Source organism: Natronoarchaeum mannanilyticum (genome assembly GCF_039522665.1).
Taxonomy (GTDB): Archaea; Halobacteriota; Halobacteria; order Halobacteriales; family Natronoarchaeaceae; genus Natronoarchaeum; species Natronoarchaeum mannanilyticum.
In genome coordinates, this window is record NZ_BAAADV010000001.1 from 436292 (window position 1) to 490478 (window position 54187).

The following is a 54187-nucleotide window of genomic DNA, read 5'->3' on the forward strand; positions in this document are numbered from 1 at the left end:
TGCTGATCCTCGGGCTCCAGCTCTCGGACGTCGACGGCGACGGCGACGTCCGCCCGATCGGCACCGCGAGCGCGATGCGACTTCTGGTGGCCCCGCTGCTCGCGATCGCCGCCGTCCTCGCGGTCGGAGTCGGAGACGCGACGGTCTCGCGGGTCCTCGTGGTGCTGCTGGCGACGCCGACGGGCGTCACGACGATCATCCTCGTCGGCGCGTTCAGTCAGGACATCGAGGGGCTCTCTGCCGAGGAGTTCATCAGCGCGACGGTCTTTCTGACGACGGTCGCCAGCATAGCGACCGTCACGGCGCTCATCGCGGTGTTACAGTCCGGACTCCTCATCTGAGCAGCGTCCTCGCGAGTACGGCCATGGGGAGAATTATTTCTTACACTTCTGCGAAAATTTAAATAGGATAGAGCGACGCGACGTACCCATGACCGATGGCCCGTCGCTCGACGTTCCGACGGACCCCCGCGAGTCGATCGCGCACGACGCCGACGCGGTGCCGCCGCCGCTGCCGCCGGACGACCCGGAGGCGTGGTACGCGCCCGACGTCCGCGAGCAGTACGAGCTGTATCCGGGCGTCGTCGCGACGATCTACGATCGGGGCGAGACGTTCGAGTACGAAGTGCGCGAGCCGCCGCTCTCGGACGCCGACGCCGAGGCGCTCGCCGCAGTGAAAGACCACTTCAGCGACGCCAACCTCGCCCGGCCGCTGACCCGCGAGGGCACCGTCGAGCGGATGGACGAGGGATTCGACCCGAAGTACGAGGAGGTCCTGAATCGGCTGCTGTCCTGTTCGGCGGCCGCGCGCCGACGCGTGACCTACCGGGCGTTCCGCGACCTGCGCTGTCTCGGCGAGCTGACGCCGCTGGCGCTCGACGACCGCATCGAGGTCGCCGACACCGCCGAGGACCGGCTGGTCGTCCACACCGAGAACTACGCGCCGGCCGAGACGGCGTTCCCCGCCGATCCCGAGTACATCGACCGGTTCGTCAGCGAGCGCCTCGGGACTCACACCGTGCGGTTCCGCGGGTTCGAGGTGCCGGTGGTGATCTACCGGGAGCACCTGCTCGGGCGGGACGCCTTTACCACCAAGTACGCCGTCCAGGAGCCCGACCTGCTGCCGGGCGACGAGGAACTGATCGAGGAGTGCAAGGAACGGATCTGGGAAGCCAACGTCGACGGACTGGTCGACGATCGTGAGGCGTTCGTCCGCGATCGGGCGCGAACGTTCCTCTCGCGCCAGCTGACCGCCAGGCGAACCCGGGCGTGGGCCGACGCGACGCGGTTCCGCGTGAAAAACGCCCTCGCGCAGTACGACCTCGCGGTGCCCCCGGTCGACGGCCGGTACTCCGCCGATCGGCTCTCGGACCTGGTGTACTACGTGCTCCGGGACTACGTCGGCGAGGGGAAGCTCACGATCCCGATCCGCGACCGCCATCTCGAGGACATCGAGGCCAACCGCGTCGGCGAGCGCATCAAGGTCGTTCCCCGGGGTAGCGTCGGCCACGACGCGCGGATGCCGACGAACCTCACGTTCGAGGACGAGACCAGCTTCGTCAACGTCGTCACCCAGCTCGCGGCCGCCGACGGAACCGAACTGAACGCCTCGAACCCCAGCGCGAAGGTGAATTTGGCGCCGGAGGGCGTCCCCGACGACGTGACGATCCGCTGTGCGGTCGCGCTGGGCGTGATCAGCGAGGACGGGCCCCACATCTCGATCCGGAAGCAGTCCTCCGAGGCGATGACGCCGGTCGATCTGCTAGAGCGTGGCAGCATCTCCGCGGAGCTGGTCGCGCTCCTGTGGATGCTGTACGAGCACCACGGCGTCGTGCTGTTCTCGGGCCCGACGGGCGTGGGCAAGACGACATTGATGAACGCCCACATGCCGTTCATCCCCTTCCGCGATCGCCCGATCAGCATCGACGAGGGGTCCCGCGAGGTGCGCCTGCCCCACGAAACCGGCGTCTCGCTGACCACCCGCGAACACGAGAGCGAGTACAAGCAGGTGACGATGGACGATCTGATGACCGAATGCAACTACCTCAACCCCGACGTGGAGGTGATCGCGGAGATCAACACCCCCGCGAGCTTCGAGACGTTCGCCGAGTCGCTCAACACCGGCCACGGCATCATCGGGACGACCCACGCCGAAGACGTCGAGAAGCTCGTCAATCGGGTCGTCGAACAGGGGATGGCGCCGTACCTGCTGCGCGAACTCGATCTGGTCGTGTTCCCCCGCCACGTCGACGGCGAACGATACGTGGGCGAGGTCGTCGAGTTCCTCGGCGCCGAGGAGTACGAGCACGTCGAGGAGAACTGCGGCGTCGTCAGCAAGCAGGGCACCGACGTCTACTGGAACCGGGTGGGCGGTACCGACGAGACGGGCCGGTTCACGTTCGGGTACGCCCACCCCGAACTGGAGACGACGCCCGACGATCCCGGGCGAGAGTGGCCGGGACGCGGCCGCGCTTCGCCCCTCGACGAAACGGCCACCGGCGGCGACGGCCCCTCCGACCAATCGGGAGGGGTCGCCCGTCGTGGATCGCGCGCCGCGCCCGACGCGTCCACCGACCCCGAAAGGGCTGACGGCGAGGACCGCGAGTGCGACATGCGCGTGTTCCACCGGCTCGCCGAGCACACGGATCGGCCGGTCGAGGCCGTCGAAGCCGAGTTCCACCGCAAACACCGGTACGTCCGGTACCTCCGGCGCGATGGCGTCGACGACTTCCGGGCACTGTTCGAGTTTCTCGCCGATCTGCGAACCAACGAGGCGGCCACCGTCGAGCGTGCGAGCGCGGGAGGGGTGGATGAGTAGCCCTACCGCCGTCGAAACCGGCGCCGAGCGTTCGTTTACGGGAAGTGGCCCCGGTGCGGTGCTCGATCGCGCGCTGTACGCACTGTTCGGACGTCACGCCGACGCCGAGCGTCACGACGCCGACCGTCGGTTCTACCGGGGGACCGACGTCCGGGCGAGCTTCGGCGTCTATCTCTCGCGAGTGTACGCCCTCTCGTGGCTCGTGTTCGTCGGGACGCTCGCGGCGACGCTGGCGCTCGCCCTGGCGATCGCGCCCATCGCACCGGAGGGGACGGCGTCGCCTTCGGCCGACGCCGTGAACGCCGATGGGAACGCCGGCGGGATCCCGTACGTTGCGATCGGCGCCGCGCTCGCGGCCGCGGTCGGCTCGAAGCGGGGAACGATCTGGTTCGGCGGGCGGTACCTCAGGTGGGTCGCCGACGCCCGACGGACGGAGATCGAACGAACGTTACCTGGTGCAGTGCGGTACCTGCGCGTGCTCTCGACCGGGAACGACGACCGCAGGGCGATGCTCCGGAAAGTCGCGGCGAACGGCGACGCGTACGGGCAGACCGCGGTCGCGTTCCGGAAGGCGCTGAACAAGGCGACGCTGACGGGCAGCCTCAACCGCGGGCTGCGGATCGTCGCGCGGGACACGCCGTCGCGAGACGCGCTCTCGCCGTTCCTGCTCAAGTTCCGCGAGCACGCCGAGCAGGGCGGCGACGAGCTGACGAGCTACCTCCGGATGGAGAGCCGGATGCTGTCACACCGACAGGCGCGGGCCCGCAACCGCGCCGAGTCGTTCCTCGAGCTGCTGGCCGAACTGTTCATCGTGTTGCTAGTGTTGCCGTCGCTGCTGGTGATCGTGGTGACGGTGTTGAGCGTGCTCTCGCCCGGCCTCTCCCGGCCGATCGGAACTCCCCTTGGGACGTTTACCGGCCGGGAATTCGTCGTGTACGGCAGCGTCGGCTTCGTGCTCTCGACGGGCCTGATCGCCGCCTGGCTCGTCGAGCGGCTCCGACCCCCGGACCACTCGGAGCCCGTCTACAGGCGACCGACGGGCGCGCTGGCGACGCTCGCCACCGCGGCCAGAAACCCCGCCAGCGCCGTCGTTGTCGCCGTGCCGTTCGCCGTCGCAGTCGGCCTCGCGCTCGCGTCGGCGGGGCCGAAGCCGATCGACGTCGTCCTGCTCTCCTACGCCGCGTTCGCGGTGCCGGTCGGCGCCGTCGCGGTTCGGCGCGCGCGGATCAACGACGCGAAGGACCGGGAGATCAAGGACTTCGTCCACGCCGTCTCGGGGCACGTCCGGCTCGGTCGCCCGTTCTCGGAGGCGGTCGAGCGCGTCGCCGGCGACGTCGATCTGGGCGCGCTGCAGGCCGACATCGAGGATCTGGCCTTCAACGTCAACCTCACGACGACCGACGGCGACCTGCGCGCGTCGGCGCTGGAGCGGTTCGTCGACCGCGTCGGGACGCCGCTGGCCGGCCAGACGATCGGACTCGTGACCGGCGCACTCGACGCGGGCGGCGACTCCGAGGACATCTTCGAGACGCTCCAGACCGAGGTCGGTCGGCTCCACCACGAGAAGAAAGCGCTGCGCAGCGCGATGCTCGTCTACGTCACGGTCGGATGGACGACCGCACTGTTGGTGATCGGCATCGTCGTCGCGGTCGACGCGTACGTGATCGACGGGTTCAGCCAGCTCTCGGCGGTGTCGGGGTCGACCGCCGGCGTCGCGCTCAACCCCACCGGCGTCGATCCGGCGCGCGAGCGCTACCGGTTCTACGTCGTGACCCAGGCGACGATGCTGTCCTGCGGGTGGTTCGCCGGCACCGCGAGCCGCGGGCGCTACGAGGCCCTGTTGCACTCCGGCGCGCTGGTGCTCGTCGCGTACGCCGTGTTTACGGTGGTGGGCGTGGCGTGATCCGGCGCGATGCGGACGCCTCCGGCTCCGCCGACCGCGGGCAGTCGAACGTCGTCGGCGTCGCCCTGCTGCTCGCGATCGCGGTGATCGGAATCGGCGGGCTCACGGCCGGGATCGGGGCGGTCGTCGAGAGCAACGCGGCCGCCGCGGACGCGTCCAGCGTCGCCGACGGGTTCGACGCCGCGCTCCAGCCGACCGAGACCACCGGCTACCGCGAGGAGCGCGTCGCGTTCACCGGCGGACGGCTCACCACCGAGGAGCGGACGCTCCGCGTACTCAACGAGTCCGGCGTCGTGGCGACCGTCGCCGTCGACGCTCTAGTCTACGAGTCTGGCGACCGTCGGGTCGCCTACGAGGCCGGCGCCGTCGTCCGCGGACGGTCCGGAAATTCGTGGCTGCACGACGACCCGCCGATCACAGCGTCGGAGGGCGAGGGCGGCGTCCTCGTCGTCGGCGCTTCGGCGCTGAACGCGAGCGACGGAACGACGACCGGGGCGGTCGGCCAGTCGGTCGAACTATCGACGAACGTCAGCCACGACCGGCGGGCGCTGGGCAACGACTCCTATCGTGTGGCTATCGAGACGACGACGCCCGGCGCATGGAAGCGCCACTTCGAGGACAGCGCCGGCGTCGCGTCGGCGAGCGGGCGCCAGTTCCCCGGCGACGACCACCAGAGCGTCGTCGCCACCTACCGCGGCGATCGGACGGCCTACCTCGTGGTCCACGACATGCGACTGGAGGTGGGGCCGTGACCGATAGTCGATCGGGGGCTGGCGAACGGTGTTCCGAAGGCCGGTTCCGCGGCGACGCGCGAGCTGGCTCCGCCGTCGTCGGGAAGGCCCTGGAGGCCGCGATCGTCGTCCTCTACGTCGGCCTCCTGACGTCGACGCTGTACGCCGGCGCGATCCCGGAGTACCGCACCGCTGCGAGCCAGGAGGTCGCCGATCGGACGCTGGCCGACACGAGTGCCGAGATCCGTGACGCGGTACCGCCGAATGCCTCGTCGGTCAACGCGACCGCGCGGATCGAACTCCCCGCGACGATCAGGGGCGAGGCGTACGCGCTCCGCGTCGACGGCCGACAGCTGGTACTCGATCATCCCGACGACGCCGTCGGCGGCCGGATGCCGCTGGCGCTGCCAGGGTGGGTCGACTCGATCGACGGGCAGTGGAAGAGCCGTGACGATGCCGTCGTGCGGATCCGCGGCGGCACCGACGGCGTCGACGTACGCCTCGGACGGGGGCGGTCCTGATGCGCGGGCAGGCCAACCTGCTGGCGCTCGCCGTCGCGCTGATCGCGCTGACCGGCGCGATGGTCGTCGGCCTCGCGATCGCTGACGGTGCGTTCGCGACGGCCGAGAGCGACGCGACCGAACGCCAACTGGCGACCGGCATCGCGGAGCGGCTCACGAGCGCCGACGGCTCGCTCGCGGCGCGGGAGAACGTGCTGAACGCCACCGCGGTCGTGTCGTTCGACGCCGTCGCGCTCCGGAGCGCGCTGCCGGGACTGTCCGACCGTGACGTCGCCGTGACGCTCGACGACGAGCCGGTCGCCGCGACGGGCGACGACGTCGAGGGGTACTCGGTCGAGCGGATCGTGCTGGTCGAGCGGACCCGATCGGTCGCGCTCGACGCGGCGTTCGACGGGACGAACAGGTCCGTGACGCTGCCGCGGCGAACCGACCGGGTCGACGTGCGGATCGACCGTTCGACGAACGCGACGGTGACGAGCGTCCGGATCGGCGACCGGATCGTGCGCCGTAACGCGTCGGGGCTGACTGGTAACTTCTCGATCGCGATCAGCCGCTACCGGACGGCGACGGTGTCGATCGAGGCGGACGGCCGGCTCGCGCCCGACGAGGCGGATCTGACGTATTACCCCTCGCGAACCGAAAAGGCGCTGCTGGAGGTGACCGTCGATGGCTGACCGAGCACAGCTATCGACGCCCGTCGCCGAGGCCGGCGTCGGCGTCCTTCTGATCGTCGGCGTCGCGTCTGTGTTCGTGCTCGGCGTCCCCGCGCCGGACGACGGCGCCGCCCAGCTCGACGCCTACGCCGAGGACGCCGGGACGGTGCTGGCCGGCGAGTCGCCGCGTCACCAAGGGGCCACGCGGCTCGCCGAGGTCGCTAAAAGCCGGGAGAGCTTCGAACGCGAGCGGTCGGCGCTCGATCGGCGCATGGATCGGCTGCTCCCGGACAACCTGCTGTACCGCGTCGAAACCGAGTACGGCGCGGTCGGCTACGAGCGGCCGGCCGGCGTCAGCTACGGCACCGCGACGGTGACGACCGAACACGGCGACGTCCGTATCAGGGTGTGGTACGCGTGACCCGTTCGGACGCAGATGGCGACGACGAGATTCCCGCGTCGACGCGCGCCCAGCTCGTGCTCGTCGCAGGTGCGGTGATCGCCGTCGGCCTCGCGCCGATCGCGCTCGCCTACGTACAGCTCGGCGCCACGACGGACGCCGGCGTCGGCACGGCTGACCGAACCGGCGAGGACGTCACTCGGGCGCTGGATCGAGCCGTCTTCGAGGCGGCGTCCGGCGTCCCCGGCAACCACTCGTGGAGTGACCGCAGGGACGCCGTCGCCGCCGTAGAGAATCGGCTCGATCCGCGTCTGGACACGCTGCGAACGTCGGGGCTCCGCGAGGGCGTCGTCCACGGGATCGAGTACAACGAGTCGGCCGCGGGGGCGTGGGCCGCCGAGGGCTGTCCGGGCGGGCCGAACCGTCAGTTCGGCGACTGCGAGGCGATCGGCGGCGTCGTCGTGCAGGACCGCGGCGGCCGGACGCACGTGCTGGGCGTCGCCGTGGATCTGCGCGTGACAGGAGAAGAATCAGCGTCCCGAATGACACACCGAGTCGATGCCGCGCCTCAGTCGGCAGGATAGCCCGTCTCGGACCCGCTCTCGACCACGTAGGCGTTGCCCTCGACGACGACGTGCTCGCGCGAGTCGTCGTAGAACGCCGGCACCGCCGTCGAGCCGCGGTGGAGCACGCTCGACCGGATCGCGTCGGCTTTCACCAGCAGGAAGCCGCCGAGGATCAGGCCGAACCCGGCGACCGTCAGCGCGGTGATCTGCTCGCCCAGCAGCGCCCAGCCCGCGACGGCGGCGACGACCGGCGTCGCGTAGTTGACGAGGCTCGTCTCGCTGGGCCCGACGGCGTCCATCAGCCGGAAGTACACCAGGAAGCCGACGGCGCTCGCGAACACGCCGAGGTAGACGAGCGCGAGCAGGCCCGACTGAGTCCACTCGACGGCCGCGACGGTCTCGCCGGGATGCCGGAGGCTGATCGCGTGGAGCACGATCGCGCCGAACAGCATCATCCACGCCTGGATCGACACGATCGGGAGCGACGCCGTGTAGCGCTCGGCCCAGACCGCGCCGATCGAGAAACTGGCGGCCGATCCGAGCAACAGGAGGACGCCGACGAGCTGGCCGCCGAGCGAGCTCGGCGAGGGATTCGCGATCACTAGCACGCCCAGAAAGCCGAGCACCAGTCCGGCGACGCCGTGGATGCGCATTCGCTCGGCTGGCAGCGCGACGACCGCAAAGAGCGCGGTGAGCATCGGCGTCAGCGACAGCAGGATCGCGCCGAGAGCGCTCGGGACGTACTGCTGGCCGACGAACAGCAGCGAGAAGTGGCCCCCGACCATCAGCGCGCCGCCGATCGCGATCAGCTCCAGGTCCGATCGCGTCCGCGGGAGCCAGCGGCGGCTGCTCGCCGCGACGAACGCCAGCAGGAGGACGCTGGCGAGGTCGTGGCGGAAGGCGGCGAACAGGATCGGCGGGAACGAATCGAGGCCGGCCTTGATCGCCACGAACGAGGTCCCCCAGACCAGGGTCAACAGGCCGAACAGCGAGAGCGTAGTGCGCGTAGACGTCATCGTAGAGAGTAGCATTGGTAGGAGCCGCTGGTTCTTGAGGCTTCTCCGAATCGTGGGAACACGACCCGTTAGGGACCGAGATAGACTGAACTGTCGCGGCCCGGCACCGCCCGTCGCGGTCGGATCAGGAGCCCGATCCGGCGTCGCCGACCGCCCCGTCCGGTAGCGACGTCCGAGATGCACGACGGCGCCGAAATCTCCTGAACAGCGCGTCCGGAACGAGTCCGACGGCGAGATTCCGGAGTCGCGCTCCGAGAGGCGACTGCACCGTCCCGAGCCGTCCGAGCCGGCGGGCTTCGGCGCGGATACCGTCCGCTCTCGCTTTTCGGTCGTCCTCGTACGCCTTGAACGCCGCGGCGGGATCGGCGTGCCGGGCGATCGCGTCAACCAGCGCGAGCGCGTCCTCGATCGACTGGGCCGCACCCTGCCCGGCGAACGGCAACATCCCGTGGGCGGCGTCGCCGGCGAGGACGACCGACCCGCGGGACCACCGGTCGAGCGCCGGTAGATCCGCGAGGCCGGTCGCAAAGACGTCGTCGAGGGCGAGCGCATCGACGACCAGGGGGATCGGTTCCGGGAACGCGCCGAAGCGCTCTCGGAACGCGGCGACGACTTCGTGCGGTCCGTTCAGGTCCGCGGCGGTCGCCTCGGAGACAGTCGCGAACCAGTAGAACCGGCCGTCGCCGAGCGGAGCGCCGCCGGTGTAGCTTCCCTCGCCCCACACTTCGAGGCCGCGGTCGCGGTGCCGTTCGGGCAGGTCGACATCGACGATCGCGCGATAGCAGACGCCGTCGAGCGTCCGCGGTTCGATCTCGGGGGCGACGGCGTCGCGGACCGCGGACCGGATGCCGTCGGCGCCCACGAGGACGTCCGGACTGATCCGCGTGCCGTCCGCGAATCTGGCGATCGGTCGGTCGGCGTCGATCACCGCCTCGCACTCCATGCCGGTCCGGACGGTCGCGTCGAGGTCGTCGAGAAGGATCCGCTGGAGGTCGGCGCGGTGGATCGCGACGAAGCCGTAGCAGAACTCGTCGCGCTCGACTCGATCCAGATCGAAGCGCTTGAGCACCCGGTCGTCCGGGGACCGGATCGCGCTGTCGTCGAGCGGGACGCCGGTCTCTCTGACCCGCTCGGCGACGCCCAGACGGTCGAGCACGAGCAGGGCGTTCGTCTGCAGCAGGATGCCGGCGCCGACGGGTCGGTACTCGGTCGCCGCCTCATAGACCGTCGGTTCCCACCCTCGCCGTTCAAGCGCGATCGCCGCGGTTAGCCCGCAGATTCCCCCGCCGACGATCGCCACGTCGGTCGTCTCGTCGACCCGGCCGGTCGATCGGTCGCGACTCATACCTGTTCGTTAGTCGCCGATCGCGAAACGCCGACTGCAGCGCATCCACGCCTCTTTATGAGGGCGGACGAATCACCGCTTCGTATGCGATACCTCACCGCGCTCGTCGAACCCGCCGCGGACGCGTTTCACCCGCTCGGGCGGGAACTCTCCGCGGAGCCGTCGATCCGGCGGGAGGCGATCCACCACGTCGAGCTGCTCGACGACGAGACGGTGCTCCTGTTCGCCGAGGGGAGCGGCGACCGCGACCGGTACGAGGCGATCATGCGGGACTCCGAGTACGTCGTCGACTATCTGGTCTCCGGCGGGGAGCGCTGGACGGCCGTGAGCCAGTTCGAGCCGACGGAGCTCGCCCGCCGGACGCTGGAACTGCAGCGCGACGCCGAGCTGGTCGTCGAAACGCCGATCCGCTTCGACGCCGACGGCGCGCTCCGGGTGACGTACCTCGGCAGCGACGCCGCGTTCCGCGAACTTTACGAGGCGGTGGGCGAGGAGGCGGACGTCGCCTTCGAGGTGCTCGAAACGGGCCCGTACGAACCGGACGAGGCGCCGCTGACGAGGGTGCTGACCGCCCGCCAGCGGGAGGTGCTGGAGACGGCGGTCGAGGCGGGCTATTACCGGACGCCCAGGGAGGCGACGCTCGAAGAGGTCGCCGAATGCGTCGGCGTCGCTCCGACGACGGTCGGCGAGCACCTCCGAAAGATCGAGGAGCGAGTATTCGGCGCGCTCGTTCGGTGACGGCGCCGTTCGTCCGTGCGAGAGTGATAACTCTTAACACATGTCGGCGCACAGAACGTTCCATGACCTCGATTCGCGCGACGATCCGCGGCATGGCCGAGCGGGCGAACCCGGCGTTCGCGGCCGGCGCAGTCGCGATCCCGGTCGCCGCGTTCGCGTACGTCCTGCAGTTCGGCACGCTGATCCAGCACACGTTCGTCCACGTGATGGCGGGGATCCTCTGGACCGGCATCGACCTGTTCATGGCGCTCGTGCTCGGCCCCGTACTGGGCGGGCTGGCCGTCGAGGAGCGCGCGAGCGTGTTCGAGCGCTTCACCCCGAAAATGACGTTTCTGATGCCGACGCTGGCGCTGGTGACGATCGGCGGCGGCGTGACGCTGGCGGTCCGGATCGCCTTTTACGAACATCTCCAGCCATGGATTGCGATCCTCACCGCGGCGTCGCTGCTGCCGGCGCTCGCGCTGATCGGCTATCAGTTCGACGCCTTCGGCGACCGGCGCTGGCAGGCCGCCTTCGGGCTCGCGCTGCTGGGAAGCGGCGCGTACCTCGCGGCGACGCTGCCCGACTTCGCGATGACCGCGCCCGCGATCGTCGTCGCCATCGCGATCGTGATCGTGCTCAGCGTGCTGGGCTTCGGCGTCCTGCTGCCCGGCGAGGTGCGCATGTACCGCCAGATGGTCTCGGCGAATCCAGACCCGGACGTGATCAGCTCGATCGGGATGCGAAACGCCCGGCTCAGCGGCGTCCAGGGCGTCTTTCAGCTCGCGATCATCGTGGTCATGGTGTACCTTCGCTACGGCGGGTTCTGAGGTGCGATTCGGTTCGCCACGCCGGCGTCGACGTCGGTGCAGCGCGTCCGAGCGGCGCGGGTCGAACGACGGTTTTAGGTCGTGCGAAAAATTATTTGAGTATTGATAAGTTATAAGAGGGTAGGACGCCTCTGATGTAGTATGATGAACACGCAGGCGACCGTCCGGCAGGAAGCAGATACGGTAGAGGAGAACCCCGTTCGACTGGATCAGGAAAAGGCAGAGCAGATCGTCGAGGCCCTGAACCGGGACCTCGCCGACGCGTACGTCCTCTACCACCAGCTCCACAAGCACCACTGGAACGTCGAAGGCGCGGAGTTCCTCGACATCCACGTGTTCCTCCAGGAAGTGTACGAGGACGTCGAGGACGCCGCCGACGAACTGGCGGAGCGACTCCAGGCGCTCGGCGGCGTCCCGCACGCCAGCATGACGACGCTCGCCGAGCGGGCGACGGTCGAACCCGAAGACGAGGACGTCTACGACGTCCGGACGTCGCTCGAAAACGACCTCGAGATGATGGGCGACATCGTCGAGAGCTACCGCCAGCACATCGAACTCGCCGACGGCCTCGGCGACTACGCGACGGGGGAGATGCTGCGCGAACAGCTCGAAACCATCGAGGAGCACACCCACCACATCGAGCACTACCTCGAGGACGACTCGCTCGTCGTCGAATCGGCGACCAACTGAGCGGATCGTTCGATCCCGCGCCGCGTCGAGCCTACAGCGGAGAGGGCACCGGACGGTCGTCGTCGGATGACGACGCCGTCTCGAGGGGCAGCGTCGACGCGAGGCGATCCGCTACGGCCGGACTGATAGCTCCCGCGACCCGCAGCGCTTCCGCCTCGAAGTCGTCGAGATCGAGCACGTCCCGAAAGAACACGGCGAGCGTGACGTACGTCTCGAACAGTTCTTCGACGGCTTCTCTCCCCTCGGTCGTGAGCCGCGCTCCGTCGTAGGGTTCGTAACTGACGAGATTTCGCTCTTCGAGACGCTGGAGCATCTCCGTCGTCGCGGACGGCGACCTGTCGACCGCGGCGGCGACGTCGCCGGGCGGAACCGGCCCCGACCGTCGTCGCTCGGCGATCCGCAGGACGAGCAGGTACTGCGACGCGCCCGTCGTCGATCGATCTTCGTCGGTCACGTGTGTCTGGTAGCTACGTTATAGTTCGACCGCGGCCCGAATCGCCCCGCTCCGGCGTCGATCGGCTACTCGGTACGCTCCGCGGCTGACCGCCGTTCCTCATGTCTTTTAGGCTAGCCTAAATAAATATAAACGCACCGGTTCTCGGACACCCCGGAGGAGACAGACGCTACGGATCTCAGCGAAAAGGACAGGCCCGCCTTCTGAAGCGTTGCTGACGGCTCGGGCGAAAACAACTCCCGACTGCCGCCTCGCGAACTGGGCATGCGACGCCGAACGTCAGCGAGACGAGCCGTTCGTGCCTTTATGGGCAGGTTCGTGGTACAGGACGCATGAGCACGATCGCGGAGATCTGCATCCCCACCGACGAGTTCGTCCTCCGCGAGACGCTGGATGCGGTCCCCGACGCCGAGTTCGAGGTGATGCGGGTCGCCGCCCACGGCACCGACGACGTGATCCCGTTCCTGACGGCCCACGCGCCCGATCAGGACGACCTGGAGCGCGCGCTGACCGACGACGGATCGGTCGAGAACGTCACGCGGCTGGCCGACAGCGACGACGAGTGGCTCTACCAGATGGAGTGGGTCGAGGACATCCGGTTTATCCTGCACGTGCTGACCGAGGAGGACGGCACCATCCTCTCGGCGTACGGCAACGGCGACGGCTGGCACCTCCGGATCCTCTTTACCGATCGGGAGTCGCTGTCCGCGACCTTCGACTTTTGCGACCAGCAGGGCCTCTCGCTGGATATCAAGCGCATCTACGAGCTCGAAGACGCCACCCGCCGCGGGCAGTACGGGCTGACGGCCGAACAGCTGGACACCCTGGAGACGGCCTACGAGCGGGGGTTCTACGACATCCCGCGCGAGGAGCCGATGAACGCGCTGGCCGACGAACTCGGAATCTCCCACCAGGCGCTCTCCGAGCGACTGCGGCGGGGCCACCGGAACCTGATCGAGAACACGCTCGTGATCGGCGCGGCCGACGGCCCGACCGAGCGGTGAGATCAGTCGGCGCCGTCCGCCAGCTCCCCCGCCAGCCCCCACTCGCGGGCGCGCTGTTCGGCCTCCTCGCGGGCCTGCTCGCGGATGGCGTCGATCTTCTCACCGTTTTCCAGAAACGTCGCGACGGGGTCCTCCTGTTCCTGAGACGCGCCGGACGCGTCGGCGGCCGCACCCGCGGGGGCGTCCAGCCCGAGCGATCGGGCGCGCTCTCTGGTCCGGGCGGCCAGTTCCGGATCGCCGGCGACGCGCTCGGCGGGCATCCCCGGGGGAACCGTCAGGTCGGGCGTGTCGTGCAGATCATCCACGTCTGCGGCCGAGAGTTCGAACACGTCGACGCTGTAGGGCCCGGGTACCGCCAGGTCGGCGAGCGCCTCGACGCCGCCCCGATCCGTCCCGGTGTGATAGGCCAGCACCGGAACGCCGTCCTCGAACGTCAGCACGCCGCGCTCGTCGGCGTCGAGCAGCAGGGCCTCCTGGGGTTCGAGCAGCGCGTAGCCGGTGAGTTCGCGATCGAGCATCGTCGCCATCGACGTGCCCGGGTTCGACACGACCCGCGAGCGCACCAGCTGCCCGCGGGGTAGCTTCATGGGCGCTCAGGAACGACGGCGCTGCGAAAGCGATCGGCGACCGCGCCGGAGTCGCCGTCGTCGACCGTCAGTTCGTCGGCGGCCGCCCGAAACGCACGTCCGGCGGGCGAATCGGGAGCGTGCGCGAGCAGCGGTTCGCCCGCCGCGCGGGCCGCGCCGGCCGCGGGTGACTCCGGAACCCGGCCGAGGATTCCCCCGTCGAAATACTCCCGCGTCCGGTCGGCGATGACGTCGATCCGGGACTGCTCGCGCACGCGGTTGAACAGCACGCCCGCCGACCCGGTGCCGTAGGAGCGGGCGTACTCCTGAACTTTGAGCCCGTCGCTGAGCGCGGGGATCGTCGGCTGGAGCACCGTGATCGTCCGGTCGGCGAGCACGATCGGCAGGACGGCGCTCTTCGAGTCCAGCGCAGCCGGCGAGTCCAGCAAGAGCACGTCTGCGTCGGCCGCCAGCGTCGCGACGACCTCGCGGAGCCTGTCGGGGTCGGCCGCCTCGAAGCCGGCGAGGCTCGTTCCGCAGGGGACGACCTTCATCCCGTGGCGCTCGTAGGTCGCCGCCGCGACGGCCGCGTCGGCGTCCTCGACGAGCAGATCGTGCAGCGTCGTCTCGACGTCGGCCAGGCCGGCGTGGAACAGGAGATTCGCCATCCCGGTGTCCGCGTCGACGACCGTCACGTCGTGCTCCTCGGCCAGCGCCATCCCGAGCGCGAGCGTGGCGGTGGTCTTGCCCGTGCCGCCCTTGCCGCTCGCGACTGCGAACGCCTCGACCATTGGCGGATGTGTATCATCTCCGCACCATAAATTTTCGCATACTGTGGAGAATATAACGTCCGGGGAGGCGGCGACGACCGCGGTATTCAAGTAGAATTGCACTAATCCGTCGGTAGTGGCAGTATCGTTCGACCTGTTCGGCACGCTGGTCGCCGCCGACCCCCCGGAGTCGCCGGCGCGCGCGGTGGCTCGCGAACTCGCCGAGCGCGGCGTGGCGGTGCCCGATGACTGGACGGCCGCCTACGCCGAACCGCACGTCGACGCGCCGGAGGGCGCCGAGCTCGCGCTGCCGGAACACGTCGGCGCCGCGCTGGCGAGTCGCGGCGTCGACGCCGCGGGCGCCGAGGCGGACGCCGTCCGCGAGGCGGTCGCGGCGGCGTTCGTTCGCCCGATCGAGACGCGCTCGGGCGCGGTCGCAGCGGTCGACGCGGCGGCCGAGCGCGTCCCGGTCGGCGTGCTCTCGAACTGCAGCGTTCCGGGGCTGGTCGAGCGCGCCCTCGACCGGTCCGCCCTCGACCCGACCGCACTCGACGCCGTCGTCGCCAGCGTCGACTGCGGGTGGCGCAAACCCGACCGGCGAGCGTTCGAGGCGATCGCGGACGAACTGGGCGTCGGCGTCGAGGCGCTCACTCATATCGGCGACGACGCGCGAACGGACGGCGGCATCGAGCGGCACGGTGGCACGCCGATCCTGCTCGACGACGTCCCGCTCGCCGCGGTGCCGGAGCGGCTGGACGCCGAAAGCGAGCGCCCCACCGCCGAAGTCGAGCGGCTCGACGCCGAGGAGGGATCGCCGTGTCGCTGATCGCCGCGGGCGCGATCGCGCTCGCGGCCGCGCTGGACTGGCTCGTCCGCGAGCCGCCCGCGAGCTTGCACCCGGTCGCGTGGTTCGGCCGACTCGTCGAGCCGCTGGATCGCGGCTGGACGCTCCCGCGGTCGGTGAGCTTCTGGATCGCGCTGCTGTGCCCGCTCGCGGCGGGCCTGGCGGTCGGCGGCGTCGTGGCGCTCGGCTCGCTCGTCCACCCCGTCGCGGGCGGCGTCCTGGCGGGGCTGGCGCTGTTTGCGACGACGAGCCTGCGCCTCCTGCTCGACGAGGCCGCCGGCGTCGTCGCGGCGAGCGATACCGACGTCGCGGCCGCGCGCGAGCGGCTGCCAGCGCTGGCGGGACGGGACGCCGGCGACCTCTCGGCCGGCCACCTGCGGAGCGCCGCGGTGGAGAGCGCCGCCGAGAACCTCGCGGACGGGCTGGTCGCGCCGCTGGGCGCGTTCGCCCTGCTCGCGCCGGAGTCGCTCGCGCTCGCCGCGGGCGCGGCGGCGTGGGTCAAGGCCGTCAACACGCTCGACTCGATGCTGGGCTACCCCTCGAAACCCCACGGCTGGCTCTCGGCGCGGCTCGACGACGCCGTGATGTGGCTGCCCGCGCGGGCGAGCGCGCTGCTGCTGACGATCGTGGCCCGATCGCCGGACCCGATGCTGGCCGCGCGCCGGTGGGCCGACGCGCCGCCCTCGCCGAACTCCGGGTGGCCGATGGGCACCGTCGCCAGCGCGCTACAGATCAAGTTAGAGAAGCCCGGCAGCTACACGCTCAACGGCGTCGCGTCGCTGCCGACGGTCGACGACGCCGAGCGCGCGATCTCGCTGGTCGGGTCGGCGGGGCTGGCGGCCTACGGCGTCGCGATCCTCTGGGAGGTGCTCGTGTGGGCGTGAGCGCGCTCGCGGCGCTGTCGGGGGCGATCGGTTTCCTGACTCGGCTGCCGGCCGGTCGCGACGCCGACGCGTGGGACGCCTTCGCCGCGACGCCGGCGGCGTTTCTCCCCGTCGGCTACCTCGTCGGCGGCGTCGCCGCGGCCGCGCTGCTGGTTCCCGCTCCGGACCCCGCGCAGGCCTTCCTCTACCTCGCGACGATCTACGGCGTGACGGGGATCAACCACGTCGACGGCGTCGCGGACCTGGGCGACGCCGCGGTCGTCCACGGCGACCCCGAGCGCCGCCGCGAGGTCCTGAAGGACACGACCGTCGGCGTCGGCGCCGTCCTCGCGGTCGCGCTGGTCGTCGCCGGCCTCGCGCTGGCGGCGCTGGCGCTCGCCGGCCTGCCCTGGCCGATCGCCGTCGGGATCGTCGTCGCCGCGGAAGTCGGCGCGAAGCTCGGGATGGCCGCGCTGGCCTGTCTCGGCGCGGCGCCCCACGACGGACTCGGATCGCAGTTCACGGCGACCAACGGCGCCGGCTCGCTCGTCGTTCCCGCACTGCTCGCCGCGCCCGCCGTCGCGCTGACGTGGCCGAACGCGGCCGCGACGGGAGCGCTCGCCGGGGCGCTCGTCGCGACCGCCGCCGTCCTGCACTGGTCGACCCGCGCGCTCGGGGGCGTCGGCGGCGACGCCTTCGGCGCGACGAACGAACTCGGGCGGCTGGGGGGGCTGTACGGCGGCCTGCTCGCGTGGTCGCTCCTCCCGGAGGTGATTCTGTGGACGCCCTCGTGATGTGCGGCGGCGAGGGCCGTCGCCTCGCGGCGTCGGTCGATCGAGCGACGCCGGACGGCCGGATCGAGAAGCCGCTGTTCGAGGTCGCTGGAGCGCCGATGATCGATCGAGTGCTGGCCGCGCTCGACGACAGCGGGGTCGGGGCGGTTCACGCCGCCGTCTCGCCCGCGACGCCGGCGACGCGCGAGCACCTCGCCGGGCGAGTCAACGTGATCGAGACGCCCGGCGAGGGGTACGTCGCGGACCTCGCGAGCGCGCTCGATACGGTCGGCGCACCGGCGCTCACCGTCGCCGCCGACCTACCGCTGCTCGGCGCCGACCTCGTCGACGCCGCGCTGGCGGCCCACGACCGCGGCGCGCTGACGGTCTGCGTCCCGGCGGAACTCAAGCGCCGGCTCGGCGTCGGCGTCGACGCGACGTTCGACCCGGCCGAGCTGGACGCCGAAATAGCGGGCGTGCGGCCCGCCGGCGCGCCCGACGACGTCGAAGACCGGCGCCCCGCCGAGTTCGCCCCGACGGGCCTCAACGTCGCGACCGACGACGAGACGACCTGTACCGACATCATGTACCTGAGCTACGACGCGCGGCTGGCGGTGAACGTGAACCGGAAGCGAGACGCCGAGATCGCGGAGGCGCTGCTGTGAGGCTCGTCCTCGCCGCGGGGTCGACCCGCACGGCCGGGATCGAGGGGATCAGCGCGGCGGGCGCGACGCGAGAGCTGATGGCTCACACGCCCGCGATCGACGCCGAGATCGTCGAGTACGGGCGGCCGATCACCGCCGATCTCGTGCCCGTGAGCCCGACCGGCTGCCCGACGCCGGCCGTGATCACCAGAGCGGTCCGCGAGGCGGTCGGCTTCGAGTTCACCGTGATCGACGCCGGACTCGCCGCCGAGACCGGCGCGCCGACCGTCGACGTCGACGCCCGACCCGGTCGGGACGTCCGCGACCCCGTCGCGGTGCCCGACGCGGGCGAGACCGTCGACGCGGCCCGCGAGTTCGGGGGCGCGCTCCCCGACGACGAGCTGCTGGTCGGCGAGACGATCCCCGGCGGCACGACGACCGCGCTGGCGACGCTACGGGCGCTCGGCGAGGACGTCGGCGTCTCGTCGTCGCTGCCCGAGAACCCGACCGATCTCAAGCGCCGGGTCGTCGACGACGCGCTGGCCGAGAGCGGCGTCGAGCCGGGCGACCTCGCTGGCGATCCGGTGGAGGCGATCCGGCGCGTCGGCGACCCGATGCTGGCGACCGTCGCGGGACTGGCGATCGGCGCCGCGGCGTCGGGCACCGCGGTCACGCTGGCCGGCGGCACCCAGCTCGTCGCCGCCGCCGCGCTGGTGCGCCACGCCGGGGTCGAGGTGCCGCTCTCGCTCGCGACGACGTCGTTCGTCGCCGACGACCCGAACGTCGATCTGGACGCCGCGGCCCGGGAGTTCGACCTCGACCTGACGATCACCGATCCCGGCTTCGACCGGTCGGACCACGTCGCGATGGCCCGGTACGTCGCCGGCGAGGCGAAGGAGGGCGTCGGAACGGGCGGCGCGCTCGCGCTGGCGGATCGGTCCGACGCGTCGATGGCGGCGGTGCGCGACCGGATCGAGGCGGTGTACGACCGGCTGGACGTAGATGATATCTCCTCGCCGACCGGAGGCGCGAGCGATGGAGCCTGACGCCGTCCGACGCGGCGAGCGCGTCCACCACGGCGGCGAGCCGGACCCGGACGTGCTCGATTTCAGCGCGAACGTCAACACCCGGATGCCCGACGGCGTCGATGCGGTCTACCGCGACGCCCTGGAGCGCTCGCGCCGGTACCCCGACGACGAGTACCCCGACTTTCGCGCCGCCGCAGCCGAGTACGCCGGTTGCGACCCCGAACAGATCGTCCCGACGCCCGGCGGGCTGGCGGCGATCCGGCTCGCGATCGAGGTGTCGCTGGAAGCGGGCGACCAGGCGCTCGTCCCGGCGCCGAGTTTCGCCGAGTACGCTCGCGAAGTACGCCTGCAGGGCGCCGAGCCGGAGTTCGTCGCCCACGACCGGCTGCTCGGCGCCGACCCCGCGGAGTACGATCTCGCGATCGCCTGCACCCCCAACAACCCGACGGGCGACGCGTACGATCCCGACGCCCTCCGCGCGTTCGCCGACGACTGCGCGGCCGCCGGGACGCCGCTGCTGGTCGACGAGGCGTTTCTGGGGTTCACCGACCGGCCCTCGCTGGCCGGCCGCGAGGGCGCGATCGTCGCCCGGTCGCTGACCAAGCTGTTCGGCCTGCCCGGACTCCGCGCGGGGTTCGCGGTGGCGACCGGCGAGCGCCGCGACGACCTCGCGACGGCGCGCCGGGCCTGGAACCTAGGGACGCCCGCCGCCGCGGTCGGCGCGCACTGCCTGCGCGACGGGGGGTTCGTCGCCGAGACGCGCGAGCGCGTCGCCGCCGAACGCGAGCGGCTGCGCGAGGAGCTGGCGGGCGAGTTCGACCTCCACGCCTCCGACGCGCCGTTCCTGCTGCTGGACTGCGGAGACCGGAACGTGGACGCCGTACTCGATCGCGCTCGCGAGGAGGGCGTCGCGCTCAGGGACGCCCGGACGTTCCGCGGGCTGGATTCTCACGTTCGAGTGGCCGTCAAAGACCGGGACGCCAACGATCGGCTGCTGGAGGTGCTCGCGGATGGCTGAGGACGGGTCGACCTCCGATCGGGATGCTGCGCCGACACCGGAGATCGACGTGCGCGACGGCGTCCTCCGGCTTCGGGCGCCCGGCGCGACGTGGCTCTCGACGGGCTGGCGCGGCGGCCGACGGGACGCCGACGCCGCGTACAACGTCTCGGTGCCCGAGGGCTGGACGCGGACCGACCTCGACGCCTACGTCGCCGAGCGGCTGTCCGCGTCCGGTTTCGACGCCGACGGCCCCGCGCTACTCACCGGCGTCGCGATGGAGCACGCCCGGGCGGCGCGCCTCGACGCCGACTCCGAAGCCGAGGACTCGTCGGCCGTGACCGCGGTCGCCACCGCCGGGATCTCGAATCCGGCCGCGCTGTTTCCGGACGAGCGGGAAGATGCCGACGCGGCGTCGAGCCGAGCGAGCGACCGCTCTCCGGACGAGTACGAGCCGGGGACGGTCAACGTCCTGGTGTACGCCGACCGGACGCTGACCGAGGGCGCGCTCGCGAACCTCGTCGCCGTGGTCGCCGAGGCGAAAGCCGCCGCGCTGGTGCGCACGACCGGGTTCCCGGGGACGACGACCGACGCCGTGATCGTCGGCTGTCCGGCAGTTGCGGAGCCCGACGGTGACCTGGACGGCGAGGACGGCGTCGCCCGCTTCTCGGGCAGTGGGACGCCGATCGGCGCCGCGGCGCGGGCCTGCGTTCGCGACGCCGTACTCGCGAGCCTGCGCTCGCGTTACGCCGATCGCGAGCTCCCGGCGAGCGTCGCCGACGCCGAGTACGGCGTCGCGACGACCCGTTCGGCCGAGGTGTTCGAGCCGGCGGCAGCGGCGTCGAGCGAGCCGAGCGCGACGACCGACCGAACTTTCGATACCCATGAGTGACGATCAGACCACCGACGACGAGCGCAGAGACGAACAGACGGACGATCGAGACGCCGCGAACAGATCCGACGGCCCCCAGGGTCGATCCCTGTCGGCCGAACCCATCGAACCCGGCGAGCCCGAGGAGTTCGGGCTGGTGCAGGCCTGGTGGGGCGACGGCAAAGGAAAGACGACCGCCGCGATGGGCATGGGAATGCGGGCGGCCGGCCACGGCTACCGCGTCCACATGCTCCAGTTCATGAAGGGCGGGACGAACACCGTCGAGGACGTCCGCGGCGAGTACAACGCCATCGAGCACGTCCCCGGGTTCACCTACGAGAACGCCGGTCACTACGGCTGGCACGGCTTCGGCGCCGCGAGCGACGACGAGGACCACGAAGCCGAGGCCGAAGCGGGGTTGGAGCGCGCCCGCGAGCTGATCGCCGGGGAGGGGCTCGACGCCGGCGACGGAGAGGGTGCTACTGGCGACGACTACGATCGCCTCCACATGCTGATCCTCGACGAGGTGCTGTACGCCGCCGACCGCGGGCTGGTCGCCCCCGACGACGTGCTCGAACTGATCGAGGACAAGCCCGACGACCTCGAACTCGTGCTGACCGGGAGCCACGAGGAGCCGTCGTACCTGCTCGATGCGGCGGATCTCGTGACCGAAGTGCGCAAGCACAAGCATCCGATCGACGCGGGCCAATCAGCCAGAAAGGGGACCGAGTTCTGACATGGCGCCGGCGTCGAACTCCGAATCGTCCCCGGACGCGCCCACGCTGCTGGTCGGCGGCACCGCGAGCCACGTCGGCAAGAGCACCGTCGCGGCCGGGCTTTGCCGATACTTCGCGAACCAGGGTCTCGACGTCGCGCCGTTCAAGGGCCAGAACATGAGCAACAACGCCCGCGCCGTGCCGAAGGCCGAGGGGGCGGCCAACGACAGCGCGCAGTCGGGTGCCTTCGGCGAGATCGGCGTCTCCCAGTACGTCCAATCCCGCGCGGCCCGCCGACCGGCCTCGACCGACTGCAACCCCGTCCTGCTGAAACCCCGCGGCGAGGGCGAGAGCCAGCTCGTCGTCGACGGCGAGGCGGTCGGCCACTTCGAAGCCGGACGCTACTACGACGAGCACTGGTCGGACGCCCGGGCGGCCGCCAAAGCCGCCCACCGCCGGCTGGCCGCGGACGCCGACCTCGTGATCGCGGAGGGCGCCGGCGGGATGGGCGAGATAAATCTCCACGACCGGGATCTGGCGAACGTCGAGACGGCCCGGTTCGCCGACGCGGCCGTCCTGCTGGTCGCGGACATCGACCGCGGGGGCGCGTTCGCCAGCCTCGTCGGCACCCTCGAACTGCTGCCCGAGGACCTGCGCGAGCGCGTCGTCGGCGCCGTCATCACGAAGTTCCGCGGCGACCGCTCGATCGTCGAGCCGGGCGTCGCGGCGTTCGAGGAGCGGACCGGCGTGCCGGTGTTCGGCGTTCTGCCCCACGACGATCCCGGCCTGCCCGAGGAGGACAGCGTCTCGCTGCCCGACGAGAACGAGCGAGCGGTGCGAGGCGGGGTGAACGACGACGTGAACGACGCCGAAGCGGTGACGGTCGCCGTCCCGCGGCTCCCCCGCGTCTCGAACTTTACGGACCTTGCGCCGCTCGAACGCGTTCCGGGCGTCCGCGTGTCGTACCGGCCGATCGACGCCGATCTGGGGGACGCCGACGCGGTGGTCGTTCCCGGCACCAAGAACACCGTCGACGACCTACTCGCGCTCCGCGACGCCGGGCTGGACGCCGAACTTCGGGCGTTCGACGGACCGATCGTCGGGCTCTGTGGCGGCTACCAGCTGCTCGGCGAACGGATCGTCGGCGCCGATCTGGAGGGGGTCGGCGACCGATCGGTCGTCGACGGCGTCGGGCTGCTGCCCGTCGAAACCGAGTTCTCGACCGAGAAACGCGTCGAACCGGTCGAGCGGGAGCTGCACGGCATCGGCCCGCTTGCGGGCGCGACCGGGCCGGTGGCTGGCTACGAGATCCACGCCGGGGAGACGACGCCGGTCGGCGCCGTCGACCGGCCGTTCGAGGGCCGCGGCGCCGCGGACGGCGACGCGCTCGGCACGTACCTCCACGGCCTCTTCGAGAACCGGATCGCTCGTGAGGCGTTCGTCGAGTCGGCGTTCGCGGCGGCCGGACGGTCCCCGCGACCGAACGAGGACTGTTTCGAGGCGGACGCGTCAGATCCGTACGCGAGCGCCGCTGCGCTGATCGACGAGCACGTCGACGTGTCGGCGCTCGTTGGTTCGATCGACGGAGTGGATGCAACTGACGCCGAAGGCCGGAAGTTTTAGGAGGACCCGCACGCATCCAAGCGTGTGGTCGTGCGACGCGGCTGCGACCGCCGACGGCCACGCTCCGTGGTTCGCCAGTTTCCCCATCTGATCGGCGAGTGCCCTCCCCGCTCGCCGTGACTTTCCGACGCTCCGAACGCGACAGCGATCGCTCTCGGCTTCAGTCGCGGTGCGCCGACGGCAGAACTCTGCAGGCGAGGCGACGTCCGCCTAAAGATTTTGGAACAGATGTGATGGCTGCTTCGGGCTACTCTACGAACAGCAGATGACCGACATACGCTCCACCGGCGGCGTCCCCGAATCGGCCGACGAATCCGCGACCGACAGCGAGCAACAGCGCGACCTGCTGGCTCGCCTGCAGGACGCCGAGCCGACCGACGCGGGGATCGACGAGCTGTTCGGCGCGCTGGCGTCGCCGCGGCGGCGTCACGTCGCGGCGTACGTCGACGAACGCGGCGACGCGACGCTGGACGACCTCGCGGAGCACGTCGCGGAGTGCGAGTCTCCGGACCGCCCGAGCTCCAACAGCGTCAAGCTGGCGCTGCATCACGCCGATATCCCGCGGCTGGTCGACGCCGACCTGCTCGCGTACGGCGACGACAACCATCGCGTCGAGCGCGGCGATCGACTGGCGGCGGTCGCGTCGCCGGAGTGAGATCGGCGTCGAACCGAAAAGAGCGGTCGAACCGGGGCGCCGCGCTCAGTTGGCGATGCGGGCGAACGCCAGCGTGCCGCTGATGTTCTCGATGTAGATCTGGACCACGTCGCCCTCGTTGGCGCCGGGGACGAAGATCGTGTACTTGCCCTTCTCGGCGACGCCGTCGCCCTTGCGGCCGGTGCCGGTGATCTTGACCTCGTAGGTCTTGCCCTCCTCGACGGCCTCGGCGCTCTGCTGTTGGGTCGCCTGGCTGCGCTTCTGAACGGGACGGAACGCGCCGCAGGCGTCACAGCGCAGCATCTGGGTCCGGTTCTCGGTGACGATCCGCGTGTCCGGCAGTCCGCACTCCGTACAGAGGACGTACTCGTCGACGTACTTCGAGATCGCGGCGTCCAGTTCGCCGTTCGTGAAGTCGCCGTTGTACCGACCGCGGCCCTCCTCGAACGTGCCGCTCGTCCCGAGTTCCCGCTGGACGAACCGGTGGATGTGCTCGGGGTCCCGCGAGAGCTGGTCGGCGATCTCCGAGAGGTTCGTAAATCGGGTGAACGCGCCGTCCTTCTGGGCGGCGGCGTCCGGCAGCGAGAGGCGCTCGTCGCTCCCCTCGATCTCCGGCATATCGTCGATCGCTCTCTGTAGGTTAGCTTCGTAGTCCATGGGCTAATTCAAGCGGCCCGCACCTAAAGCGCGTTCGGAACGGTCGGTACCACGCCACAGGATACCACGATGGCGGAATCGCCGCCCTCGCGAAACGATATCTCAAACTTTTACTACGTGCTGAAAGAAGGGGGTGTATGGGTGTCAACTACGCGGATCTCCACGATCCGAACGCGGAGTACACGATGCGGGAGCTTTCCTCGGAAACGATGGGCGTCACCAACGAGCGCGGCGGCGGCCGCGACGTCGAGATCACCGACGTCCAGACGACGATGGTCGACGGGAACTTCCCGTGGACGCTCGTCCGGATCTACACCGACGCGGGCGTCGTCGGCACCGGCGAGGCCTACTGGGGCGCCGGCGTCCCCGAGCTGATCGAGCGGATGAAGCCGTTCGTCATCGGCGAGAACCCGCTGGACATCGATCGCCTCTACGAGCACCTCGTCCAGAAGATGTCCGGCGAGGGATCGGTCGAGGGCGTCACGATCTCCGCCATCGCGGGGATCGAGGTCGCGCTGCACGATCTGGCCGGCAAGATCCTCGAGGTGCCGGCCTACCAGCTGCTGGGCGGCAAGTACCGCGACGAGATGCGCGTCTACTGCGACTGCCACACCGAGGAGGAGGCCGACCCCGAGGCCTGCGCCGAGGAAGCGCGTCGCGTCGTCGACGAACTGGGCTACGACGCCCTGAAGTTCGACCTCGACGTCCCCTCCGGCCTGGAGAAGGACCGCGCGAACCGCCACCTCCGTCCCGGCGAGATCCGCCACAAGGAAGAGATCGTCAAGCAGGTCACCGAGGAGGTCAAGGACGAGGCCGACGTCGCCTTCGACTGCCACTGGACGTTCTCGGGCGGCTCGGCCAAGCGCATGGCCGACGCGTTCGAGGAATACGACGTCTGGTGGCTCGAGGACCCCGTCCCGCCGGAGAACCTCGAGGTTCAGGAGGAGGTCACCAAGTCCACGACGACGCCGATCTGCGTCGGCGAGAACCGCTACCGCGTCACCGAGGAGCGACGCCTGATCGAGAACCAGGCCGTCGACATCGTCGCACCGGACATGCCCAAGGTCGGCGGCATGCGCGAGACGCGCAAGATCGCCGACGTCGCCAACCAGTACTACGTGCCCGTCGCGATGCACAACGTCTCCTCGCCGATCGCGACGATGGCCAGCGCCCACGTCGGCGCCTCGATCCCGAACTCGCTGGCCGTCGAGTACCACTCCTACGAGCTCGGCTGGTGGGAGGACCTGGTCGAAGAGGACGTCATCGAGGACGGCTACATCGAGATCCCCGAGGAGCCCGGCCTCGGCCTGACGCTCGACATGGACGCCGTCGAGGAGCACATGGTCGAGGGCGAGACGCTGTTTGACGAGGCCTGAGCCTCGTCGATCCCGATAGACCAGCGTAGTGAGTCTGTCGGTGTTCCGTCCGGCGTACGCCGGATCGAGTTGGCGAATCTTCGATTCGTTCGACGCGACGTTTCGCGTCAGAAATTTTTTGTCGTCTGACTGAACAGCCACAGGTATGTCGCTCCTGTTCGACCTCCTGACGAGCGTCTTCGTCGACCCATTCGTCGAGTACTTCTACCACGACCTGACGCTCGGACGGATCCTCGCGCGATTGCTCGCAAGCGTCGCGCTTCTGGGCGGGATGTACCTCGCGCTCTTCCAGTCCGCCCCGCTGTCGTACGTCGGGTGGGCGCTGGCGGTTCCGGCGGGCGTCTACACGCTCTACGACGCGCTGACGGTCAATCGCCACACGCGCAGCTAGACCCGTCTACGTCCGCACTCGACGCCGAAAGCGCGGCGCCGCAACCAAACGTATCGAACCCGCAGATAGGACTATTAGGTCGGGGCGACCGGCTACGACCGGACGACGCGCGCAGCGTCGATCCCGCGGGCATGTTCAGGACGCCGACGCGACCGGCCTCCTCCACGGCGCCAGCAGCGCCGCGCCGGTTCGCGTCCGCCGTTCGCCCGCGAACCCTCTCTCCGCAGTCCCTGCGGCCCTCGCGTTCTCTCATGACGGCGCCGGCCGCCCCCGCGGTCGGCGTCGCATCTTCTCGCGGCAGCCGTCGCCCGGTCGCTACTCCCTCGCTGGCGACCGGGCGAGCGCTTTCCGCTCGCAGGTTCGATCCGCTCTCGACGCTACTCCTCGCTCGCCTCCTCCATCGCTTCCTTGACGTCTTCCGGCGGCTCCTCTTCGCCTTTCTCCCACTCCTCCTCTTGTTGCTCGTTGGGCATCTCCTGTTGCTCCTCGGGTGCCGCGCCCTCTGACTCGCTTTCGTCCTCGTCGATCCGCTCGAGTTCCTGTTCGGCTTCTTTGTCGTACTCGGCCTTCTGTTCTCGCGCTCTGTCTTGGTCGTCTTCGGCCATAGTGTGTCCCCCACTAGCACTCGTCGGCGCGCGCACTTGGGGCGTGGCCCCAATCCTTTAGCCCCGATCAGGGGGCGAAGGTGCCCGTCAGTTGCGCCTGCGCGAGCACCGAGTCCTCCATCGCCGCGCCGAGTTCGCCTTTCGTGGCGCCCCGGGTCACCCCGAGCTCCTCGTCGAGCGCGTACAGCTTGAACCGGTAGGTGTGCTCGCGGTCCGGCGGCGACGGGCCGCCGTAGCCGACCTCGCCGAAATCGTTGGTCCCCTCGTCGGCCCCTTCGGCGTCCCAGCCCTCGGGGATCTCCTCGCGAGCCGGATCGATGTTCCAGACGAGCCAGTGGACCCACACCTTGCCCGCGGGATCTCTGGCGTCCGGATCGTCGACGACCAGCGCGAGCGAGGCGGCGTCCGCGGGGACGCCCGCGATCGACAGCGGCGGATTGACGTCCCCGCCGTCGCGTCCGTACTGCTCCGGGATGCGCTCGCCGTCGTCGAACGCCGGGCTGGTCAGCGTCAGCTCGCCCGTCGGTTCGGCGTCGCCGTGTGCCGGCGTGTCAGACATAGTCTCTCTCGATTCGAACGTCGCGTTCGTCCGATGAAAAGCCCCGCCCCGACATCCCCGCGCACGGCGGGCGCCCGTCGGCCGCCTCAGCACAGCGACTTCGGCTCGACGCCGAGCTCGCCCAGCGCGTCGACGTAGTCGTCGTAGGCCACCTGAATCACGTAGCCGGCGACCATCTCGGCGCGCTCCCAGTCCTCGGCGTCGTCGCACAGCTCGTCGAGCAGTTCCAGTCCGGCGTCGAGCGTCCCCCGCGTGTCGGATTTTAACTCGCGGAACAGGTCGGCGCGAGCCTCGTCGGCCTCGTTGACGAAGAAGCTGATCACCTGCGTGTGCGCGCGAACGCTGACGAGCGACCGTCCGACCATCCCCGCGGCGACGCGCTCGATCGTCGCCTCGCGCCCGCGGAGATAGGAGTGCATCGGCCCGCCGTCGGCCGGCTCGTACTCGCCGTCGATCTCGGCGGCGACGAGATCGAGGTGGCGCCGCTCCTGGTCGGCGGCGTCGGCGAACGCCTCGCGAGCGGCGTCGTTCGACTCGTCGTCGGCCCACCCGGAGAACGTCCCGCGGGCGGCGTGCTCGCTGTCGGCGGCCGATTCGAGCACCGACCGCTCGTCGAGGTCCCCGTCGGTCAGCGCGATCAGAAGTTTCGAGGAGCCGAGCCGGTCGAGCTGGCTGGCCTTCTCGGTCTCGACTGACTCGCGGAACTCGGCTGCGTCCATGGCGGTACTGTCGGGCGCGTGGGAGTTGAAGGTTGGTGCGCGCGGGGCGACGACGAGGCACCGTGCAGAGGCGTCGGGACGCGCGAGACGGCGGGGCGTCCGAACGCGCGAGACGGCGGGGCGTCCGGACGCGGCGGGACGATCGGCGCCGACGCCGAACGCGGCCCCGGCGGGAGTGTCTTACCGCGACCGCCCGTACACACAGCCATGAGCCCAGACGACACCTCGATCTCGCCCGAGCGGCTCCACGAGCGCATCGACCGCGGCGAGTCGATCAGCGTGCTGGACGTCCGAGACCGCGACGAGTTCGAGGCCTGGCGGATCGACGGCCCGGGCGTCGACGCCGCCCAGATTCCGGAGATGCGGTTCGTCCAGGCCGACATCCAGGGCACCACGGCGGAGCTCGTCGCGGACCTCGACGAGCCGATCGTCGCCGTCTGCGCTCGCGGGAAGGCCAGCGACGAGATCGCGGGCCAGCTGCGCGACGCCGGCGTCGACGCCGTCAACCTCGCCGAGGGGATGAACGGCTGGGCGCGCGTGTACGTCCGCCGGGAGCTCGACGCCGACGCGGCGGGCGCCGACGTCTACCAGTACCGCCGACCCGCCAGCGGCTGTTTGAGCTACCTGATCGCGAGCGACGGCGAGGCCGCGGTGATCGACCCGCTCCGGGCGTTCGCCGACCGGTACGTCGAGGACGCTCAGGAGCAGGGCGCCGAGCTCGTCGCGGCCGTCGACACGCACGTTCACGCCGACCACGTCAGCGGCGTCCGTGCGCTGGCCGACGCCGAGGACGCCGAGTTGCGGCTTCCGGCCGGCGCGGAGGAGCGGGGACTCGCGTTCGACGCCGACCTCTACGACGACGGCGATCGAATCGGCGTCGGCGACGTCGAGCTCGAAGCGATGCACGCGCCGGGTCACACCAGCGAGCTGTGCGTCCTGCGGCTCGGCGACGTCCTGTTTTCCGCGGACACGCTGTTTCTGGGCGGCGTCGGCCGACCGGATCTGGAACGCGCGGCGCCACGCGCCGCGGAAAGCCGAGCGGCGCCGCCGCGAGGCAAGGCGGGCGACGACGGCGCGCGCGATCTCGCGGGCGATCTCTACGAGACGCTTCACGAGCGGCTGCTCGAACTTCCCGACGACACCGTCGTCGCGCCCGGCCATTACGGCGATGCCGACGAAGCGGGCGGCGACGGCACGTTCGCGGCGTCGCTCGGCGACCTCGCCGAGGGGCTCGACGCGCTGTCGATGGACCGCGAGGCGTTCGTCGAGTTCACAGTGGGAAATCTGCCGCCCCGGCCGGCCAACTACGAGCGCATCGTCGCGACGAACCTCGGGCGCGACGAGCTCTCTGACGACGAGGCGTTCGAGGTCGAGCTCGGCCCGAACAACTGCGCCGTCTCCGACGCGGACTGACGGCGCTGTCGGTGAGAAGGGAAAGAAGACGAGAGAGCGTCGGCGTCGGTCGGCGCGGCGGACGCGTCGACTCAGTCGTCCGCGGCGGCGGGCGCGTCGCCGTCGGCGGACGCGTCGACGTCGCCCTCGATGCTCGGCGGGTACTTCCCGCGGTCGAGCTTGAGATCGGACTGCGGGCGGGCCATGCAGGTCAGCGCGTAGTTTTCGGCTTCCTCCTCGGTGAGGCCGCGCGCGGCGGGCTGGGTGACCTCGCCCTCCTCGATCTTCGCGGAGCAGGCGAGACACATCCCGACGCGGCAGGAGTACTCCTGGGCGATCCCCGCCTCGATGCAGCGGCTCAGGATGGTCTCCTTGTCGGACACCGTGATCTCCTCGCCGGTGCCGACGAACTCGACGGTGTAGTCGGTCATACTCGGTTGCTACGAAAGACCACCCTAAAACTCTTTATCACCAATCTGTCCTGTCGAAATCAACGGAATTCGGCGGGTGTCGACGACGCTCACTCCGCGGCGTCGATGCGGTGAGCTTCCAGCGCGTCGCGCCAGTCCCCGGGGAGCGGCGTCGGCCGCCCGTCCTCGTCGACGATCACCTGCGTCGTCCGGCCCGAGGCCGCGGGTTCGCCGTCCGCGCGGATATCGTAGGCCAACGTCAGGCTCGTCTCGCCGACCTCGGCGACGCCGACGCCGACCTCCACGGTGTCGGGCAGCCGGATCGGGCGCTCGTAGTCGACTTCGAGGTTGGCGATCACCGTGTCGATCCGCAGCTGGCCGACGACGTCGCGGAAAAAGCGCATCCGGGCTTCCTCCATGTAGGTCACGTGGACCGCGTGGTTGACGTGCTCGTAGGTGTCGATGTCGCGGTAGCGCGGCTCGATCGTCGCGCTGAAGCCGTACTCGGTCACGTCCGTTCCGAGGCCGCTGTCGGATTTATAAGTTCGGCTCGTCGCAAGCTAAGATGCTCGCGACGAGCGTCGAATTCCGGCATCAGCGCGACGACAGAAAAAAGGTTTTCACGGTGGGGAGCCGACGGGACTGCATGACCACAACGGAGTACGACTTCGTCGTCGTCGGCGCCGGGACCGCGGGCTGCTACGCCGCGGCGACGGCCGCCCGCGCCGGCCACGACGTCGTCGTCGTCGAGCGCAAGGACGCCGACGAGGCGGGCCACATCGCCTGCGGCGACGCGCTCAAGGGCGCCTCGGCGTTCCCCGACGCCATCCCGAAATCCAAGATCGAGCCGGCGTTCACCAACACGGGCGTCGACCACGGTCGCTTCGAGATCCCCCAGGAGGACACCGTCCTGGAGATCCCCGTGCCGGGCGAGCTGGCCGTCATCAACCGCTGGGAGTACGGGCGGCTGATCATCGAGGGCGCCGACGAGGCCGGCGCGGAGTTCCACTACGACACGGTCGTCCAGGACGTCAACCAGGACGACGAAGGGCGCGTGACGGGGGTCGACGCGATCCGCAAGGGCGATCCGCTGACCTACGAGGCCGAGGTCGTCGTCGACGCCGCGGGCGCGCTGTCGATCCTGCAGGACAAGGCCGATCTGGAGGGCGCGACGTTCGACACCAACGTCGACTACTCGCAGTTCTGTTCTGCCTACCGCGAGATCGTCCACGTCGACGAGCCGGTCGAGTGGGACGACGCGCTGGTGTTCAAGCCCACCGAGCGCGCCGCGGGCTACCTCTGGTACTTCCCGCGCACCGACACCGAGATCAACGCCGGGCTGGGCTTCCAGATGACCGAGGAGCCGATGCAGCTCGTCGACGACCTCAAGGGCGACCTGCGCGAGCGCGAGGAGTTCGAGGACGCCGAGGTCGAGGACAAGCTCGGCGCCGCGCTGCCGACCCGGCGTCCCTACGACTCCGCGGTGGCGCCCGGCTTCGTCGCCGTCGGGGACGCCGCGGGCCACGTCAACCCGACCACCGGCGGCGGGATCGCCGGCGCGGCCTACGCCGGCCAGTACGCAGCCGAGACCGCGATCGACGCCCTCGCGAACGGCGGCCCGACCGAGGACGCGCTGTGGGAGTACAACGAGCGCGTGATGGACCACTTCGGCGCGCGCTACGCCGCGCTGGACGTGTACAACATCCTCTCGACCGCCGTCGACACCGACGAGATGATGGGACTGCTGGCGGCGCTGCCCGGCGAGAAGATCGCCGAGTCGCTGTACGCCGGATCGACGTCTGTCCCCCTCTCGCTGAAGGTCAAGACCGCGATCAAGAGCTACGGCTACTGGGGCGACATCTACAACCTCTACAAGACGAAACAGCGCGCCGACGCGATCCTCGACCACTACGAGTCGTACCCCTCCAGCCCCGAGGGATTCCCGGCCTGGCAGTCCCGCCGCGACGATCTGATGGAGCGGGTTTACGAGACGACCGGCGCCGATCCGAAGTACTGAGTCGGCGTCCGGACGCCGACAATCCGTCCAGCGGCTTCCTTTTTGTGACGGGCGCGCTAACCGGCGTGCAGATGCAACGTAGCAACTCTCGTCGCCGACTGCTCTCGGTGACGGGATCGATCGTCTTGGCCACTCTCGCCGGTTGTTCGGGCGTTCTCGGCGGCGACCCCGAGAACGACGACGCCGACGGCGAGCCCGCAAACGAATCCGACGGCGACGCGGACGGCAACGCGTCCGACGGCGGCGAGACTGACGGCGACAGCGCGGACGGCGACGGCAGCAGCCCCACCGAAGACGGCGACGACGCCGCGGACGACGAGACGCCGCCGATGCCCGAGCCCGTCGACTGGACCGACGAGGAGCGCGGTACGATCTCGGTCGGGCCGGGCGGCGAGTTCGTCTTCGATCCCGACGCGGTCCGGGTCGAGCCCGGAACGCTCGTGCGGTGGCTCTGGGAGTCCGATTTCCACAACGTCGTTCCGGTCGACCGGCCCGACGGCGCCGACTGGGACGGCGAGACCGAGACCTACGACCAGGGCCACAGCTACGAGTTCACGTTCGAGACGCCGGGCACGTACGAGTACGTTTGCGAGCCCCACGAAGGAGCGGGGATGCGAGGGTACGTGGTCGTGAGCGATGACCAGCAGTAAATAGCACACGTATTTTCCTAAAGATGGCGTACAACTACCGGTGAGTATAGACGAACGAGATATCTGTAGTTATTGTTAGTAGTACACAAGCTATCAGGAGTCTTGAAAGATACAGATAGTGTAGTCAGTGCACCGTCAGGCACTGACTTCGCAAAAGGGAGCGACCGAGTTCAGAATGCGGTGCTAGTTCTCAAAATTTATTCCTCAGGCAACGAAAAGTCTCCTATGCGCCGCCGCGCGTTCCTCGCATCCGCCCTGACTGCCGGCACCAGCATCACTGCGGGGTGTGGTTTTATCGAATCGCGAACCGAGCACACAGATCCGACGGTCGAGCTCGACGACAACCCCCAGAATAACACGAAGTATCTCGTATTCCGCAAAGACGGCGCTGACCTCGCCACCGTGGGTGTCTCCCCTCCGGGATCCTCGGAGCCGAGCGAATTCGGCGCGTCGGTTTCGCATGGTGTGGACACCGAACTACAGTCGCTCACACAGCGGTTTTCGACACCGGACAGTGACGAGACCCCGCCCAAGATCGCCCTCCAAGGTCCGTTTATGGATGACTACGGACCCCCACCGTCCGTGTCAGTGTTCCGGGACAACACGGCTGCGGTCGTCAAAGTTCACCGATTCGGCGGACTCGCCGACGAAACCGTGTACATCAATCTCCTAGTTACCCGATGGCCGGCATCCGCCCACCGACTCGTCGTCGAGAGCTCCGTCGAACTCGTCGAGCCGGGGCTAACCGACCAAACACACGTCCTCGACGGACAACTCGAATTCAAGGTTACCACCGAAACCGAAGCCGACGAACCAACCGATGACACGCCCAACTCGTCGGAGTAAGGACCTCGATCATGGGTGTCGTCGGGATGTTGTCACTATCTACGATATGATCGCAGCGGCGCGGGCGTACTCCTACCGAGTCAAAACGTCGCGGACGAACGATCGGCATTCAATTGATTCGGAGCACGACCGCATAGCATCGTCGTGCAAGACTCGCACGCAGTCTTGTACGGCGCCCTGAACATCATCTGAGACTGGCAGAATTCCGGGCAGTCAGTTCGCATCCGTAGTTGCCGCCTCAGACATCCCGGTTGTATACCTCGTTCCGACTGACGGCGTCGTGGTCTCGGCTACTTCGCGGGTTCCAGTTCCGCGATCCGCTCGACGGCGTCGGCCAGCACGTCGACGCCGATCCCCAGACTCGCCTCGTCGACGTCGAACGTCGCGGTGTGGTGGCCGCCGGGGTGGTCCGTGCCGACGCCGACGTACGCCGCCAGCCCGCCGTTTTCCTGGACTTCGCGCATGAGGAACGTGGCGTCCTCGCTGCCGCCCAGCGGCGCCCGTTCGACGACGTGCTCAACGCCCGCGGCGTCCGGCGCGACCGCGGCGACGGCGTCGACGAGCGCCTGGTCGCTCTTGGCGCTGGGCGCGCTCGGCCCGATTTCGACGTCGGACTCGCAGTCGTGCATCGCCGCGGCGTGCTCGATCACGTCCTCGGCTTCGTCGAGCATGTAATCCCGCAGCTCGGAGGTCTCGCCGCGCACCTCGCCCTGGATCGAGGCTTGCTCCGCGACGATGTTCGAGGCGCTGCCGCCCTCGATCCGGCCGGCGTTCACTCTGGTCCCGCCGTCGGCGTGGCGCGGGATGGCGTAGAGATTCTGAACGGCCGTCGCCAGCGCCTGGTTGGCGTTCCGACCCTCGTTGGGCGCCGCTCCGGCGTGGGCCGACTCGCCGCGGAACTCTGCGTTCAGGTGCGAAACCGCCAGGAAGTCGTCGATCCCGGCGACGATCTCGCCGGTGGGGTGATCGAGGCCGACGTGCATCGCGAGCAGGTAGTCGACGTCGTCGAGGTGGCCGCTCTCGGCCATCGCCCGGCCGCCGCCGATCACCTCCTCGGCGGGCTGGAAGAACAGTTTGAACGTGCCCTCGAAGTCGCTCTCGGCGATCCGTTCGAGGACGCCGACGCCGATCGTCGCGTGGGCGTCGTGACCGCAGGCGTGCATCGCGTCGTGGATCGACCGGAACCCCTCCGCCGCGGGATGGTGGTCCTCGTCGTCGGCTTCCTCGCGGGGCAGCGCGTCGATGTCGACGCGCAGGCCGATCGTCGGCCCCTCGCCCCGCTCCAGGACGGCGACGGCGCCGGTCGTCCCGCCGCGAAGCCGTTCGAGCACGGCGGGGTCGCTCCCTTCGCGCTCCGCGAGGGAATCCTCGGCCTGCGCGTACCAGCGATCGAGCTCTTTCTTGTCGGGCACGGCGCTGCGGCGCTCGGGCGCGATGGCGTCGGCCCCGACGTGCAGTTCGTCGACGCCGATCCGCTTGATCTCCTCGACGATGCGGGCCGTCGTGTAGAACTCGCGCCACGCCGGCTCGGGCCGGCGGTGCAGGTCGCGTCGGAGCGCCACGAGCGGGTCGCGCTCGGCGGTCTGGCTCATACCGATGCCGTGGGCGGGCGGGCACTTAACAGCACCCCGCGGCGGAAAAGAGAGACGGAGGGGAGACGAACGAAGCGCCGAATCCGGCCGTCAGGCGCCGGAGCCGACGGGGTTGATCTGCTCGACCTCGACCTCGACGTGGATCGGCTCGGGGAACTCGCGGGCGGCGATCCGGCGCGCGAGGTCGTCGTGGCCGACGATCTCGACCTCGCGACTGTAGACCGTGTAGTCCCACGAACCTAGCCGACCGCCGCCGGTCGTATCCTTCGAGAGAGGCACCTGCATGCGCTGCGTCGTCTTCGAGTGGGGGCCTTTGAGCTCGGCGCCCTTTCGCTCGGCCGTCGATTTGATGTCGTCGACCACGCTGTCGAGCACCGCGCGGTCCCCGCTCTGGAGTCGGAGCTTCGTGACGAAGGTCATGGTAGAGTACTGTTCGACGCTCCGGCACTAAAAATCCGCCTATCGCCCGCGAGACGCCTGCGAGCGGTTCGCACGCCCGCCGATCGCACGACGGGAGCGCGGATCGGCGGCGATCGCGAGCCGACGGCGTCCGGCCGCGGTAGTGCGTCGACCGCCGCGGCGAGCCGGCGTCCTATCAGAGATCTGTTTTTTGGGCCGCGCTGTCACGGGCGCCCGGTGTCACCGGCGTCGACCGCCCGTGGGCCGCGGTGGCGCGGACCGCGCCGAACGGCCGGTCGACCGGTCCGGCGTCCGATATTCACTTAACTGATGGCCGATTACGTACGGGCAATGACGGTTGAAGCGACGAGCGCGGGCGCGATCCTCTTTCGGGATACGCGCGGCCGCCGGGAGTACCTCCTCCTCAAGAGTCGCCCCGGGGACTGGGAGTTCCCCAAGGGCGGCGTCGAGGGCGAGGAAGAACTCCAGCAGACGGCCATCCGAGAGGTCAAAGAGGAAGCCGGAATCTCCGATTTCCGGCTGCTCGACGGTTTCCGCCAGGATTACGACTACGTGTTCGAGGCGAACGGCGAGACGATTCACAAGACGGTCCACCTGTTCGTGGCCCGGTCGTTCGAGGCCAGCGCCGAGCTGTCCCACGAACACCGGGACCTCCAGTGGCGAGACTACGACCAGGCGATCAACACGATCACGCAGGACGGGCCCCGCGAGATCCTCGAGGACGCCCACGAGTTCCTCGACGAACGCGAAGAGGACGACGAGGAGTAACCCCGCGCTCGCAGTCAGGCCAGCCTCGACACGGCGTCTACCGGACGCGACCGGCTTCGGACGCCGTCAGCTATCGCTCTCTTCGGAGTCGAACTCCAGCGCCGCCGAGTTGATGCAGTAGCGCTTCCCGGTCGGCTCGGGGCCGTCCGCGAACACGTGGCCGAGGTGGCCGCCGCAGCGCGAGCAGATCACTTCGGTCCGGTCCATCCCGTGGCTGTCGTCGTGGCGCGTCTCGACGCTGTCCTCGTCGGCGACGTCGTAGAAGCTCGGCCAGCCGCTGTTCGAGTTGAACTTGGTGTCCGAGTCGAACAGCACCTGTCCGCAGCCGGCGCACTCGAAGCTGCCGTCGTCTTTGACCTCCAGCAGGTCGCCGCTGAACTTCGGCTCCGTGCCGGCCTCGCGCAGGATGCGGTACTCCTCGTCGTCGAGTCGTTCGCGCCACTCCTCGTCGCTCTCGGGCAGGTCGTCGGCTGTCTCCTGGGACATGATACTGCCCGGATTTTGGGTACGCGCGAGGAAAGTGTTGTCGCCGGTCGGCGCGGCGCGCTCGACCACGTAACGTGTTTACCCCCGATCACTTTTGGTCCCGCCGTCGTCAGTCCACCCGTGTCCGGCGCACCGGATCCGGCCGAGATTTTCGACAGGGCGGCGGAGGAAGGGCGGCGCCGCCTCGACCAGTCGATGCTGGAGCTCGTCTCGACCAGCGTCATCGCCGGGTTCACGATCGTCTTCGGCTTCGCCGCGCTCGGCATCGTCGAGGCGATCGTCAAGCCGCAGTTCGGACGCCTCGCGACGATCGCGGGCGGGCTCGCCTTCGCCGTCGGCTTCACGTTCCTGATCGTCGGGCGCGCGGAACTGTTCAACGAGAACTTCTTCGATCCGGTCGCGGCGGCGGTCGAGAACGACGATTCGTGGATGGTCGGGCCGCTCCTTCGCCTGTGGAGCGTCACCTTCGTACTCAACCTCGTCGGCGGCGTCCCGTTCGTGTGGCTCCTGTCGGTCGAGGGCGCGCTGCCCCACGGAGCGCCGGAGGCGCTGACGGTCGTCGCCGAGGAGATCGTCCACCGCTCCGCGGCCGCCGAGTTCGTGAAGGCGTTCACCGGCGGCGCGCTCGTCACGCTGCTGTCGTTCATGCTCGCGGCCGTCGACAGCGTCGGGAGCCGCATCGTGATGGCGTACTTCGTCGGCTTTCTGCTGACGCTCGGCCCGTTCAGCCACGCCATCGTCACGATGCTGCACGTCGTGTTCGGCGTCGCCTTCGGCGCCCCGATCGGCCTCGCCGAGTTCGCCAGGACGACCGTCGTCGTCACCGCCGGGAACCTCGTCGGCGGGCTCGGCCTCGTGACGGTCACTCATATCACGCAGGCCATGGGCGCCCGCGAGGACTGACGACCGGGACCGAACCCGTTTTTGCCGCCCGTCGGGTAGATGCGGGCATGGACAGGAGCGAGGCGCTCGACCGCGCCGCGGAGATCGTCGACGCCGTCGAGGAAGAGCGGATGCCGGTGCCCGTGAGAGAGGTGTGGGTGTACGGCGACGTCGCGCTCGGACTGGACCCGATCGACCGACTCGACGTCTATCTCACCAAGGACGTCCTCTTCGGCGGCGACGCCGACCGCGAAGACGAGTTCGTCGACTCCCACGGGATCGAGGGCGTCGGCAAGAGCGTGCGCGCCGACTGGGCCGACGAGCACCCCGAGTACCTCCGGGCGAACGCGAACGGCCACGCCGCGCCCGAGAAGTGCCTCGCGGCGCACCTGCTTGAGGACGACGAGACGATCCACCTGGAGGTGTGCAACGCCAGTTTCGATGACAACGTCACCCGCCGACTCGAAGGCGCGAAGGCCCGCAGCGACTGGGAGCAGCTGCTCGATCCCCGCGCGGCCTGCCTCTGGGCCGAGGGCACCCGGAGCGACGAGGCGATGCGAAAGCTCCGCGAGAGCGAGCTGCCGTTCCCGACCCTGTCGGAATCGCTGGAGATGCTCGGCCTCGACGAAGGCGAGGCCGAAGACGCCGCGGCGGCGCTCCACGAGTGGCGCTCCGAGCAGGAGGGCGCGACGGTCCGCGGCGACGTGGTCTGAGACCGGGACTCAGCTGCCGATGCCGAACATACCGCCGCTCTCCTCCTCGTCGTCTTCGTCGTCATCGTCGTCCGCATCGCCATTTTGCTCGCGCACTTTGTCCATCGTCGCCTTGAACGCGGCGTCGATATCGTCCTCGCCGTCGTTCCCGTCGTCCTTCTCGTCGGCCCGCGACCCGTCGGTTGCCTCGCGATCCGCCCCGTCGCCCGCCCCCGTTCCGGGCTCGTCGCGTTCCCCGCCGAGGACGGACTCGTCGTCGAGCGGCGGCTCGTCGCCGCTGTCCGTTTCGCTGCCGTCCGGCTCGTCGCCGTCGATCGGATCATCGTCCCACGAGAACTCGTTTTTCGACGTCTCGCCACCATTTTCGCCGTCCGGCTCCGGCTCTGTCGCGGTCGCCACGTCGTCGGGGGCTGGCGACCCTCGCTCGGACGCCGATCCGTCCGCTGAAGCGTCGGCGCCGTCCTGCGAGTCGTCCCGACGAGACGGAGCCGCCCCGGAGCTCCGGGAGGGCTGCTCCGTGGCGTCTTCGTGAGCGGAAGCTGCGGTGGAGTCCTGTTCGTCGGCGGCATCAGGTGCCGGTGGTGCGATCGGCTCGGCGTCGTCCGCGGGGGCGTCGTCCGCTCCGCCGGGCTCGGTGGCAGCGGCGTCGACTGCGTTCGGTGCCCCTTGCTCGCCCGCTTGCGAGTCGGGGGCTGGAGATTCCTGCTCCGGCGCGTCGTCGTGGGCGTCAGCGCTCTCCTGACCCTGCGGTTCCGAGGCAGTCGATTCATCGGCGGCCGCCTCGCCGGTCGGCGGCTCGTGGACGACGGGCTCGTCGCCGAGGTCGTCGCCGGCGAGGCGGGTCGCGAGCTCCCAGTACACCATCGCGGCGGGACTGTCGGGGTCGTGACGGAGCAGCGACGCGCCCGCGGCGGCGCTCTCGGCGACGGCGTCGTCCTCGGGAACCATCGCGATCACGTCGGTGCCGATGGCCTCGGCGGCGGACTCGTGGTCGATCTCGGTCCCCGCGGGGATCTTCGTGAACGCCGTCCCGAGCACGTCCGCGCCGTGAAAGCGTGCGACCGTGGCGGCGTCGCCGACCGCCGCGATGGCGTCGTCTTCGGGCGTCGCTGTCAGGATCGCGCCGTCGGCGCGCTCGAGAGCGACGGCGGCGGGAGTGCCGCCCGCGGCGCCCAGATCGAGGAGTACGACGTCGAAGCGCTCGCGGACGCGGTCGGCGGCGCGGACCAGCGCGTGCGAGCGCACGTCGGTCGGTGCGGGCGCGGCGTCGCCGCTCGGGAGTACCTGTAGTCCGTGGGACGCCTCGACCAGCGCCTCGTCGAGGTCGGCGTCGCCGCGCAGGACGTCTCGAAGCCCCCGCTCGGGATCCCCTAGATCGAGCACCGCGCCGACGCCCTCGTCGTCGAAGTTCGCGTCGATCACGGCGACGCGGTGGGCCGTTTCCGCCAGGGACGCCCCCAGCGCGGCGGCCGTCGTCGTCGCCCCGACGTCGCCCCGGCCCCCGAGAATCGCGTAGACGTTTCCGGTCATCGCTGTTGGCATCTCGGCCGCCCGTAATAAATTGTGGTGCGCGGCGGAGCGTTCCGTTCGACGGCCCGCGCGAGGATTTATCCCGGATCGAGACGCAGTCGTATCCATGCCGTCGACGCCGACCCTTCCGCCGGCGGTCGAGCGCGGCGACGAGGTCGCGATCCTCTCGCCCTCGGCGGGACTCGCCGCCGAGTTCCCCCGCGTGTACGAGCTCGGGCTCGACCGCCTGCGCGACGTGTTCGACCTCGAACCGCTGGAGTTCCCGACCGCCCGGAAGTCCACGGAATACCTGCAGGACCACCCCGAAGAGCGCGCGGAGGACGTGATGGAGGCGTTCCGCGACCCCGAAATCTCGGCCGTGATCGCCACGATCGGCGGGTTCGACCAGGTCCGGATCCTCGACCACCTCGATCCCGCCGTGCTACGCGAGCACCCGACGCGGTTCTTCGGGTCCAGCGACAACGCGAACCTCGCGAACTACCTCTGGCGCGAGGGCGTGGCCGCGTGCTACGGCGGCGACCTCATGACGACGTTCGCGATGCAGGGCTCGATGCGCGAGTACGCCGTCGAGTACCTCGAACGCGCGCTGTTCGAGGACGAGCTGGGCGAGCTGCGACCGGCCGACGAGTTCACCGATCAGGACCTCGAGTGGGGGGACCCGGAGAACCTCGACCGCCACCGGGAGCACGAGCCGAACCCCGGCCGGGAGTGGCACGGCCCGGAGCGGCGGGTCACGGGCGTCACCTGGGGCGGCTCGTTCGAGGTCGTGGATCTGCAGCTCTCGGTCGATCGGTTCCTGCCCGACCCCGGACGACTGGACGGCGGCGTCCTGCTGCTGGAGACCTCCGAGGAACTGCCCGAGCCGTGGTACGTCCGGCAGGCGCTGCTGGGGATGGGCGAGCGCGGGCTGCTCGAACGGTTCGACGCCGTGCTCGTCGGACGGATCAAGGCGCGCTCGCCGACGGTCGAGCGCGACGCCGACGAGCGGGCGGCCTACCGCCGGCGCGTCCGCGACGCGATGCTGGGCGAGATCCGGCGGTACGCCCCGGACGCGCCGGTGGCGTTCGGCGTCGACTTCGGCCACACCGCGCCGACGGCGCCCGTCCCGATCGGCGGGGAGGCCATCGTCGACGCCGAGCGCGAGCGCATCGCGTTCCGATGACTCTCGGCCCGGCGCTCACTCGACCGACCCGACGGTTACGAAAAAGGGGACCGTCTCGCGCCGGCGGTAGTCGCCGTCGGCCATCTGGCCGACGACCTCGCGGCCCATCTCGCGCCACCGACCCCGGAGGTCGTCGTACTCGGCCTCCGTGAGATCGCCCGCCAGCATCGTCGGGAGGTCGTCGGCGAGGCCGTCGCCCGTCGCCTTGCGCTTGGCGTCGTCGACGTCGCGCTCGGAGTAGGGCGGTTCGACGACGCGGACGTGGTCGTACCGTCGCGTCGTCGGGTCGTCGATTCCCGCTTCCTCGAACGCCTCGCGCGTCCCGGCCGCCCCGAGCGTCACGTCGGTGTCGACGCCGTCGAGATACGCGCGACGCGCTCGGCCCGCGAGTTCGGACTCGGCGTCGACGCTGGATTCGACGGTGACGGCGCCGTTGTCCGGCTCGATCGCCGCGACGCGGTGGCGCGCGACGCGAGCGAACTCGCGGACCGCCGCGGCGGGGTCGGGCAGGTTGATCAGCAGCGCCTGGCAGACCACCAGGTCGAAGGAATCGTCGGCGAAGGGAAGCCGCGTCGCGTCGCCCGCGACCGTCGGGACGCGCTCGCGGGCGAGGCCCAGCAGCGACGGATCGGCGTCGACGCCGACGACCTCGCCGTCGGTCTCCTCGGCCAGCACGGCCGAGAGCTCGCCGGTGCCACACCCCACGTCGAGCACCGAGTCCCAGCGATCGAGTTCGATCGGGTCCAGCGCCTCGCGGGAGTCGTCCCACATCCCCTCGCGGGTGTCGCTGAGGTAGTCCGCCGAGAACTCTCGCACGCCCGGCAGTGGCGTCGGCGAGTAGTTAAGCGGGACGGTTTGGGGCGGGAAACGGTAGCAGGTTCTTCGGAGCGACTCAGCGCTCGCGCAACTCTCGCTCGACGTACAGCGAGGCGGCCTCCAGCGTGCCCGCGCTGAGTTCGGTCGTGTGGCGCCAGCGGTCGACGCCGTCGAGCCCGTCGTGCCGGTAGAACGCCTCCAGATCCCGACAGCCGCTGCCCGGCCAGGTCGTCTCGCCGATCGGACTCGACCGGCCGGCGTAGGACGTCGCCAGCGGCGTCACCTCGGCGACGCCGTCGCCGACGCGCCGCACCGTCCCGAGGTTGTGCGAGCACTCGTCCCCGATCACGGCCTCGGTGGCGGCGTCGTCGATAAACGGGTGTAAGGCCTCGTGGATCGCCATGTTCTTCGTGACGCCGCGGCCGTCCCAGCGCTCGGTGGCGCCGACGTTGACGACCGCGTGGGCGGCGTCCTCGTCGCCGGCGTAGCCCAATGCAAGCCCGTAGCCGACCTCGTAGTTGAGCGGCTCGGACCACAGCAGGAGATGGCAGACGTCGCCCTCGCCGCGACCGCGCTCGCGGACGGTCTCGCGGAACTGCTCGGCCAGCGTCCAGGCGTCGGTACCGCCCTGCAGGGCGACGCCGGCGCCCGCCTCGAGTTGCCAGTCGACGCGGTCGAGCCCGTCGCGTTCGGCCTCGGCGTAGGTCGCGACGGCGTCGAGCGCGTCGCCGACCGCGCCGTGAGCCGACAGCGTCGGTATCGACCAGCCGCTCCAGCGGTCCGCGGAGTGTTCCAATCGGGGGTAGGTCCGGACCCGGAGCACGGCGTCGGGCGGGGTGGTCGGGTCGGCCTCAGTGGTCTCGTCGGATGTCTCGGGGGCGGTCGAGGCGCTCCGCCTCGGGCCGTCCGACAGTTCACCAACGTCGCCCAGCGCCGGCCCGAGCGCGGCGGCGCCCAGCGCCGCCAGCACCTCCCGCCGTCCGACGAACCGACCGTCGCTGTCCGACACACCGACCGGCTTCGACGCCCGGTCGCATGAATATGTGGGCCCGAACGCGCGGTACGGCCGCGCTGCGCGGACCGACGGCTCGCTACGCTTGCCGTTCGACCGAGAAAGCGATCCGTTCGGTTACGTGTCGGTTCCGCGTCGGCTTCGCGTCGCTGCGTTTACTCTCGCAGCTCGTGAACGCGCTCGACGTTCCACTCGAAGCCCTTCCCGTTCTCGGTGGGCGTCTCCAGCACCAGCGGCACGTCTGCGAGGTCCTCGTGGTTGATGATGCGGGTCATCCCCTCCTCGCCGATCAGGCCCTCGCCGATGTGGGCGTGCTCGTCCTTGTTCGTGCCGCACTCGTGCTTGGAGTCGTTGAGGTGGATGCACTGCAGGTGATCGAGCCCGACCACTTCGTCGAACTCCGCGACGGCGTCGTCGACGCCCTCGGCCGTCGAGAGGTCGTAGCCCGCCGCGAACGCGTGGGCCGTGTCGACGCAGACGTCGATGTCGAGGTCGGCGCGGTCGATCACGTCCGCGAGGTGCTCGAAGTCGCCGCCGAGCTTGGTGCCGCTGCCGGCGTCGCTCTCGACGAGCACGGTGACGCCGTCGGGCACGTCGAGTTCGTCGAGCGCGCTGGCGGCGTTTTCGAGGCCCTGGTCGACGCCGGCGCCGGTGTGGGCGCCGAGGTGGACGTTGACGTACTCGATGCCCAGGGTGTCGGCGGCGTCGACCTCGGCCTGCATGCTGGCGATCGACTTCTCGCGGAGGTCGTCTTTCGGCGTACAGAGGTTCACGAGGTACGAGGAGTGGATCACCCACGGCCCGTCGAGCTGTTCGAGGGTGCCGTCGCGGAACCGCTCGGCCTCGTCGTCTTCGATGTCGGGGTCCTGCCAGACCTGCGGCGAGGTCGTGAAGATCTGCCCGCAGTTGCCGCCGACGTCCAGCTGCCGTTCGACGGCGTTGTCCACGCCGCCCGCGATCGATACGTGCGCGCCGACTCGGAGGTCGCTCATGTCGCTCCCCAGGAATCCGACCGGCAAAGTTACTTCGATGCGTCCGGGCTTTCCTCGGGGAAAGAACACTTGGCGTCGTAGCCCCCAGAGAGGGTATGTCAGATTCGACTCCGCTGGCGGTCGGCGATCGGGTGCCCGACGTCGGGGCGCCGCTGGTTCGCTCCGACGGGAGCGCCGAGGAGACACCGCTGTCGGAACTGCTCGAAGAACGCCCGGTGTTGCTCTGCTTCTACACCAACGACTTCGCGCCCGACTGCGTCAACGAGTGGTGCTCGTTCCGGGACTACGAGTGGTTCTCGGCCAACCCGTCGGTGACGCTCGTCGGCGCCAGCACGTCCCGACCGGTGACCCACCGGAAGTTCATGGACCTGCTCGATCTCTCCTTTCCGATGTACGCCGACACGGACCTCGAAATTGCGGAGGCGTTCGGCGTCGACTATCGGGCGTTCCGCCTGCTCGCTCGCTCCCGGCGCTCGTGCTTCCTGATCGACCAGGATAGGACGATACGCCACCGCTGGCTGGCGGATCACGCGATCGATCCGACGATGGACACGCCGGACGTCGGGGCGCTCCACGACGCCGTCGTCGAGACGTTCGGCGACGGCTTCGAGGCGGAGAGCTGACGCCGACGGCGTCGATTCTCCGCTGGGGAGCGCGAGTTACGACTCACCGGGCGCCGCCCGCCGACGCGTCCACTCGTCGGTCGCGTACTTCTCCTGTGCAAGCTCCCGAGCGCGCTCCAATTCGTCCTCGCGCCACTGGCTTTCGTCGGCGTCCGCCCAGTCAGCCAGCGCGCCCTCCAGCGCGCTCACCGCTTCCTCGCGCGAGATGTCGGCGTGCTCGCGGATCGACGTCACGCGTTCGCGGAACTCCGCGACCGCGGTGTCGGGGTCGGCGAAGACGCCGAGGTGATGTTCGGGAGCGAGATCGAACGACAGCGAGCCGTGCTGGATCACGGCGTCGCGCTGACGGTACTGGGCGTTCCCGCTGATCTTCTTCCCGCCGGCGAGGATGTCGTGGGCCGGATGGATCGCTCGCAGGTAACAGCAGGGCTGGTGGATTGCTGTCAGCTCCTCGTCGGCGAACGACGCCGGGACGCCCATGCGCTCGAAGGCGTCGAGGATCGGCTCGCAGAGCAAATTGTAGCTCTCCATCAGATCGCCCGGGAGCTCGTCGGCCGGCGCGACGACGCTGTAGGAGATGTCCGCGCGCCGGTCGTGGTAGATGCCGCCGCCGCCGGTCTGGCGCCGCGTGACGCCGATCCCCTCGCGCTCGCAGTGCTCCCAGTCGACCGTGTCGGGGTCCTGTCGGTAGCCCAGCGAGAGCGTCGATGGCTCCCACGAGTACACCCGCACAGTTCGAACGCCCTCCTCGACGGCCGTCTCGGCGGCGATCTCTTCGAGGGCCATCGTCGTCGGACCGTCGTCGGTGCGTTCGGGGAGCAGGCGCCACTCGCGGTCGGAAAGCGAAGTCATGGCGTCGGCTACGCCGGCGATCGCAAAGTCGGTTCCGACGCCGAGTCGTGGCTGTCACCACCGGCGCGTCGGTGCCGGTTCCGCGGACTTATGGGACGGTAGCACCTCGGTCGCGTCAGGAAGATGAGAATCGGACGCCTGCGATACCCCCAGTTCCGGCTGGCCGACGTCGCCCAGCAGATCGTCGGCGGGTTCCTGCTGGCCGGCCCGTTCGTCGTCACCGAGGAGGTCTGGGTGCTCGCGAGCAACATGAGCCACCTCCAGGCGTTCCTGGTCGTCTGCGTCACCGCCGGGATTGGCTACGCCGCGCTGTACGAAGCCGACACCGGCCGCGACCCCGACGCCGAGCAGGAGGTCGCCGGCGTCCCGCTGCGCTTTCTCTCGCTGATGCTCGTCTCGTTCGGCTCGGTGACGCTGCTGGCGCTGATCCTCGACGCGCCCGACACGTTCATCGACGCGTACCCGAACGGGAGCATGGCCGAGACCGTCGAGGTGACGATCAAGGCCGTCAGCGTCGGCTCGGTGTTCTCGGTCGTCGGCGCCGCGACGGCGGACAGCCTGCTCTGAGAAGATCGGCCCGTCAGCCGACGACGCCGAAGCCGAACTGCGCGTACGGCCAGAAGAGGTGGACGCCGATCCCGACGACCAGCGCGGGGATCGTCGTGTAGATCGTCGCGACGACGGCGGCCTTCATGTCGATCGCCATGAGCGGGAACAGCGCGTCGCCGTCCTGGCTGACGGCGTTGGCCGACAGCGCCGAGAACGGGACCTCGCCGTTGGCGTACAGCGACGCGAACACGATCTGTGGCGCGCAGCCGGGGATCAGCCCGAGCGCGGCGCCGGCGATCGGCGCGAGCATCCCCGCCGCGGCGGCGAGCGCGCCGATATCGAGCGCGAAGATCGCCACCGAGTACTCGTAGAGCAGGTACGCGACGATCACCCAGATCGTCACCATGCTGGTCTCCATCGCGGCGTGCTGGAACGTCTCGTAGGTGCTGCCAAAGGTGTCGCGCGCTCGACCCGACGCCCCGTCGCCGATCACTCCGCGGCCGACGAAGTACAGGTACGCCGAGAGCGTCGTCCCGACCAGTCCGGCGACCGTGAACAGCCCGAAGAACGTCGGGGCGATCTCCATCGCGACCTCCGGAGCGCCCCGGCGGAGGTACTCGACGCCCGCGACGAGGCCGGCCGCCGCGACCACCCACCACGCGACGTGGACCGCGTGGCTGAGCGTGACGAGCCACTCGCGGTCGGTGTCGGTGGTACTATCGACGCTGCACCCGGCGTCGGCCTCGCCCGGAACGCTCGGGGCGCCGTTCGCGACGTTCGTCGTCGCGAAGCCGCCGTCGGTCATCGGGCGGCCGATCCGGCCGACAGCGCGGTCGACGCGGCCGACGCCGAGGCCCCAGCCGTCGACCGCGTAGCCGAAGCCGACGCCGGCGACCAGCGCCAGCCCGTAGGCGTAGATCGCGGCCTCGGGCGCCAGCGCCAGAATGACAAACGCCGAGTCGCCCGCGGTCGCCGCCAGCGCCGCGACGACGGTGCCGAAGCTGACGCTGCCCCGGACGTACAGCGGCATCGCGACGATCGCGCCGCCACAGCCCGGCGTCAGGCCGAGCAGCCCGCCCGCCAGCGGCTGGAGCCGCTCGTGGTCTTCGAGGTAGCGGACGAGTCTGCCGTCCGTCCGATACTGGACGTAGCTGAACAGCACGACCGTGATCGCGACGAACGCGCTGACCTGCACGAACCCGTCGCGGACGGAGTAGACGAAAATGTCCGCCGCCTCCTCGACGCCGATCACGAGGACCACCGCCGACCCGCCGGACCGGGTGAAGTTCTCCCACCTAATCCAATCTTTAGACGCATCTAATTCTAGCTTCGCACCTGACGGCTTAGTACTTTCGTCCGGCGAGCGTTCGGCGATCACCCGACGAACACGCCGCAGCGTCGCAACTATAGTTGCAGAACGCGGCGGTTCGGAGTACCGAGAGCGGACGAGAAACGGCGCAGCGTCGACGTCAATATCGACGCCGATCGGCGGAGAGAGAGCGCGGAACGAGGGGTCAGGCCCGCTTCGCGTCGACGACCTCGTAGCCGATGTTCTGGTCGCGGAGCTTGTCGGTGTGGGACGACAGGACGTTCGTGGCGGCCAGCAAGAGCACGTCCAGGCCCTTCGTCGCGGCCTCCTGAACGGCGGGTGCGGTGCCGAAGCGGACGTCCGGGTCGATATCGGCGGCGTCGGCCGCGGCGAGGGCTTCGGTCCCCGCGGCGGCGATCAGGTCGTGGTCCGCCGCGAGGTCGGCCACCGTCTCGGCGTCGACGGCGGCGCTGCCGCCCTCTCGTACTCGGGGAACGGCGACGGCCGTCACCGTCCCGAGATCGTAGTCGACGACGCCCTCGAAGTTCGTCACGCCGACGTCCCGCCCGGGCTCGGCGTCGGTCACCGCGACCGCGGTCGCGCTCCCGGCCGACCCGGCCATCGCCCGCAGGACGCCGTCCTGCATCGTCAGCGAGACGGTCTCGCCCTCCGAAATCTCGGTGGTGGCGATGGCAGTCTCGATCTCGACTTCGCCGATCACGTCCTCGGAGACGTGCTGGACGAACGATCGGAGTTCGTCGGTCTGGGAGATGAGCCAGTCGACGCCCTCCTTGGTGACCTCGTAGCGCCCGCGGCCCTGCTTGTCGACCTGGCCCTGCTCGATCAGGTCCTGCAGGTAGTCGCTGACGGCCTGGGACGTGACGCCGATGGCGTCGGCGATCTCCTGCTGGCTCACCGCCGGCTGGCGCTCCGCGATCTCGACCAGGATCTGGTATCTGGTCGCGTTTCGCTTGCTCTCGAGGACGCCCGACGCGTCGGCGTCCCCCGCATCCCGTGACATGGTGGGCACTGCGGGTCGGTAGCACAAGTATGTTTGGAGTATTCCCGAAGAAATTGCGTTATCGGGATCTCTACTGCCGTTTTAGAAAATAAGATTGTGTTAGTACAACCAAAATTGTTTTACGCTCTACCGTCATTGTACTGCGTGATGTCGCGCGTATCGCTGCCCCACGACGCGAAGGCCGGGCCGACCAAGCCGGAGGTCCGGGCCGTCCTGCTCGCCAAGCTCGATCTGGCGCCGTCCGACCACTTCGTCGAGGTGGGCTCCTGCACGGGAGCCGTCACCGTCGAAGCGTCGCGGCGCGCCGGTCGCGTCACCGCGCTCGAACGCAAGCCCGAGCGGCTGGCGACCACACGCAAGAACCTCGCCGCCAACGACGCCGGCGACGGCGTCGAGCTCCGCGAGGCCGACGCCCCCGAGGGGCTGCCCGACGACGCCGATGCCCTCTTTCTCGGCGGCAGCCGCAACTACGAGGCCGTGCTGGACCACGCCGCCGAGACCGGCGTCGACCGGGTGGTGATGAACGTCTCCCGGCTGGAGGTTGCCGGCGCGGCGACCGAGGCGTTCCGCGAGCGGAACCTGCTCGAGGACGTCGTCCAGTTCCAGGTGAGCCGCGGCTACGAGCTCGCCGGCGCGACGAGCTTCGACTCGGACAACCCGGTGTACATGCTGGTCGGCGGCGTCGACGGCGAGGAGGAGGTAGCGGCAGACGGAGGGCGGCGATGACGCTGTACGGCGTCGGACTCGGTCCGGGCGACGCCGACTTGGTCACCGTGCGCGGGCGGCGCGTCCTCGAGGACGCCGACGTGGTGTACTCGCCCGGCCGGCTCTCGCGGTCGGTCGCGACCGAGCACGTCCCCGAGGAGCGCATCGGCGATCTGGACTTTCCGATGACTCGCGACGAGGACGAGCTTCGCCGGGCGTGGAAGGACGCCGCGGCCGAGATCGCGCCGCGAGCGCGCGAGGGCACCGCGGCGTTCGTCACGCTGGGCGACCCGAACGTCTACTCGACGTTCGGCCACCTCCGGCGGACGCTGGCGGCGTTTCACCCCGAGGTCGACCTGGCGGTCGTCCCCGGCGTCAGCGCGGTCACCGCGTTCGCGACGGCGCTGGGCGTCGAGATCACGGCCGGGTCGCGCCTCGCGCTCCGGGAAGCCGACGGCGGTGTCGCGCCGACCGGACCCGACCGGATGCTCCTGTTCAAGGTGACCGACGCGCCCGCGACCCACGAGGGACTCGCGGAGGCCGGCTACGAGGTCACCTACGGCCGCCGGCTGTTCATGGAGCAGGGCGAGACCGTCGTCACCGACGACCCGACCGAACTCGACGAGCGGGACTACTACACGCTGGCCTACGCCGAGAAGCCCGAGTCTCGCGTCGAGCAGGCCACCGACGCCTTCCTCGAACTGACCGACGACGCGGGCGTCGTCACCGACGGCGGCGGCCGAAATCTCGCCCGGCAGGAGCGCTCCGAGAGCGAACTCTGCGGCGACGAGGTGCGCCGTGACTGACGATCGGACCGACGGCGAGACCGACCCGCAGGACGCCATCGACGCCGCGGCGGCCGAGCGCGCGACCGAACGGGACCCCCGGGTCGCCGAGCGAACGGCCGGGGAGGTTCAGGAGGGGATCCCCTTCATCGGCGCCGGCCCGGGCGATCCGGGGCTGCTGACCGTGACCGGCAAGGAGCTGGTCGAGTCGGCGGATTTGGTCGTCCACGCGGGCTCGCTAGTCAACAGCGAGCTGCTCGAGGAGTACTGCGCAGACGCCGAGCAAGTCTCGAGCATCGGCAAGGATCTCGAGGAGCTGATCCCGCTGATGCGGGACGCCTACGAGGACGGTCGCGATGTCGTGCGACTGCACAGCGGCGACCCGGCGGTGTACGGCGCCGCGGTCGAGCAGATGGACGCGCTCGAACACGAGGGCGTCCCGACGTACGTCGTGCCGGGCGTCACGTCGGCGTTCGCCGCCAGCGCGACGCTGCGGACTCAGCTCACGCTCAACGGCGTCGCCAACCACGTCGCGTTCACGCGGCCCCAGGGCAAGACGCTCGATCCCGAGGACGACCACATCGGCGAGTTCGTCGCGATGGGCGACGTGACGACCTGCGTCTACCTGGGCACCCACGCGGTTCCGGAGACGATGGATCGGCTGCTTGACGAGGGACACGACCCCGAGACGCCCGTCGCGGTGGTGTACCACGCCTCCTGGCCCGACGAGGATATCGTGGAGGGGACGATCGCGACGATCGGCGAGAAGGTCGAGGAGGCGGGGTATCGCGCCTCGGCGATGGTCCTGATCGGCGACGCCGCGCGGAAGGCCGGCTACGAGCGATCGTACCTGTACGACGGCTGGGCGAACCGGGGCGAGGATGGAGCAGATACAGAGGCGGAAGAGGGATGTTCGGACGATTGAGACGGACCGGCGACTTCGAGGGAAACGCCTCGGAAGCCCTCGCGTCCTCGACTCGGGGGCCTCGCTGCGCGCTTCGCCTGACGGCTGCAGTGCTTGCTTCGTCCGCCGTCGTCGAGGACGCGACCCCTTCCAGTCCCACCCAGACGGCACCTCATCCTCCCCAACCGGTTCGGTCCACGGTCGCGAGGCTCCCTGCGGTCCTCACCCCTCGCACGGCGTCGGCGGGCGCACGAGGCGCCCGCCAGCGCGCGCCGCTCGGGAACTGCATCGGACGCAAAATAGCGGAATGACTGATTCATGAGCACTGACACAGACGACGACACGACCGACTCCGGCAGTTGCAAAGCGCCCGACTCGGACGGCGAGGTGGCCGAGGAGATCGCCATCGTCGCCTTCGAGCGGAAGATGGACACCGCGGAGGAGATCGTCGAGGGGATCGGCGACCGCTACGAGTCGATCGAGATCCTCGAGTACCGCGGCGACGTCTTCGAGGAGCACTGGGGCGAGTACGACTGCTTCGTCGGCCTGATGGCCTCCGGCATCGCGATGCGCAAGACGGCCCACCTGCTCGACGACAAGTGGGACGACCCCGCGATCTGCGTCGTCGACGAGGAGCTCACGTGGGCGATCCCGATCACCGGCGGCCACCACGGCGCCAACCAGGTCGCCGACGACCTGGCGTCGATGGGTGCGGTGCCGGCGATGACCACCGCCAGCGAGGCCGCCGACAAGCAGGGCGTCGAGAAGCAGGCCAAGGCGCTGGACGCCCACGTCGTCAACGGCGACTCGACGGTGGCGACCAACCTCGCCGTCCTCGACGACGAACTGGGGCCGATCGAGCGACTCGACGGCCCGAAAGCGGTGCTCGTCGGCGACGACGTCACGGTCCTCGAGCGCAACAAAGACCAGGGGGTCGTGCTGGGCACAGGCAGCGTCTCCGGGGCGAAGAAATCGCAGTTCCTGGAGGCCTGGGGCCGGGCGCTCGACGAAGCGGACAGAGAGTGGGACGACGTGGAGTTCGTCGCCACCGGAACCCGGAAGGAAGACGAGGAGGGGCTGCTGGAAGCCGCCGCAGAGAAAGACCTTGGCCTCGTCTCGCTCGCGAAGGAGGATCTCGAACGGTTCGAGGGACCGACGCCCTCGCGCTCGAAGGAGCTGATCGGCTGGCCCGGCATCGCCGAGGCCAGCGCCATCGCCGCCGGCTCGGAGCACGAACTCGTCCTCGAAAAGATCAGCCACGACGACGCGGTGACGGTCGCCGTCGGCGGGTGAGCGTCGCCGAAGCGTCCCGCACCAGCAACACAGCCGAAGGCCGCTGCCGGGAGCACACCACCTATTATCCCGTGCGTGCAATCGCTGATACCGATGAACGGCGCTGACATATTCGTGAGCCGACTCGTCGAACCGGACGTCCGACCGCCGATCCGGGCGGGGAGGCCGAACCGATGAGCGACCGCTCCGTCCTCATCGTCGGCGAGACGCTCGTCGACATGCTGCCCGAGACCCCGGGGGCGCTTCGCGACGTCGAGTCGTTCCAGCGGCGGGCGGGCGGCGCGCCCGCGAACGTCGCCGCGCGCCTCGCGGCGCTGGGCTCCGAACCGCTGTTCTGGACCCGCGTCGGCGACGACGCGTTCGGCGACTTTCTGCTCGACACGCTGGCCGACCGCGGCGTCCCGACGCGGTTCGTCGAGCAGGATCCGGACGCCAAGACGACGCTGGCGTTCGTCGCCCACGACGACAGCCGAGATCGCTCCTTCACGTTCTACCGCGACGGCACCGCCGACACGAGACTCGAAACCGGCACCGTCCCGACCGACGCGCTCGAGGGGATCGAGTGGGTGTACGTCGGCGGCGTCGTCCTCGCGAGCGAGCCCTCCCGGTCGGCCGTGCTGGACCTGATCGACCGCGCGACCGACGCCGGCTGTTCGATCTACTTCGACCCGAACTGGCGCCCGGAGCTGTGGGACGGCGAGGACGCGAGCGTCCTCCGGGACGCCGCCCGATCCGCGGACGTGCTCAAGGCGACGACCGACGAACTCCGGGAGCTGGGCTACCGCGGCGAGACGCCCGAGCAGCTCTGCGAGGCGGCCTGCAGCGAGGGGCCCCACACCGTCTTCCTCACGCGGGGCGCCGAGGGGTCGACCGGATTTGCCACGAGCGCGGCGCCGTGGGGCGAGGCCGCGGTCGAACGCGACGGGTTCGAGGTCGACGTGAAGGACACGACCGGCGCCGGCGACGCGTTCGTCTCCGCGACGCTCGGCGCGCTCGCCCGCGGCGAGCGCGACCTCGGCGAAATCCTGCGGTCGGCCAACGCCGCGGCCGCGATCTCGGCGACGACGGTCGGCGCCATGGAGCAGCCGCCCGACTGGGAGCGAGTGGAGTCGTTCGCGGCGGAGCGAGAGCAGTAAGTCGGTAGTCCGCGTCGTAGTCGTCGCTCGCCGCGCGGACGATTGAAGACCTTCTTCGTCGGCCTCGAACCGCTCGAAGCCGACGCTCTGCATAGCGATCTCGTACAGGAGGCGATTCCTATAGAAACCCCACTTTCTCTAAAACAACCAAAATTGTTTTACGCGAAACTCGCGTTGTACTCTCCATGCGACAGACGGACGACGGCCGCCGTCGACGACTGCCCGCAGCGGGCGGGGTGAGCGCCGCGTGACTGGCCACGGCGCCGACGACGAGCGCCCGGAACGAGACAATCTGGGAACCCTCTACGTCGTCGGGATCGGGCCGGGGCTCCCTCACGCGATGACCCAGCGCGCGAAGGACGTCGTCGAGACGGCCGACTGCGTCATCGCGTCGAACCTCTACCAGGAGTTCCTCCGGCGCGACGGGACCCTGCCCTCGGAGGATGCCGAAGTCGAGACGGCTACCGACGGCGGCGCGGGAGCGACTCCCGACGCCGCGACCGAGGAAGGCACCGTTCTCGAACGTCCGAACGGCACCCGCCAGACGCTAGTCCGGTCTTCGATGGGCCGCCAGATCGAACTCGCGCGCGAGGCGTTCGAGCGCGTCCGCGACGGGCAGGACGTCGCCCATGTCTCAGGCGGCGATCCGAACGTGTACGGCAAGAGCGACCTGCTGTACCTGATGGCCGAGGAGGAGGGCGCCGACGATATCCCGATCGAGATCGTCCCCGGCGTCACCGCGGCGCTGGGCGGCGCGGCCAACCTCGGCGCGCCGCTGTCGAACGACTTCTGCACGATCTCGCTGTCGGACAAGTGGCGCGGCTGGGACGAGATCGAGGAGAAACTGCGCGCGGCGGCGATCTCCGGATTCGTCGTCGTGCTCTACAACTGCTGGCGCGACTACGAGCGCGCGATCGGCGTCCTGCGCGAGGAGCGATCGGACGACGTGCCGGTCGCGATCTTCAACGACGCCGGCCGCGGTGCGGCCGGGCGCAACCTGGAGGACGAGACCCACACC

Annotated in this window: 61 protein-coding genes (2 of these 61 cut by a window edge); 40 read left to right on the top strand and 21 right to left on the bottom strand. The window is 69.9% G+C overall.

The annotated features are described in order from the left end of the window. The 8 genes from ABDZ81_RS02330 to ABDZ81_RS02365 form a co-directional block, all read left to right on the top strand. On the top strand, positions 1 to 341 hold the end of the coding sequence (locus ABDZ81_RS02330; RefSeq protein WP_343772223.1) for an AEC family transporter. Its footprint begins 610 nt before the window's first position; the window shows 341 of its 951 coding nt (coding positions 611-951); its start codon lies off the left edge, out of view; its stop codon occupies positions 339 to 341. Positions 342 to 429: 88 nt separating this feature from the next. Next, a complete protein-coding gene (locus tag ABDZ81_RS02335) occupies positions 430 to 2817 on the top strand; it encodes a type II/IV secretion system ATPase subunit (protein WP_343772225.1) in 2388 nt (795 codons plus the stop codon). Continuing rightward, the gene (locus ABDZ81_RS02340) at positions 2810 to 4720 is read left to right on the top strand and encodes a type II secretion system F family protein (protein WP_343772227.1); all 1911 of its coding nucleotides are present in this window, start codon (positions 2810 to 2812) and stop codon (positions 4718 to 4720) included. The genes ABDZ81_RS02335 and ABDZ81_RS02340 overlap by 8 nt, the downstream gene beginning before the upstream one ends. After that, the gene (locus tag ABDZ81_RS02345) at positions 4717 to 5472 is read left to right on the top strand and encodes a DUF7289 family protein (RefSeq protein ID WP_343772228.1); all 756 of its coding nucleotides are present in this window, start codon (positions 4717 to 4719) and stop codon (positions 5470 to 5472) included. The genes ABDZ81_RS02340 and ABDZ81_RS02345 overlap by 4 nt, the downstream gene beginning before the upstream one ends. After that, entirely contained in the window at positions 5469 to 5972 is a 504-nt protein-coding gene (locus ABDZ81_RS02350; protein ID WP_343772229.1) for a DUF7266 family protein, read from the top strand. The genes ABDZ81_RS02345 and ABDZ81_RS02350 overlap by 4 nt, the downstream gene beginning before the upstream one ends. Further along, positions 5972 to 6646 (top strand): DUF7263 family protein, encoded by a 675-nt coding sequence (locus ABDZ81_RS02355; RefSeq protein WP_343772230.1) that lies wholly within the window; start codon positions 5972 to 5974, stop codon positions 6644 to 6646. Before ABDZ81_RS02350 ends, ABDZ81_RS02355 begins: the two co-directional genes overlap by 1 nt. Next, positions 6639 to 7046 carry a DUF7262 family protein gene (locus ABDZ81_RS02360; protein WP_343772231.1) on the top strand — a complete coding sequence of 136 codons (408 nt, stop codon included), beginning with the start codon at positions 6639 to 6641 and terminating at the stop codon, positions 7044 to 7046. The genes ABDZ81_RS02355 and ABDZ81_RS02360 overlap by 8 nt, the downstream gene beginning before the upstream one ends. Then, complete coding sequence (locus tag ABDZ81_RS02365; protein ID WP_343772233.1) at positions 7034 to 7609, top strand: DUF7261 family protein; 576 nt, start codon at positions 7034 to 7036, stop codon at positions 7607 to 7609. The genes ABDZ81_RS02360 and ABDZ81_RS02365 overlap by 13 nt, the downstream gene beginning before the upstream one ends. Here the strand turns inward: ABDZ81_RS02365 and ABDZ81_RS02370 are convergent. Both ABDZ81_RS02370 and ABDZ81_RS02375 read right to left on the bottom strand, forming a co-directional pair. Continuing rightward, on the bottom strand, positions 7594 to 8607 hold the full coding sequence (locus ABDZ81_RS02370) for a DMT family transporter (RefSeq protein ID WP_343772234.1): 1014 nt from the start codon (positions 8605 to 8607) through the stop codon (positions 7594 to 7596). The genes ABDZ81_RS02365 and ABDZ81_RS02370 overlap by 16 nt on opposite strands. A 124-nt stretch (positions 8608 to 8731) precedes the next feature. After that, the gene (locus ABDZ81_RS02375; RefSeq protein WP_343772235.1) at positions 8732 to 9952 is read right to left on the bottom strand and encodes an FAD-dependent monooxygenase; all 1221 of its coding nucleotides are present in this window, start codon (positions 9950 to 9952) and stop codon (positions 8732 to 8734) included. An 84-nt stretch (positions 9953 to 10036) separates the two neighbouring features. Between ABDZ81_RS02375 and ABDZ81_RS02380 the strand changes: the two genes are divergently transcribed. The 3 genes from ABDZ81_RS02380 to dpsA all read left to right on the top strand — a co-directional run bounded on the left by ABDZ81_RS02380 (position 10037) and on the right by dpsA (position 12189). Continuing rightward, positions 10037 to 10690 carry a helix-turn-helix domain-containing protein gene (locus ABDZ81_RS02380; protein WP_343772236.1) on the top strand — a complete coding sequence of 218 codons (654 nt, stop codon included), beginning with the start codon at positions 10037 to 10039 and terminating at the stop codon, positions 10688 to 10690. A 92-nt stretch (positions 10691 to 10782) separates the two neighbouring features. Next, positions 10783 to 11499 carry a hypothetical protein gene (locus tag ABDZ81_RS02385; RefSeq protein WP_343773353.1) on the top strand — a complete coding sequence of 239 codons (717 nt, stop codon included), beginning with the start codon at positions 10783 to 10785 and terminating at the stop codon, positions 11497 to 11499. A 144-nt stretch (positions 11500 to 11643) separates the two neighbouring features. Then, positions 11644 to 12189 carry a DNA starvation/stationary phase protection protein DpsA gene (gene dpsA / locus ABDZ81_RS02390; protein ID WP_343773354.1) on the top strand — a complete coding sequence of 182 codons (546 nt, stop codon included), beginning with the start codon at positions 11644 to 11646 and terminating at the stop codon, positions 12187 to 12189. A gap of 31 nt (positions 12190 to 12220) precedes the next feature. On the opposite strand, the gene ABDZ81_RS02395 is transcribed toward dpsA, so the two are convergent. Further along, a complete protein-coding gene (locus tag ABDZ81_RS02395) occupies positions 12221 to 12643 on the bottom strand; it encodes a metal-dependent transcriptional regulator (protein WP_343772237.1) in 423 nt (140 codons plus the stop codon). Positions 12644 to 12975: 332 nt separating this feature from the next. Here ABDZ81_RS02395 and ABDZ81_RS02400 point away from each other — a divergent pair, with 332 nt between their 5' ends. After that, positions 12976 to 13647 carry a helix-turn-helix domain-containing protein gene (locus ABDZ81_RS02400; protein WP_343772238.1) on the top strand — a complete coding sequence of 224 codons (672 nt, stop codon included), beginning with the start codon at positions 12976 to 12978 and terminating at the stop codon, positions 13645 to 13647. Between the two features lie 2 nt (positions 13648 to 13649). Here ABDZ81_RS02400 and ABDZ81_RS02405 read toward each other — a convergent pair whose 3' ends face one another. After that, positions 13650 to 14234 (bottom strand): DUF8054 family protein, encoded by a 585-nt coding sequence (locus ABDZ81_RS02405; protein WP_343772239.1) that lies wholly within the window; start codon positions 14232 to 14234, stop codon positions 13650 to 13652. After that, positions 14231 to 15004 (bottom strand): nucleotide-binding protein, encoded by a 774-nt coding sequence (locus ABDZ81_RS02410; RefSeq protein WP_343772241.1) that lies wholly within the window; start codon positions 15002 to 15004, stop codon positions 14231 to 14233. The genes ABDZ81_RS02405 and ABDZ81_RS02410 overlap by 4 nt, the downstream gene beginning before the upstream one ends. 115 nt (positions 15005 to 15119) lie before the next feature. Between ABDZ81_RS02410 and ABDZ81_RS02415 the strand changes: the two genes are divergently transcribed. From ABDZ81_RS02415 to ABDZ81_RS02460, 10 genes are all read left to right on the top strand, one after another. Continuing rightward, positions 15120 to 15809: an HAD family hydrolase gene (locus ABDZ81_RS02415; RefSeq protein ID WP_343772243.1), complete on the top strand. Its 690-nt coding sequence runs from the start codon at positions 15120 to 15122 to the stop codon at positions 15807 to 15809. Beyond that, positions 15806 to 16711, top strand: a complete 906-nt coding sequence (cbiB, locus tag ABDZ81_RS02420; RefSeq protein WP_343773355.1) for an adenosylcobinamide-phosphate synthase CbiB — start codon at positions 15806 to 15808, stop codon at positions 16709 to 16711. Before ABDZ81_RS02415 ends, cbiB begins: the two co-directional genes overlap by 4 nt. Continuing rightward, positions 16708 to 17484 carry an adenosylcobinamide-GDP ribazoletransferase gene (gene cobS / locus ABDZ81_RS02425; RefSeq protein WP_343772244.1) on the top strand — a complete coding sequence of 259 codons (777 nt, stop codon included), beginning with the start codon at positions 16708 to 16710 and terminating at the stop codon, positions 17482 to 17484. Before cbiB ends, cobS begins: the two co-directional genes overlap by 4 nt. Then, the gene (locus ABDZ81_RS02430) at positions 17469 to 18128 is read left to right on the top strand and encodes an NTP transferase domain-containing protein (protein WP_343772245.1); all 660 of its coding nucleotides are present in this window, start codon (positions 17469 to 17471) and stop codon (positions 18126 to 18128) included. The genes cobS and ABDZ81_RS02430 overlap by 16 nt, the downstream gene beginning before the upstream one ends. Then, positions 18125 to 19153 carry a nicotinate mononucleotide-dependent phosphoribosyltransferase CobT gene (gene cobT, locus ABDZ81_RS02435; RefSeq protein WP_343772246.1) on the top strand — a complete coding sequence of 343 codons (1029 nt, stop codon included), beginning with the start codon at positions 18125 to 18127 and terminating at the stop codon, positions 19151 to 19153. The genes ABDZ81_RS02430 and cobT overlap by 4 nt, the downstream gene beginning before the upstream one ends. Then, positions 19143 to 20153 carry a threonine-phosphate decarboxylase CobD gene (gene cobD / locus ABDZ81_RS02440; protein ID WP_343772247.1) on the top strand — a complete coding sequence of 337 codons (1011 nt, stop codon included), beginning with the start codon at positions 19143 to 19145 and terminating at the stop codon, positions 20151 to 20153. The genes cobT and cobD overlap by 11 nt, the downstream gene beginning before the upstream one ends. Next, positions 20146 to 21024: an adenosylcobinamide amidohydrolase gene (locus ABDZ81_RS02445; RefSeq protein ID WP_343772249.1), complete on the top strand. Its 879-nt coding sequence runs from the start codon at positions 20146 to 20148 to the stop codon at positions 21022 to 21024. The genes cobD and ABDZ81_RS02445 overlap by 8 nt, the downstream gene beginning before the upstream one ends. Further along, positions 21017 to 21739, top strand: coding sequence for a cob(I)yrinic acid a,c-diamide adenosyltransferase (locus ABDZ81_RS02450; RefSeq protein WP_343772250.1), 723 nt, complete (start codon positions 21017 to 21019; stop codon positions 21737 to 21739). Before ABDZ81_RS02445 ends, ABDZ81_RS02450 begins: the two co-directional genes overlap by 8 nt. A gap of 1 nt (position 21740) precedes the next feature. After that, positions 21741 to 23342 (top strand): cobyric acid synthase, encoded by a 1602-nt coding sequence (locus ABDZ81_RS02455; protein ID WP_343772251.1) that lies wholly within the window; start codon positions 21741 to 21743, stop codon positions 23340 to 23342. 265 nt (positions 23343 to 23607) lie between these two features. Then, complete coding sequence (locus tag ABDZ81_RS02460) at positions 23608 to 23997, top strand: DUF7344 domain-containing protein (protein ID WP_343772252.1); 390 nt, start codon at positions 23608 to 23610, stop codon at positions 23995 to 23997. 45 nt (positions 23998 to 24042) lie between these two features. On the opposite strand, the gene ABDZ81_RS02465 is transcribed toward ABDZ81_RS02460, so the two are convergent. Beyond that, positions 24043 to 24654 (bottom strand): translation initiation factor IF-2 subunit beta, encoded by a 612-nt coding sequence (locus ABDZ81_RS02465; protein ID WP_343772253.1) that lies wholly within the window; start codon positions 24652 to 24654, stop codon positions 24043 to 24045. Positions 24655 to 24791: 137 nt separating this feature from the next. Between ABDZ81_RS02465 and ABDZ81_RS02470 the strand changes: the two genes are divergently transcribed. Next, on the top strand, positions 24792 to 26030 hold the full coding sequence (locus ABDZ81_RS02470; RefSeq protein WP_343772254.1) for a mandelate racemase/muconate lactonizing enzyme family protein: 1239 nt from the start codon (positions 24792 to 24794) through the stop codon (positions 26028 to 26030). Between the two features lie 145 nt (positions 26031 to 26175). Next, the gene (locus ABDZ81_RS02475; protein WP_343772255.1) at positions 26176 to 26421 is read left to right on the top strand and encodes a hypothetical protein; all 246 of its coding nucleotides are present in this window, start codon (positions 26176 to 26178) and stop codon (positions 26419 to 26421) included. Positions 26422 to 26798: 377 nt separating this feature from the next. Here ABDZ81_RS02475 and ABDZ81_RS02480 read toward each other — a convergent pair whose 3' ends face one another. The 3 genes from ABDZ81_RS02480 to ABDZ81_RS02490 form a co-directional block, all read right to left on the bottom strand. After that, the gene (locus ABDZ81_RS02480; RefSeq protein ID WP_343772256.1) at positions 26799 to 27026 is read right to left on the bottom strand and encodes a hypothetical protein; all 228 of its coding nucleotides are present in this window, start codon (positions 27024 to 27026) and stop codon (positions 26799 to 26801) included. A gap of 67 nt (positions 27027 to 27093) precedes the next feature. Beyond that, complete coding sequence (locus ABDZ81_RS02485) at positions 27094 to 27585, bottom strand: YbhB/YbcL family Raf kinase inhibitor-like protein (RefSeq protein WP_343772257.1); 492 nt, start codon at positions 27583 to 27585, stop codon at positions 27094 to 27096. An 86-nt stretch (positions 27586 to 27671) separates the two neighbouring features. Beyond that, positions 27672 to 28304, bottom strand: a complete 633-nt coding sequence (locus tag ABDZ81_RS02490; protein ID WP_343772259.1) for a rubrerythrin family protein — start codon at positions 28302 to 28304, stop codon at positions 27672 to 27674. Positions 28305 to 28511: 207 nt separating this feature from the next. Between ABDZ81_RS02490 and ABDZ81_RS02495 the strand changes: the two genes are divergently transcribed. Beyond that, positions 28512 to 29717: an MBL fold metallo-hydrolase gene (locus ABDZ81_RS02495; protein WP_343772260.1), complete on the top strand. Its 1206-nt coding sequence runs from the start codon at positions 28512 to 28514 to the stop codon at positions 29715 to 29717. A gap of 71 nt (positions 29718 to 29788) precedes the next feature. Here ABDZ81_RS02495 and ABDZ81_RS02500 read toward each other — a convergent pair whose 3' ends face one another. Beyond that, complete coding sequence (locus ABDZ81_RS02500; RefSeq protein WP_343772261.1) at positions 29789 to 30127, bottom strand: 2Fe-2S iron-sulfur cluster-binding protein; 339 nt, start codon at positions 30125 to 30127, stop codon at positions 29789 to 29791. 89 nt (positions 30128 to 30216) lie between these two features. Further along, positions 30217 to 30618, bottom strand: coding sequence for an acyl-CoA thioesterase (locus tag ABDZ81_RS02505; RefSeq protein WP_343772262.1), 402 nt, complete (start codon positions 30616 to 30618; stop codon positions 30217 to 30219). 134 nt (positions 30619 to 30752) lie between these two features. Here ABDZ81_RS02505 and ABDZ81_RS02510 point away from each other — a divergent pair, with 134 nt between their 5' ends. The 3 genes from ABDZ81_RS02510 to ABDZ81_RS02520 all read left to right on the top strand — a co-directional run bounded on the left by ABDZ81_RS02510 (position 30753) and on the right by ABDZ81_RS02520 (position 33619). Further along, positions 30753 to 32123 (top strand): geranylgeranyl reductase family protein, encoded by a 1371-nt coding sequence (locus tag ABDZ81_RS02510; RefSeq protein ID WP_343772263.1) that lies wholly within the window; start codon positions 30753 to 30755, stop codon positions 32121 to 32123. 71 nt (positions 32124 to 32194) lie between these two features. Beyond that, complete coding sequence (locus ABDZ81_RS02515) at positions 32195 to 32773, top strand: plastocyanin/azurin family copper-binding protein (RefSeq protein WP_343772264.1); 579 nt, start codon at positions 32195 to 32197, stop codon at positions 32771 to 32773. 225 nt (positions 32774 to 32998) lie between these two features. Further along, entirely contained in the window at positions 32999 to 33619 is a 621-nt protein-coding gene (locus ABDZ81_RS02520) for a DUF8121 family protein (protein ID WP_343772265.1), read from the top strand. A 290-nt stretch (positions 33620 to 33909) separates the two neighbouring features. On the opposite strand, the gene ABDZ81_RS02525 is transcribed toward ABDZ81_RS02520, so the two are convergent. Further along, positions 33910 to 35211 (bottom strand): amidohydrolase, encoded by a 1302-nt coding sequence (locus ABDZ81_RS02525; RefSeq protein ID WP_343772266.1) that lies wholly within the window; start codon positions 35209 to 35211, stop codon positions 33910 to 33912. Positions 35212 to 35301: 90 nt separating this feature from the next. After that, the gene (locus ABDZ81_RS02530) at positions 35302 to 35631 is read right to left on the bottom strand and encodes a 30S ribosomal protein S10 (RefSeq protein WP_343772268.1); all 330 of its coding nucleotides are present in this window, start codon (positions 35629 to 35631) and stop codon (positions 35302 to 35304) included. Positions 35632 to 35961: 330 nt separating this feature from the next. Here ABDZ81_RS02530 and ABDZ81_RS02535 point away from each other — a divergent pair, with 330 nt between their 5' ends. Next, positions 35962 to 36399, top strand: a complete 438-nt coding sequence (locus ABDZ81_RS02535) for a bis(5'-nucleosyl)-tetraphosphatase (RefSeq protein WP_343772269.1) — start codon at positions 35962 to 35964, stop codon at positions 36397 to 36399. A 66-nt stretch (positions 36400 to 36465) separates the two neighbouring features. On the opposite strand, the gene msrB is transcribed toward ABDZ81_RS02535, so the two are convergent. Further along, positions 36466 to 36885 carry a peptide-methionine (R)-S-oxide reductase MsrB gene (gene msrB, locus ABDZ81_RS02540; protein ID WP_343772270.1) on the bottom strand — a complete coding sequence of 140 codons (420 nt, stop codon included), beginning with the start codon at positions 36883 to 36885 and terminating at the stop codon, positions 36466 to 36468. A 120-nt stretch (positions 36886 to 37005) separates the two neighbouring features. On the opposite strand from msrB, the gene ABDZ81_RS02545 reads away from it, so the two are divergent. Continuing rightward, positions 37006 to 37788, top strand: coding sequence for a formate/nitrite transporter family protein (locus ABDZ81_RS02545; RefSeq protein WP_343772271.1), 783 nt, complete (start codon positions 37006 to 37008; stop codon positions 37786 to 37788). 47 nt (positions 37789 to 37835) lie between these two features. Next, on the top strand, positions 37836 to 38480 hold the full coding sequence (locus ABDZ81_RS02550) for a DUF7095 family protein (RefSeq protein ID WP_343772272.1): 645 nt from the start codon (positions 37836 to 37838) through the stop codon (positions 38478 to 38480). Between the two features lie 9 nt (positions 38481 to 38489). On the opposite strand, the gene ABDZ81_RS02555 is transcribed toward ABDZ81_RS02550, so the two are convergent. Next, positions 38490 to 40010, bottom strand: a complete 1521-nt coding sequence (locus ABDZ81_RS02555; protein ID WP_343772273.1) for a nucleotide-binding protein — start codon at positions 40008 to 40010, stop codon at positions 38490 to 38492. Positions 40011 to 40116: 106 nt separating this feature from the next. Here ABDZ81_RS02555 and ABDZ81_RS02560 point away from each other — a divergent pair, with 106 nt between their 5' ends. Then, positions 40117 to 41172 carry a S66 family peptidase gene (locus tag ABDZ81_RS02560; RefSeq protein ID WP_343772274.1) on the top strand — a complete coding sequence of 352 codons (1056 nt, stop codon included), beginning with the start codon at positions 40117 to 40119 and terminating at the stop codon, positions 41170 to 41172. 15 nt (positions 41173 to 41187) lie between these two features. Here ABDZ81_RS02560 and ABDZ81_RS02565 read toward each other — a convergent pair whose 3' ends face one another. The 3 genes from ABDZ81_RS02565 to ABDZ81_RS02575 all read right to left on the bottom strand — a co-directional run bounded on the left by ABDZ81_RS02565 (position 41188) and on the right by ABDZ81_RS02575 (position 43992). Continuing rightward, complete coding sequence (locus ABDZ81_RS02565) at positions 41188 to 41988, bottom strand: class I SAM-dependent methyltransferase (RefSeq protein WP_343772275.1); 801 nt, start codon at positions 41986 to 41988, stop codon at positions 41188 to 41190. Between the two features lie 76 nt (positions 41989 to 42064). Further along, positions 42065 to 42997, bottom strand: coding sequence for a hypothetical protein (locus tag ABDZ81_RS02570; protein ID WP_343772276.1), 933 nt, complete (start codon positions 42995 to 42997; stop codon positions 42065 to 42067). Positions 42998 to 43155: 158 nt separating this feature from the next. After that, a complete protein-coding gene (locus ABDZ81_RS02575) occupies positions 43156 to 43992 on the bottom strand; it encodes a deoxyribonuclease IV (protein WP_343772277.1) in 837 nt (278 codons plus the stop codon). Between the two features lie 95 nt (positions 43993 to 44087). Here ABDZ81_RS02575 and ABDZ81_RS02580 point away from each other — a divergent pair, with 95 nt between their 5' ends. Continuing rightward, positions 44088 to 44615: a peroxiredoxin family protein gene (locus ABDZ81_RS02580; RefSeq protein ID WP_343772278.1), complete on the top strand. Its 528-nt coding sequence runs from the start codon at positions 44088 to 44090 to the stop codon at positions 44613 to 44615. Between the two features lie 36 nt (positions 44616 to 44651). Here ABDZ81_RS02580 and ABDZ81_RS02585 read toward each other — a convergent pair whose 3' ends face one another. Then, positions 44652 to 45467: a lipoate--protein ligase family protein gene (locus ABDZ81_RS02585; protein WP_343772279.1), complete on the bottom strand. Its 816-nt coding sequence runs from the start codon at positions 45465 to 45467 to the stop codon at positions 44652 to 44654. A 123-nt stretch (positions 45468 to 45590) separates the two neighbouring features. On the opposite strand from ABDZ81_RS02585, the gene ABDZ81_RS02590 reads away from it, so the two are divergent. After that, positions 45591 to 46034, top strand: a complete 444-nt coding sequence (locus ABDZ81_RS02590; RefSeq protein WP_343772280.1) for a DUF2391 family protein — start codon at positions 45591 to 45593, stop codon at positions 46032 to 46034. A gap of 13 nt (positions 46035 to 46047) precedes the next feature. On the opposite strand, the gene ABDZ81_RS02595 is transcribed toward ABDZ81_RS02590, so the two are convergent. Together ABDZ81_RS02595 and ABDZ81_RS02600 are read right to left on the bottom strand one after the other, a co-directional pair. Continuing rightward, positions 46048 to 47268 (bottom strand): putative manganese transporter, encoded by a 1221-nt coding sequence (locus ABDZ81_RS02595; RefSeq protein ID WP_343773356.1) that lies wholly within the window; start codon positions 47266 to 47268, stop codon positions 46048 to 46050. Between the two features lie 262 nt (positions 47269 to 47530). Beyond that, on the bottom strand, positions 47531 to 48346 hold the full coding sequence (locus tag ABDZ81_RS02600; protein WP_343772281.1) for a DUF7839 domain-containing protein: 816 nt from the start codon (positions 48344 to 48346) through the stop codon (positions 47531 to 47533). 147 nt (positions 48347 to 48493) lie between these two features. On the opposite strand from ABDZ81_RS02600, the gene cbiT reads away from it, so the two are divergent. The 6 genes from cbiT to ABDZ81_RS02630 all read left to right on the top strand — a co-directional run. Then, complete coding sequence (gene cbiT, locus ABDZ81_RS02605; RefSeq protein ID WP_343772282.1) at positions 48494 to 49072, top strand: precorrin-6Y C5,15-methyltransferase (decarboxylating) subunit CbiT; 579 nt, start codon at positions 48494 to 48496, stop codon at positions 49070 to 49072. Beyond that, on the top strand, positions 49069 to 49857 hold the full coding sequence (locus tag ABDZ81_RS02610; RefSeq protein WP_343772283.1) for a cobalt-factor II C(20)-methyltransferase: 789 nt from the start codon (positions 49069 to 49071) through the stop codon (positions 49855 to 49857). Before cbiT ends, ABDZ81_RS02610 begins: the two co-directional genes overlap by 4 nt. Continuing rightward, positions 49850 to 50761 (top strand): cobalt-precorrin-4/precorrin-4 C(11)-methyltransferase, encoded by a 912-nt coding sequence (locus ABDZ81_RS02615; RefSeq protein ID WP_343772284.1) that lies wholly within the window; start codon positions 49850 to 49852, stop codon positions 50759 to 50761. Before ABDZ81_RS02610 ends, ABDZ81_RS02615 begins: the two co-directional genes overlap by 8 nt. Before the next feature lie 297 nt (positions 50762 to 51058). Beyond that, positions 51059 to 52033, top strand: coding sequence for a cobalt-precorrin 5A hydrolase (gene cbiG / locus ABDZ81_RS02620; protein WP_343772285.1), 975 nt, complete (start codon positions 51059 to 51061; stop codon positions 52031 to 52033). 173 nt (positions 52034 to 52206) lie between these two features. Further along, the gene (locus tag ABDZ81_RS02625) at positions 52207 to 53169 is read left to right on the top strand and encodes a carbohydrate kinase family protein (protein ID WP_343772286.1); all 963 of its coding nucleotides are present in this window, start codon (positions 52207 to 52209) and stop codon (positions 53167 to 53169) included. Positions 53170 to 53509: 340 nt separating this feature from the next. After that, positions 53510 to 54187, top strand: partial view of a precorrin-3B C(17)-methyltransferase gene (locus ABDZ81_RS02630; protein ID WP_377074985.1) — the 5' portion only. Its footprint extends 156 nt past the window's final position; 678 of the gene's 834 nt are visible here — the first part of the coding sequence; its start codon is at positions 53510 to 53512; its stop codon lies beyond the right edge, outside the window.

Coding starts and splice junctions, on each gene's coding strand:
- ABDZ81_RS02450 (WP_343772250.1), top strand. CDS start 21,017: ATGAGTGACGATCAGACCACCGACGACGAGCGCAGAGACGAACAGACG.
- ABDZ81_RS02485 (WP_343772257.1), bottom strand. CDS start 27,585: ATGTCTGACACGCCGGCACACGGCGACGCCGAACCGACGGGCGAGCTG.
- ABDZ81_RS02610 (WP_343772283.1), top strand. CDS start 49,069: ATGACGCTGTACGGCGTCGGACTCGGTCCGGGCGACGCCGACTTGGTC.
- ABDZ81_RS02515 (WP_343772264.1), top strand. CDS start 32,195: ATGCAACGTAGCAACTCTCGTCGCCGACTGCTCTCGGTGACGGGATCG.
- msrB (WP_343772270.1), bottom strand. CDS start 36,885: ATGTCCCAGGAGACAGCCGACGACCTGCCCGAGAGCGACGAGGAGTGG.
- cbiG (WP_343772285.1), top strand. CDS start 51,059: ATGAGCACTGACACAGACGACGACACGACCGACTCCGGCAGTTGCAAA.
- ABDZ81_RS02550 (WP_343772272.1), top strand. CDS start 37,836: ATGGACAGGAGCGAGGCGCTCGACCGCGCCGCGGAGATCGTCGACGCC.
- ABDZ81_RS02465 (WP_343772253.1), bottom strand. CDS start 24,654: ATGGACTACGAAGCTAACCTACAGAGAGCGATCGACGATATGCCGGAG.
- ABDZ81_RS02585 (WP_343772279.1), bottom strand. CDS start 45,467: ATGACTTCGCTTTCCGACCGCGAGTGGCGCCTGCTCCCCGAACGCACC.
- ABDZ81_RS02470 (WP_343772254.1), top strand. CDS start 24,792: ATGGGTGTCAACTACGCGGATCTCCACGATCCGAACGCGGAGTACACG.
- ABDZ81_RS02525 (WP_343772266.1), bottom strand. CDS start 35,211: ATGAGCCAGACCGCCGAGCGCGACCCGCTCGTGGCGCTCCGACGCGAC.
- ABDZ81_RS02335 (WP_343772225.1), top strand. CDS start 430: ATGACCGATGGCCCGTCGCTCGACGTTCCGACGGACCCCCGCGAGTCG.
- ABDZ81_RS02355 (WP_343772230.1), top strand. CDS start 5,972: ATGCGCGGGCAGGCCAACCTGCTGGCGCTCGCCGTCGCGCTGATCGCG.
- ABDZ81_RS02575 (WP_343772277.1), bottom strand. CDS start 43,992: ATGAGCGACCTCCGAGTCGGCGCGCACGTATCGATCGCGGGCGGCGTG.
- ABDZ81_RS02535 (WP_343772269.1), top strand. CDS start 35,962: ATGACGGTTGAAGCGACGAGCGCGGGCGCGATCCTCTTTCGGGATACG.
- ABDZ81_RS02520 (WP_343772265.1), top strand. CDS start 32,999: ATGCGCCGCCGCGCGTTCCTCGCATCCGCCCTGACTGCCGGCACCAGC.
- ABDZ81_RS02555 (WP_343772273.1), bottom strand. CDS start 40,010: ATGACCGGAAACGTCTACGCGATTCTCGGGGGCCGGGGCGACGTCGGG.
- ABDZ81_RS02530 (WP_343772268.1), bottom strand. CDS start 35,631: ATGACCTTCGTCACGAAGCTCCGACTCCAGAGCGGGGACCGCGCGGTG.
- ABDZ81_RS02495 (WP_343772260.1), top strand. CDS start 28,512: ATGAGCCCAGACGACACCTCGATCTCGCCCGAGCGGCTCCACGAGCGC.
- ABDZ81_RS02405 (WP_343772239.1), bottom strand. CDS start 14,234: ATGAAGCTACCCCGCGGGCAGCTGGTGCGCTCGCGGGTCGTGTCGAAC.
- dpsA (WP_343773354.1), top strand. CDS start 11,644: ATGAACACGCAGGCGACCGTCCGGCAGGAAGCAGATACGGTAGAGGAG.
- ABDZ81_RS02500 (WP_343772261.1), bottom strand. CDS start 30,127: ATGACCGACTACACCGTCGAGTTCGTCGGCACCGGCGAGGAGATCACG.
- ABDZ81_RS02560 (WP_343772274.1), top strand. CDS start 40,117: ATGCCGTCGACGCCGACCCTTCCGCCGGCGGTCGAGCGCGGCGACGAG.
- cobD (WP_343772247.1), top strand. CDS start 19,143: ATGGAGCCTGACGCCGTCCGACGCGGCGAGCGCGTCCACCACGGCGGC.
- ABDZ81_RS02385 (WP_343773353.1), top strand. CDS start 10,783: ATGGCCGAGCGGGCGAACCCGGCGTTCGCGGCCGGCGCAGTCGCGATC.
- ABDZ81_RS02445 (WP_343772249.1), top strand. CDS start 20,146: ATGGCTGAGGACGGGTCGACCTCCGATCGGGATGCTGCGCCGACACCG.
- ABDZ81_RS02340 (WP_343772227.1), top strand. CDS start 2,810: ATGAGTAGCCCTACCGCCGTCGAAACCGGCGCCGAGCGTTCGTTTACG.
- ABDZ81_RS02590 (WP_343772280.1), top strand. CDS start 45,591: ATGAGAATCGGACGCCTGCGATACCCCCAGTTCCGGCTGGCCGACGTC.
- ABDZ81_RS02375 (WP_343772235.1), bottom strand. CDS start 9,952: ATGAGTCGCGACCGATCGACCGGCCGGGTCGACGAGACGACCGACGTG.
- ABDZ81_RS02475 (WP_343772255.1), top strand. CDS start 26,176: ATGTCGCTCCTGTTCGACCTCCTGACGAGCGTCTTCGTCGACCCATTC.
- ABDZ81_RS02455 (WP_343772251.1), top strand. CDS start 21,741: ATGGCGCCGGCGTCGAACTCCGAATCGTCCCCGGACGCGCCCACGCTG.
- ABDZ81_RS02600 (WP_343772281.1), bottom strand. CDS start 48,346: ATGTCACGGGATGCGGGGGACGCCGACGCGTCGGGCGTCCTCGAGAGC.
- cbiT (WP_343772282.1), top strand. CDS start 48,494: ATGTCGCGCGTATCGCTGCCCCACGACGCGAAGGCCGGGCCGACCAAG.
- ABDZ81_RS02625 (WP_343772286.1), top strand. CDS start 52,207: ATGAGCGACCGCTCCGTCCTCATCGTCGGCGAGACGCTCGTCGACATG.
- ABDZ81_RS02580 (WP_343772278.1), top strand. CDS start 44,088: ATGTCAGATTCGACTCCGCTGGCGGTCGGCGATCGGGTGCCCGACGTC.
- ABDZ81_RS02460 (WP_343772252.1), top strand. CDS start 23,608: ATGACCGACATACGCTCCACCGGCGGCGTCCCCGAATCGGCCGACGAA.
- ABDZ81_RS02370 (WP_343772234.1), bottom strand. CDS start 8,607: ATGACGTCTACGCGCACTACGCTCTCGCTGTTCGGCCTGTTGACCCTG.
- ABDZ81_RS02490 (WP_343772259.1), bottom strand. CDS start 28,304: ATGGACGCAGCCGAGTTCCGCGAGTCAGTCGAGACCGAGAAGGCCAGC.
- ABDZ81_RS02480 (WP_343772256.1), bottom strand. CDS start 27,026: ATGGCCGAAGACGACCAAGACAGAGCGCGAGAACAGAAGGCCGAGTAC.
- ABDZ81_RS02380 (WP_343772236.1), top strand. CDS start 10,037: ATGCGATACCTCACCGCGCTCGTCGAACCCGCCGCGGACGCGTTTCAC.
- ABDZ81_RS02510 (WP_343772263.1), top strand. CDS start 30,753: ATGACCACAACGGAGTACGACTTCGTCGTCGTCGGCGCCGGGACCGCG.
- ABDZ81_RS02360 (WP_343772231.1), top strand. CDS start 6,639: ATGGCTGACCGAGCACAGCTATCGACGCCCGTCGCCGAGGCCGGCGTC.
- ABDZ81_RS02410 (WP_343772241.1), bottom strand. CDS start 15,004: ATGGTCGAGGCGTTCGCAGTCGCGAGCGGCAAGGGCGGCACGGGCAAG.
- ABDZ81_RS02400 (WP_343772238.1), top strand. CDS start 12,976: ATGAGCACGATCGCGGAGATCTGCATCCCCACCGACGAGTTCGTCCTC.